Source organism: Brevundimonas sp. AVps31 (assembly GCF_058681355.1).
This window is the reverse complement of the sequence record NZ_CM178736.1, coordinates 1,331,668-1,386,726: the sequence shown is the minus strand read 5'-3', so window position 1 is coordinate 1,386,726 and position 55,059 is coordinate 1,331,668. Positions and strand designations below refer to the sequence as shown.

57 protein-coding genes and 1 tRNA gene (2 of these 58 cut by a window edge) are annotated in these 55,059 nt (G+C 68.1%); 27 read left to right on the top strand and 31 right to left on the bottom strand.

The window, feature by feature from the left end; all coding sequences use genetic code 11:
- Together ACW174_RS06655 and ACW174_RS06650 are read left to right on the top strand one after the other, a co-directional pair.
- On the top strand, positions 1 to 721 hold the 3' portion of the coding sequence (locus tag ACW174_RS06655) for a DegT/DnrJ/EryC1/StrS family aminotransferase (protein ID WP_492016860.1). Its footprint begins 446 nt before the window's first position; the window shows 721 of its 1,167 coding nt (coding positions 447-1,167); its start codon lies off the left edge, out of view; it ends in the stop codon at positions 719 to 721.
- A gap of 4 nt (positions 722 to 725) precedes the next feature.
- Positions 726 to 1,661: a Gfo/Idh/MocA family protein gene (locus ACW174_RS06650; RefSeq protein WP_492016859.1), complete on the top strand. Its 936-nt coding sequence runs from the start codon at positions 726 to 728 to the stop codon at positions 1,659 to 1,661.
- Between the two features lies 1 nt (position 1,662).
- Here ACW174_RS06650 and ACW174_RS06645 read toward each other — a convergent pair whose 3' ends face one another.
- Both ACW174_RS06645 and ACW174_RS06640 read right to left on the bottom strand, forming a co-directional pair.
- Positions 1,663 to 2,121 carry a MaoC family dehydratase gene (locus ACW174_RS06645; RefSeq protein WP_492016858.1) on the bottom strand — a complete coding sequence of 153 codons (459 nt, stop codon included), beginning with the start codon at positions 2,119 to 2,121 and terminating at the stop codon, positions 1,663 to 1,665.
- Between the two features lie 54 nt (positions 2,122 to 2,175).
- Positions 2,176 to 3,162, bottom strand: coding sequence for a threonine ammonia-lyase (locus ACW174_RS06640; protein WP_492016857.1), 987 nt, complete (start codon positions 3,160 to 3,162; stop codon positions 2,176 to 2,178).
- A gap of 46 nt (positions 3,163 to 3,208) precedes the next feature.
- On the opposite strand from ACW174_RS06640, the gene glpK reads away from it, so the two are divergent.
- Positions 3,209 to 4,702, top strand: coding sequence for a glycerol kinase GlpK (gene glpK / locus ACW174_RS06635; protein ID WP_492016856.1), 1,494 nt, complete (start codon positions 3,209 to 3,211; stop codon positions 4,700 to 4,702).
- A complete protein-coding gene (locus ACW174_RS06630) occupies positions 4,699 to 5,781 on the top strand; it encodes a phosphotransferase family protein (RefSeq protein WP_492016855.1) in 1,083 nt (360 codons plus the stop codon). The genes glpK and ACW174_RS06630 overlap by 4 nt, the downstream gene beginning before the upstream one ends.
- A gap of 80 nt (positions 5,782 to 5,861) precedes the next feature.
- On the opposite strand, the gene ACW174_RS06625 is transcribed toward ACW174_RS06630, so the two are convergent.
- The 7 genes from ACW174_RS06625 to ccmC form a co-directional block, all read right to left on the bottom strand.
- Positions 5,862 to 7,574: a CHAT domain-containing protein gene (locus tag ACW174_RS06625; protein WP_492016854.1), complete on the bottom strand. Its 1,713-nt coding sequence runs from the start codon at positions 7,572 to 7,574 to the stop codon at positions 5,862 to 5,864.
- Entirely contained in the window at positions 7,574 to 8,245 is a 672-nt protein-coding gene (locus ACW174_RS06620; RefSeq protein ID WP_492016853.1) for a hypothetical protein, read from the bottom strand. Before ACW174_RS06620 ends, ACW174_RS06625 begins: the two co-directional genes overlap by 1 nt.
- Before the next feature lie 109 nt (positions 8,246 to 8,354).
- Positions 8,355 to 9,104: a DUF1223 domain-containing protein gene (locus ACW174_RS06615; protein WP_492016852.1), complete on the bottom strand. Its 750-nt coding sequence runs from the start codon at positions 9,102 to 9,104 to the stop codon at positions 8,355 to 8,357.
- A gap of 59 nt (positions 9,105 to 9,163) precedes the next feature.
- Positions 9,164 to 9,424, bottom strand: coding sequence for a hypothetical protein (locus ACW174_RS06610; protein ID WP_492016851.1), 261 nt, complete (start codon positions 9,422 to 9,424; stop codon positions 9,164 to 9,166).
- A 68-nt stretch (positions 9,425 to 9,492) separates the two neighbouring features.
- Complete coding sequence (locus ACW174_RS06605) at positions 9,493 to 10,086, bottom strand: DsbE family thiol:disulfide interchange protein (RefSeq protein WP_492016850.1); 594 nt, start codon at positions 10,084 to 10,086, stop codon at positions 9,493 to 9,495.
- Complete coding sequence (gene ccmD / locus ACW174_RS06600) at positions 10,083 to 10,274, bottom strand: heme exporter protein CcmD (protein WP_492016849.1); 192 nt, start codon at positions 10,272 to 10,274, stop codon at positions 10,083 to 10,085. The genes ACW174_RS06605 and ccmD overlap by 4 nt, the downstream gene beginning before the upstream one ends.
- A gap of 2 nt (positions 10,275 to 10,276) precedes the next feature.
- Entirely contained in the window at positions 10,277 to 10,999 is a 723-nt protein-coding gene (gene ccmC / locus ACW174_RS06595; RefSeq protein ID WP_492016848.1) for a heme ABC transporter permease CcmC, read from the bottom strand.
- A 140-nt stretch (positions 11,000 to 11,139) separates the two neighbouring features.
- On the opposite strand from ccmC, the gene ACW174_RS06590 reads away from it, so the two are divergent.
- Together ACW174_RS06590 and ACW174_RS06585 are read left to right on the top strand one after the other, a co-directional pair.
- The gene (locus ACW174_RS06590; protein WP_159846931.1) at positions 11,140 to 11,364 is read left to right on the top strand and encodes an alkylphosphonate utilization protein; all 225 of its coding nucleotides are present in this window, start codon (positions 11,140 to 11,142) and stop codon (positions 11,362 to 11,364) included.
- 78 nt (positions 11,365 to 11,442) lie between these two features.
- Complete coding sequence (locus ACW174_RS06585; RefSeq protein ID WP_492016847.1) at positions 11,443 to 12,936, top strand: S41 family peptidase; 1,494 nt, start codon at positions 11,443 to 11,445, stop codon at positions 12,934 to 12,936.
- A 3-nt stretch (positions 12,937 to 12,939) separates the two neighbouring features.
- Here ACW174_RS06585 and ccmB read toward each other — a convergent pair whose 3' ends face one another.
- Entirely contained in the window at positions 12,940 to 13,605 is a 666-nt protein-coding gene (gene ccmB, locus ACW174_RS06580; RefSeq protein ID WP_492016846.1) for a heme exporter protein CcmB, read from the bottom strand.
- Entirely contained in the window at positions 13,602 to 14,240 is a 639-nt protein-coding gene (gene ccmA / locus ACW174_RS06575; RefSeq protein WP_492016845.1) for a heme ABC exporter ATP-binding protein CcmA, read from the bottom strand. Before ccmA ends, ccmB begins: the two co-directional genes overlap by 4 nt.
- A 162-nt stretch (positions 14,241 to 14,402) precedes the next feature.
- Here ccmA and acnA point away from each other — a divergent pair, with 162 nt between their 5' ends.
- The gene (gene acnA, locus ACW174_RS06570) at positions 14,403 to 17,138 is read left to right on the top strand and encodes an aconitate hydratase AcnA (protein ID WP_492016844.1); all 2,736 of its coding nucleotides are present in this window, start codon (positions 14,403 to 14,405) and stop codon (positions 17,136 to 17,138) included.
- A 75-nt stretch (positions 17,139 to 17,213) separates the two neighbouring features.
- Here acnA and ACW174_RS06565 read toward each other — a convergent pair whose 3' ends face one another.
- Both ACW174_RS06565 and ACW174_RS06560 read right to left on the bottom strand, forming a co-directional pair.
- A complete protein-coding gene (locus ACW174_RS06565; protein WP_492016843.1) occupies positions 17,214 to 17,744 on the bottom strand; it encodes a hypothetical protein in 531 nt (176 codons plus the stop codon).
- Between the two features lie 85 nt (positions 17,745 to 17,829).
- Positions 17,830 to 18,708: an isoaspartyl peptidase/L-asparaginase family protein gene (locus tag ACW174_RS06560; protein WP_492016842.1), complete on the bottom strand. Its 879-nt coding sequence runs from the start codon at positions 18,706 to 18,708 to the stop codon at positions 17,830 to 17,832.
- A gap of 108 nt (positions 18,709 to 18,816) precedes the next feature.
- Between ACW174_RS06560 and ACW174_RS06555 the strand changes: the two genes are divergently transcribed.
- Entirely contained in the window at positions 18,817 to 19,557 is a 741-nt protein-coding gene (locus tag ACW174_RS06555) for a 2OG-Fe(II) oxygenase (protein ID WP_492016841.1), read from the top strand.
- A 23-nt stretch (positions 19,558 to 19,580) separates the two neighbouring features.
- Complete coding sequence (locus ACW174_RS06550; protein WP_492016840.1) at positions 19,581 to 20,582, top strand: NADPH:quinone oxidoreductase family protein; 1,002 nt, start codon at positions 19,581 to 19,583, stop codon at positions 20,580 to 20,582.
- 8 nt (positions 20,583 to 20,590) lie between these two features.
- On the opposite strand, the gene ACW174_RS06545 is transcribed toward ACW174_RS06550, so the two are convergent.
- On the bottom strand, positions 20,591 to 21,007 hold the full coding sequence (locus ACW174_RS06545) for a YkvA family protein (RefSeq protein ID WP_492016839.1): 417 nt from the start codon (positions 21,005 to 21,007) through the stop codon (positions 20,591 to 20,593).
- Positions 21,008 to 21,064: 57 nt separating this feature from the next.
- Here ACW174_RS06545 and ACW174_RS06540 point away from each other — a divergent pair, with 57 nt between their 5' ends.
- From ACW174_RS06540 to ACW174_RS06525, 4 genes are all read left to right on the top strand, one after another.
- Positions 21,065 to 21,847: an SDR family NAD(P)-dependent oxidoreductase gene (locus ACW174_RS06540; RefSeq protein ID WP_492016838.1), complete on the top strand. Its 783-nt coding sequence runs from the start codon at positions 21,065 to 21,067 to the stop codon at positions 21,845 to 21,847.
- Between the two features lie 87 nt (positions 21,848 to 21,934).
- Positions 21,935 to 22,009, top strand: a tRNA-Gly gene (locus ACW174_RS06535).
- A gap of 244 nt (positions 22,010 to 22,253) precedes the next feature.
- Positions 22,254 to 23,939 (top strand): TonB-dependent receptor domain-containing protein, encoded by a 1,686-nt coding sequence (locus ACW174_RS06530; RefSeq protein ID WP_492017246.1) that lies wholly within the window; start codon positions 22,254 to 22,256, stop codon positions 23,937 to 23,939.
- A 130-nt stretch (positions 23,940 to 24,069) separates the two neighbouring features.
- Positions 24,070 to 24,879: a DUF4198 domain-containing protein gene (locus ACW174_RS06525; RefSeq protein WP_271145747.1), complete on the top strand. Its 810-nt coding sequence runs from the start codon at positions 24,070 to 24,072 to the stop codon at positions 24,877 to 24,879.
- A 649-nt stretch (positions 24,880 to 25,528) separates the two neighbouring features.
- On the opposite strand, the gene ACW174_RS06520 is transcribed toward ACW174_RS06525, so the two are convergent.
- From ACW174_RS06520 to ACW174_RS06500, 5 genes are all read right to left on the bottom strand, one after another.
- Positions 25,529 to 25,912, bottom strand: a complete 384-nt coding sequence (locus ACW174_RS06520) for a copper-binding protein (protein ID WP_271145748.1) — start codon at positions 25,910 to 25,912, stop codon at positions 25,529 to 25,531.
- Entirely contained in the window at positions 25,909 to 29,058 is a 3,150-nt protein-coding gene (locus ACW174_RS06515) for an efflux RND transporter permease subunit (protein ID WP_492016837.1), read from the bottom strand. Before ACW174_RS06515 ends, ACW174_RS06520 begins: the two co-directional genes overlap by 4 nt.
- A complete protein-coding gene (locus tag ACW174_RS06510; protein ID WP_088582515.1) occupies positions 29,055 to 30,392 on the bottom strand; it encodes an efflux RND transporter periplasmic adaptor subunit in 1,338 nt (445 codons plus the stop codon). Before ACW174_RS06510 ends, ACW174_RS06515 begins: the two co-directional genes overlap by 4 nt.
- A complete protein-coding gene (locus tag ACW174_RS06505; protein WP_492016836.1) occupies positions 30,389 to 31,591 on the bottom strand; it encodes a TolC family protein in 1,203 nt (400 codons plus the stop codon). Before ACW174_RS06505 ends, ACW174_RS06510 begins: the two co-directional genes overlap by 4 nt.
- 278 nt (positions 31,592 to 31,869) lie before the next feature.
- The gene (locus ACW174_RS06500) at positions 31,870 to 32,232 is read right to left on the bottom strand and encodes a hypothetical protein (RefSeq protein WP_088582514.1); all 363 of its coding nucleotides are present in this window, start codon (positions 32,230 to 32,232) and stop codon (positions 31,870 to 31,872) included.
- Positions 32,233 to 32,404: 172 nt separating this feature from the next.
- On the opposite strand from ACW174_RS06500, the gene copC reads away from it, so the two are divergent.
- The 3 genes from copC (at position 32,405) to ACW174_RS06485 (ending at position 35,107) form a co-directional block, all read left to right on the top strand.
- A complete protein-coding gene (gene copC / locus ACW174_RS06495; RefSeq protein WP_088582513.1) occupies positions 32,405 to 32,767 on the top strand; it encodes a copper homeostasis periplasmic binding protein CopC in 363 nt (120 codons plus the stop codon).
- A 6-nt stretch (positions 32,768 to 32,773) separates the two neighbouring features.
- The gene (copD, locus tag ACW174_RS06490; RefSeq protein ID WP_492016835.1) at positions 32,774 to 33,709 is read left to right on the top strand and encodes a copper homeostasis membrane protein CopD; all 936 of its coding nucleotides are present in this window, start codon (positions 32,774 to 32,776) and stop codon (positions 33,707 to 33,709) included.
- A 126-nt stretch (positions 33,710 to 33,835) separates the two neighbouring features.
- Positions 33,836 to 35,107 carry a type II restriction enzyme NmeDI-related protein gene (locus ACW174_RS06485; RefSeq protein ID WP_492016834.1) on the top strand — a complete coding sequence of 424 codons (1,272 nt, stop codon included), beginning with the start codon at positions 33,836 to 33,838 and terminating at the stop codon, positions 35,105 to 35,107.
- Here the strand turns inward: ACW174_RS06485 and ACW174_RS06480 are convergent.
- From ACW174_RS06480 to ACW174_RS06455, 6 genes are all read right to left on the bottom strand, one after another.
- Positions 35,070 to 35,267 carry a hypothetical protein gene (locus ACW174_RS06480; RefSeq protein ID WP_353738806.1) on the bottom strand — a complete coding sequence of 66 codons (198 nt, stop codon included), beginning with the start codon at positions 35,265 to 35,267 and terminating at the stop codon, positions 35,070 to 35,072. The two genes, ACW174_RS06485 and ACW174_RS06480, sit on opposite strands and share 38 nt — an antisense overlap.
- 122 nt (positions 35,268 to 35,389) lie before the next feature.
- Entirely contained in the window at positions 35,390 to 35,731 is a 342-nt protein-coding gene (locus ACW174_RS06475; RefSeq protein WP_492016833.1) for a hypothetical protein, read from the bottom strand.
- Positions 35,728 to 36,450 carry a PepSY domain-containing protein gene (locus ACW174_RS06470; protein ID WP_492016832.1) on the bottom strand — a complete coding sequence of 241 codons (723 nt, stop codon included), beginning with the start codon at positions 36,448 to 36,450 and terminating at the stop codon, positions 35,728 to 35,730. The genes ACW174_RS06475 and ACW174_RS06470 overlap by 4 nt, the downstream gene beginning before the upstream one ends.
- Entirely contained in the window at positions 36,447 to 36,773 is a 327-nt protein-coding gene (locus ACW174_RS06465; protein WP_316629556.1) for a DUF411 domain-containing protein, read from the bottom strand. Before ACW174_RS06465 ends, ACW174_RS06470 begins: the two co-directional genes overlap by 4 nt.
- Before the next feature lie 210 nt (positions 36,774 to 36,983).
- Positions 36,984 to 37,544 carry a YybH family protein gene (locus ACW174_RS06460; RefSeq protein WP_492016831.1) on the bottom strand — a complete coding sequence of 187 codons (561 nt, stop codon included), beginning with the start codon at positions 37,542 to 37,544 and terminating at the stop codon, positions 36,984 to 36,986.
- A 96-nt stretch (positions 37,545 to 37,640) separates the two neighbouring features.
- Entirely contained in the window at positions 37,641 to 38,294 is a 654-nt protein-coding gene (locus tag ACW174_RS06455; RefSeq protein WP_492016830.1) for a DUF2231 domain-containing protein, read from the bottom strand.
- A gap of 116 nt (positions 38,295 to 38,410) precedes the next feature.
- Here ACW174_RS06455 and ACW174_RS06450 point away from each other — a divergent pair, with 116 nt between their 5' ends.
- The 5 genes from ACW174_RS06450 (at position 38,411) to ACW174_RS06430 (ending at position 40,653) form a co-directional block, all read left to right on the top strand.
- Complete coding sequence (locus ACW174_RS06450) at positions 38,411 to 38,692, top strand: hypothetical protein (RefSeq protein WP_035309315.1); 282 nt, start codon at positions 38,411 to 38,413, stop codon at positions 38,690 to 38,692.
- The gene (locus ACW174_RS06445) at positions 38,689 to 39,129 is read left to right on the top strand and encodes a Spy/CpxP family protein refolding chaperone (protein WP_492016829.1); all 441 of its coding nucleotides are present in this window, start codon (positions 38,689 to 38,691) and stop codon (positions 39,127 to 39,129) included. The genes ACW174_RS06450 and ACW174_RS06445 overlap by 4 nt, the downstream gene beginning before the upstream one ends.
- 8 nt (positions 39,130 to 39,137) lie before the next feature.
- Positions 39,138 to 39,716, top strand: a complete 579-nt coding sequence (locus ACW174_RS06440; RefSeq protein WP_035309312.1) for an RNA polymerase sigma factor — start codon at positions 39,138 to 39,140, stop codon at positions 39,714 to 39,716.
- 176 nt (positions 39,717 to 39,892) lie between these two features.
- A complete protein-coding gene (locus tag ACW174_RS06435; protein WP_183197649.1) occupies positions 39,893 to 40,219 on the top strand; it encodes a hypothetical protein in 327 nt (108 codons plus the stop codon).
- 26 nt (positions 40,220 to 40,245) lie between these two features.
- Positions 40,246 to 40,653, top strand: a complete 408-nt coding sequence (locus tag ACW174_RS06430) for a copper resistance CopC family protein (RefSeq protein WP_052004988.1) — start codon at positions 40,246 to 40,248, stop codon at positions 40,651 to 40,653.
- A 140-nt stretch (positions 40,654 to 40,793) separates the two neighbouring features.
- On the opposite strand, the gene ACW174_RS06425 is transcribed toward ACW174_RS06430, so the two are convergent.
- The 6 genes from ACW174_RS06425 to ACW174_RS06400 all read right to left on the bottom strand — a co-directional run bounded on the left by ACW174_RS06425 (position 40,794) and on the right by ACW174_RS06400 (position 49,192).
- Positions 40,794 to 41,567 (bottom strand): HAD family hydrolase, encoded by a 774-nt coding sequence (locus ACW174_RS06425; protein WP_164952667.1) that lies wholly within the window; start codon positions 41,565 to 41,567, stop codon positions 40,794 to 40,796.
- Between the two features lie 171 nt (positions 41,568 to 41,738).
- Entirely contained in the window at positions 41,739 to 43,103 is a 1,365-nt protein-coding gene (locus ACW174_RS06420; RefSeq protein ID WP_492016828.1) for a copper resistance protein B, read from the bottom strand.
- A 251-nt stretch (positions 43,104 to 43,354) separates the two neighbouring features.
- On the bottom strand, positions 43,355 to 45,217 hold the full coding sequence (locus ACW174_RS06415) for a copper resistance system multicopper oxidase (protein WP_035308097.1): 1,863 nt from the start codon (positions 45,215 to 45,217) through the stop codon (positions 43,355 to 43,357).
- A gap of 137 nt (positions 45,218 to 45,354) precedes the next feature.
- Positions 45,355 to 45,825, bottom strand: coding sequence for a DUF305 domain-containing protein (locus ACW174_RS06410; protein ID WP_035308099.1), 471 nt, complete (start codon positions 45,823 to 45,825; stop codon positions 45,355 to 45,357).
- A gap of 55 nt (positions 45,826 to 45,880) precedes the next feature.
- A complete protein-coding gene (locus ACW174_RS06405) occupies positions 45,881 to 46,561 on the bottom strand; it encodes a DUF305 domain-containing protein (protein ID WP_052004990.1) in 681 nt (226 codons plus the stop codon).
- A gap of 282 nt (positions 46,562 to 46,843) precedes the next feature.
- Complete coding sequence (locus tag ACW174_RS06400) at positions 46,844 to 49,192, bottom strand: heavy metal translocating P-type ATPase (RefSeq protein WP_492017245.1); 2,349 nt, start codon at positions 49,190 to 49,192, stop codon at positions 46,844 to 46,846.
- Between the two features lie 107 nt (positions 49,193 to 49,299).
- Here ACW174_RS06400 and ACW174_RS06395 point away from each other — a divergent pair, with 107 nt between their 5' ends.
- From ACW174_RS06395 to ACW174_RS06370, 6 genes are all read left to right on the top strand, one after another.
- Positions 49,300 to 49,575 (top strand): metal-sensitive transcriptional regulator, encoded by a 276-nt coding sequence (locus tag ACW174_RS06395; protein WP_088582502.1) that lies wholly within the window; start codon positions 49,300 to 49,302, stop codon positions 49,573 to 49,575.
- A 957-nt stretch (positions 49,576 to 50,532) separates the two neighbouring features.
- Entirely contained in the window at positions 50,533 to 51,579 is a 1,047-nt protein-coding gene (locus ACW174_RS06390; RefSeq protein ID WP_244304231.1) for an acyltransferase family protein, read from the top strand.
- Between the two features lie 315 nt (positions 51,580 to 51,894).
- Positions 51,895 to 52,341, top strand: coding sequence for a hypothetical protein (locus ACW174_RS06385; RefSeq protein WP_088582500.1), 447 nt, complete (start codon positions 51,895 to 51,897; stop codon positions 52,339 to 52,341).
- A gap of 53 nt (positions 52,342 to 52,394) precedes the next feature.
- Positions 52,395 to 53,711, top strand: coding sequence for a TolC family protein (locus tag ACW174_RS06380; RefSeq protein ID WP_492016827.1), 1,317 nt, complete (start codon positions 52,395 to 52,397; stop codon positions 53,709 to 53,711).
- Positions 53,708 to 54,970, top strand: a complete 1,263-nt coding sequence (locus ACW174_RS06375) for an efflux RND transporter periplasmic adaptor subunit (protein WP_088582498.1) — start codon at positions 53,708 to 53,710, stop codon at positions 54,968 to 54,970. The genes ACW174_RS06380 and ACW174_RS06375 overlap by 4 nt, the downstream gene beginning before the upstream one ends.
- 14 nt (positions 54,971 to 54,984) lie before the next feature.
- Positions 54,985 to 55,059 carry the beginning of an efflux RND transporter permease subunit gene (locus ACW174_RS06370; protein WP_035308111.1) on the top strand. 3,114 nt of this gene lie beyond the right edge of the window, so 75 of the gene's 3,189 nt are visible here — the first part of the coding sequence; the start codon lies at positions 54,985 to 54,987; its stop codon lies beyond the right edge, outside the window.

Sequence of the window (55,059 nt, the reverse complement as noted above, 5' to 3'; positions counted from 1 at the left end):
CATCCGGGCGATCTGCGACAAGCACGGCCTGAAGCTGATCTCGGATTCGGCCCAGGGGTTCGGCTGCACCATCAACGGCGACCACCCGATCAAATGGGCCGACGTGACCACCACCAGCTTCTTCCCGGCCAAACCGCTGGGCTGCTACGGCGACGGCGGCGCGGTGCTGACCGATGACGACGACCTGGCCCAGGAGATGGATTCCTACCGCGTCCACGGCAAGGTGGTCGCCAAGGACCTGACGGCCGGGGCCGACGCCTTCGAGCACGACCCCAAATACCTGGCCATGCGTATCGGCATGAACTCCCGCCTGGACACCATCCAGGCCGCTGTCCTGATCGAGAAGCTGAAGGTGTTCGGCGAAGAGATCGGGTGGCGCAACCGCATCGCCGCCCGCTACAATGAAGGCCTGCGGCCCCACGTCGCCGCCGTTCCGGACGTGCCGACGGGCAATATCTCCAACTGGGCCCAGTACACGATCGAGCACGATGACCGCGACGGCCTGATCGCCCATCTGAAGGAACAGGGCGTTCCCACCGCTGTCTACTATCCGGTGCCGATGCACCTGCAGCCGGCCTACAAACAGTTCCCGCAAGGCGCTGGCGGCCTGCCGGTCACGGAACGGCTCAAGGACCGGGTGCTCAGCCTGCCCATGCATTCGGATCTGGACGAAGCCACCCAGGACCGCATCATCGCCGCCGTGGCCGGCTTCAAGGGATAAGCGGATGCCGCACCAGATCACCCCGCTCAAGGTCGGCGTCGCCGGCGTCGGCGTCATGGGCCGCAACCACGCCCGCGTCCTGTCCGACATCCGCGACTTCGACGTCACCGCCATCTTCGATCCGGACGCCGCCACCGCCGAGGGCGTGGCGGGCCTGTATGACGCGACCGCCTTCACCACAGCCGAGGATTTCGTCGCCGCCGGTCTGGACGCCGCCGTCGTCGCCACCCCGAACCGCTATCACGCCGACCTGTCGGTGGCCCTGCTCGAAAAGGGCGTCCACGTTCTCGTCGAAAAGCCCATCGCCGCCACCGTCGCCGACGCCCAGCGCATGATCGACGCGGCCAAGGCGAGCGATCGCGTGCTGATGGTCGGCCAGGTCGAGCGCTTCAATCCCGCGGTGGAGGCGGTCAAGCGCGCCATCCAGGGCGAGGACGTGATCTCCATCCAGATCACCCGCGTCGGCCCCTTCCCGCCGCGCATGGGCGAGGTCGGGGTGGTCATCGATCTGGCGGTGCATGACATCGACATCATCCGCCACCTGACCGACTCGGAGATCGTCGAGGTTCAGCCCCAGCTGGCCCGCACCAAGGCCGAGCGCGAGGACACGGCCCTGCTGCAGTTCCGGCTGGCCAACGGCGCCATCGCCCACATCACCACCAACTGGGTCACGCCCTACAAGACCCGCACCCTGCAGGTCGCCACCAAGGGCAAGTTCGTGGTCGCCGACCTGATGACCCGTCAGGTCACCGAATATTTCGGCCAGCAGCCGGACGGCAGCTATTCGACGCGCGGCGTGATGAGCTGGCCGAACGAGCCGCTGAAGAAGGAGCTGGAAGCCTTCGCCCACGCCATCCGCACCGGCGAAACCCCCGCGGTCACCGGCGAGGACGGCCTGCGGAACCTCGAGGTCGCCCTGAGGTGTCTGGGCGAGGGCTAGCTCAGCCCCCGCCCACCATCTGCATCCCCAGCCACTCGGCGATCAGGGCGGGCTTTTCGCCGCCTTCGATCTCGACCGTCAGCTCGTGCTTGATCAGCCAGCGGCCGCCGCCCTTGTCCTCGGCGGACAGCAGTTTGAAGCGGCCGCGGATTTTTGAGCCGGCGGGCACGGGGGCGAGGAAGCGCAGCTTGTCGAAGCCATAGTTGACGCCCATCACCACCCCGTCCAGCGGCGGCACGCAGTCATAGGACATGGCCGAGGCCATGCTGAGGGTCAGGAAGCCGTGCGCGATGGTGCCGCCGAAGGGCGTTTGTTTCGCCAGCTCCGGGTTCACATGGATGGACTGCCAGTCCTCGGTCGTGTCGGCGAAGGCGTCGATCTTCGCCTGATCGACGGTGAACCAGCGAGAGACCCCGATCTCGGTCCCGATGAGCGACTGCAGGTCTGACGGCGTGGGCATGGTTTCCTCCGGTTTTGCAGCCACGCTAACCGGGTCGGTCTTCTCTCGAAACCCTTATTTGCCCTCGAACCGGCCCTCGATGATGGCGCTGAACAGGGCTGGGTCGACGTTGCCGCCGGACAGGACCAGGGCCGTCGTCCGGTCCTTGGCCTCGACCTTGCCCGCCAGCAGCGCCGCCAGCGACACCGCTCCACCCGGCTCGACCACCAGCTTCAGGGCGTGGAAGGCGTAGCGCACGGCCTCGGCCACCTCGGTGTCGGAGACCGTCTCCACCCGCGCCAGGCGGCGGTTGATCGGGAAGGTCAGCTCGCCGGGCCGATCGGTCATCAGGGCGTCGCAGATGCTGCCGTGCGCCGGAGCATGGGTCAGCCGTTCCCCCGCCGCCATCGACAGCTGGGTGTCATTATAGTCGCGCGGCTCGACGCCGATGACCGGGACATCGGGCGCCAGCGCCGCCATCGACAGATTGATCCCCGCAATCAGCCCGCCGCCCGAGGCGCCGCACAGCAGCTGGTCGATCGTCGCCCCGATCGCCTCGGCCTGCTCCAGGATTTCCAGGCCGGTCGTGCCCTGGCCCTCGATCACGAACGGATCGTCGAACGGCCGCACCAGGACGCTGCCCCGCGTCCGCGCGATCTCCTCGCCGATGGCCTCGCGGCTCTCGGTGTAGCGGTCGTACAGACGCACCTCGCCACCGAAGGCGATCACGCCGTCGACCTTCACCTTGGGACTGTCGGCGGGCATGACGATGATGGCGCTGGTCCCCATCATCCGCGCCGCGCAGGCGACCGCCTGGGCATGGTTGCCGGACGAATAGGCCACGACCCCGCGCGCCAGTTCCTCCGCCGTCAGCCGACTGATGCGGTTCCAGGCGCCCCGGAATTTGAAGGCCCCGGCGCGCTGCAGGTTCTCCGCCTTCAACAGCACCCGACCGCCCAGATGATCGTTCAGCGCGGGGCTTTCGATCAGGGGCGTGCGGACGGCGTGGCCGAACAGTTGGCGGGCGGCGTCGCGGACGCCCTCGAAGGAGGCTGTGTGCATGATCCCTCCCTTACATTCCCGCCCGCCCCCGGTCTAACCTGCCCGCATGAAGAGCCTCATCCTCGCCATCGACCAGGGCACCACCTCGACCCGCGCCATCGCCTTCGAGCGGACCGACACAGGCGCCCTCCGGCCGGTCGCGGTCAGCCAGATCGAACTGGAACAGCATTTCCCCCGTCCCGGCTGGGTCGAACATGACGCCGCCGAAATCTGGACCGCCACCCTCCAGACCTGCCGCGAGGTGGTGCGCAAGGCCGGCGGGGTCGGGCGGTTCGCCGCCATCGGCATCACCAACCAGCGCGAGACCTCCGTCCTCTGGGACGCGACCACCGGCGACCCCCTGCATCGCGCCCTCGTCTGGCAGGACCGGCGCACGGCGGATGTCACCTCGCTATTGGCTGCCGAAGGGCATGAGGCGGAGGTTCAGAACAAGACGGGGCTGATCCTTGATCCTTACTTTTCGGCCACGAAATTCTGCTGGCTCCTCGACAGGTTCGCCGAAGAGGGCGGTCGGACGAAGCCGGAGGATATCCGGCTCGGCACAATCGACAGCTGGTTGATCTGGAAACTGACGGGCGGAGCGAGCCATGTCACCGACGCCACCAACGCCAGTCGCACATCCTTGATGGATCTGCGGACCCGTCAATGGAGCCCAGCGTTTGCCGATCTGTTCCGAGTGCCGATAAGCGCGCTGCCGGATATCCGGGGCTGCGCAGATCACCTGGGCGACAGCGAACCCTCCCTGTTCGGCGCGACCCTGCCCATCCACGGCGCGGCGGGCGATCAGCAGGCCGCGCTTGTGGGACATGGCGCGCTCAAGGCCGGGGACGCCAAGATCACCTACGGCACCGGCGCCTTCCTGGTCGCCAACGTCGGGGCCGAGCCGGTCCTGTCGACCAGCCGTCTGCTCGCCACCCTCGGCTATGAGGCGCAGGGGACCGCGGCCTATGCGCTGGAGGGCTCCATCTTCTCGGCCGGCTCGGCGATCCAGTGGCTGCGCGACGGGCTGAAGGTGATCTCGGAATCGCGTCACTCCGAAGCCATGGCGCAAGGACTCAAGGACAACGGCGGCGTCTATCTGGTTCCCGGCTTCACGGGTCTGGGCGCTCCGTGGTGGGAGCCGGACGCGCGCGGGACCATTATCGGCCTGACCCGCGACAGCGGCCCCGCCCACATGGTCCGCGCCGCGCTGGAGGCCCTCGCCTACCAGACCCATGATTTGCTGGAGGCCCTGGAAAGGGACGGCGCGCCGAAGCTGTCGGTGCTCAAGGTCGACGGCGGCGTCACCGCCAACGCCTTCGCCATGCAGTTCGTCGCCGACATCTGCGATGTCACGGTGGAGAGACCGGCCTTCCAGGAGATGACGGCGCTCGGCGCGGCCAAGCTGGCGGCGCTGGGGTGCGGCCTGATCGACACGCTTGACGCAGCGCCCGCCGAGGCGCCGGCCGTCTGGCGCCCGCGCATGGCCGCCGACCAGCGCGAGCGATTGCTGAAAGGCTGGCGCGGGGCCGTGAAGGCCGCCATCATCGCCGCGCAATGACCCAGATCGATCCCCAGACCGACCCCCAGGCGACCTTCTCCGGCACCCGCCCCGTCGATGCCCGCTACGCGCTGGACGAGGCCGCGCTCGACGGCTGGCTGACCGCCAATGTCGAGGGCTATGCCGGCCCCCTGACCGTGCGCCAGTTCAACGGCGGCCAGTCGAATCCGACCTATGAGCTGTCCACGCCCGGCCGGACCTATGTCCTGCGCCGCAAGCCGCCGGGGACCCTGCTGCCCAGCGCCCATGCCGTGGACCGCGAGTTCACGGTCATCTCCGGCCTGCACGCCCAAGGCTATCCGGTCGCGCGGCCCTGGGCCCTGTGCACCGACGACGCCGTCATCGGCTCGATGTTCTATGTGATGGACAAGGTCGAGGGCCGGGTCCTGTGGGACCTGAAGCTGCCGGGTCTGCAACCCGCCGAGCGCCGCGCCATCTATGAGGCGCAGGTGGATGCGCTGGCCGCCCTGCACCGCTTCGATCCGGTCGCCATCGGTCTGGGCGACTACGGCAAGCCGGGCAATTATTTCGAGCGTCAGGTCGGGCGCTGGACCAAACAGTACCGCGCCTCCGAGATCGAGCCGATTTCGGCCATGGACCGGCTGATCGAATTCCTGCCCGCGACCCTGCCGCTGGAAGGTCCGACGCGGATCGTCCACGGCGACTTCCGCCTCGACAATCTGATCCTCGCCCCCGAGGCCGCCGAGGTGCGCGCGGTGCTGGACTGGGAGCTGTCGACGCTCGGCGATCCGATGGCCGACTTCTCCTACCTGCTGATCGCCTGGGCCATTCCGCAGAGCGTGCGCAACGGCCTCGCCGGCGCTGATCTGGACGCCCTGGGCATTCCGTCGGTCGAGGAGGTGGTGGCCCGCTATTCCGAGAAGACCGGCACGCCGCCGCCGTCCAATCTCGACTGGCTGTTCGCCTACAACCTGTTCCGGCTGGCCGCCATCTGTCAGGGCATCGCCGGCCGCGTCCGCGACGGCACCGCCGCCTCGCCGCAGGCGAAGTCCATGGCCGCCCAGGTCCCCTTCCTCGCCGAAGCGGCCTGGAGCTTTGCGAAGAAGGCGGGGGCCTGAAGAGGTTCCAGGTTCCAAGGGCCAGGTTCTCGGGAGAGGCCCTGATCGGGGCGGCCGGCCTTCCCTCTGGAACCTGAGCCCTACCCCGGCTCGCCCACCAGGGTGAAGGCCGCCCAATAGGCCGGGTGGGACCAGCGACGTTCGGCGCGAACCGCCCTCTGACCCGCCTGCAGGGCCCGGGCGCGGACGCCGGGATCGCCGACGGCATGGCGGTCCAGATCGGCGAAGGTGGCGGTGATCAGGGTGGTGGTGGCGACGTCCGACACTTCCCAGTGCGACACCATCACCGACCGCGCGCCCGCGTAGAAGAAGGCGCGCGCCAGACCCGACAGCCCCTCCCCGCCGGGCCGTCCGTCCGACGCGGCCGTGTTGCAGGCGGACAGGACCACGAACTCGGCGTTCAGTTTCAGCTGCGCCGCCTCCGACGCGCTCAGATAGCCGTCATCGGCTTCCGTCGCCTGATCCGGCGGCGTCATCACCAGCCCCGGCTCGGCGGCCGCGGACCCGGCCATCAGGCCGTGGGTCGAGAAGACCACGAACCGGGCGCGCGACAGGGCGTCCAGATCCCGCGACCGCACCGCCTGCTCGGTCGCCTCCGCCCCGATCCGCACCACGGAATCCGGATAACGGGCCTTCAATGTCTCCAGCTCCAGCCGCGACCCCCGCAGGTAGGGCAGGGCTTTCAGCGCCTCGACATCGGCCAGACGCCCGGCCATCACCGTCTCTGCCGCCGGCGCGCCGCGGGTCGGGTCAGCGGGCGCGCCCGCCAGCAGGGGCGCGCCGAAGGCCGCCAGCCGCAGGGGCCGGGCGGTGGACGCACGGCGAACGGCCGCCCCCGGCATGGCCGGACACCCCGCACTCCGCGCCGCCGGATCAACGACCAGATAGCAACGCAACGACCGCAGGCTGGACACCGACGGCAGGCTGGCCAAGGCATAGCGGTCAGAGAGCCAGGGCGTTGCGGCCAACGCATCCGGATCCGCGTCCTCCCCCTGGGGCCGCGCGGTCGTCAGCACCGACAGCGGCAGGGCCGTCAGGGCCCCCGTGGTCACGGTGATCAGGGTGGTCTTGTTCTTGAACGTCTCTTCCACCGGCAGGATCAGCTGTGAGTACAGCCGCCAGCTGGCCGAGCGGTCAAACGGCGCCGGCTGACGACCCGCGAACAGGGTCGGATCGACATCGTCCCCGCGCGGCGCGGCGGTGGCGCTGAGCGATTGGCGAAGCCGATCCACCGCGGCGTTCAGGCGCGGCTCATCCAGCCGCTCGGCGCGCGTCCAGGCCACACGCTCGCGCGTCACCGCCCAGACATAGGTCGCCTCCGGATTGACCAGGATCAGCAACAACCCTTCATCCGGGCGCAGCAGCTGCTGCGTTTCGGTGAGGCTCAAGGCGCGCGGACTGGTCAGTTCGGAATAGGCCGGAAAGCGCGCCTCGATATCGGCGTCGAGGACCGCCAGCCGCGCGCTGGTCGCCTCCCATTCCGCCTGGTCATGAACGCGGGCCTCAAGATCGGCCGCATCGGTGGAGGCGTAGTGTCGCTCCAGCTCCCGCTCCAGCCGATCGCGGCGCACGATCAGATCCTCCCGCTCCTCCGCCAGCCGGCCCAGGGCGTCATCGCCCTGGGCGAACCGGGCGGACACCCGCGTCAGCGCATCGGCGGCGTCGGACGCGATGGCCCACTGGGCGGCCTCGAACGCCTCGGCGCGCAGGGTGTCGGGCGTGTCGGGACCGGCGGACGCGGACCCCGCCGTCAGCAGGACGACCGCAGCCAGCGCGCCCCACGCCCGGCGCATCAGTTGCTGAGCACCTGGATGCTGGTCCAGATATCGCCGCGGTTGACGATGGCGACCCGCATCTTGCCCCCCGTCCGCGAGGACACGGTGCAGACCGGATAGTGGTCGCCGAAGCCGTCGCGGCAGACCTCGGCCCCGCGCTGGTCGCGGATGGCCAGATCGATATTGGTGTCGCCGTCGCCGATGGCCGCGACGCGCAGCACCTCGCCCGCTCGCGCCTCGACGTCGAAAGTCCAGTTCTCGCGCGCCTGCAGCTGTTTGACCGTGAACACCGGGCCCGCGCCGAACGGCGAGGAGCGGACCCCCCGCGTCATCGGCTCGCGCAGGCGGTCGATGGCGTCGATGATCGGCTGGTTTCCTCCCGACAGCGCGGCGGCCTCGTCCAGCAGGCGGTCGGGCGTCAGGATGGGCGCAGGCCCCTCCCCCTGCCGCATCGGCACTTCCGACAGCAGGCGCGCCGCCATGATCAGGGCCCCGGCGTCACCGCGCTCGCGGCCCCAGGCGGCCAGTTCGGCGGCGGTCACGGTCTGGGCCACGCCACGCGCTTCCGGCGTGATGACCGGTTCAGCCTGCGGTGCGAACGCCGCCGCGCCAGCGGCCGAGGCCAGGACGGCGGCGACCGCCAGTCCCTTGAACCCCAGGCCTTTCAACACAGGCTTCATGTCGATCATGCGCGGTTCCCCGATGCCGTCGCCCCGACGTCTCGAGGCCGATCATGCACTGTGCGGCGCGGATAGAGAACAGGGATACTGATTGAAGCTGACAGCGGCCGAGAACCGGTCAACGACCGTCGCGGACCGCGCCGTTCAGGATGCTGCGGTCGGCCCTGGACTGCACCAGAACCGCTACCGCCTGATCCGGCGAGGCGGTGTCCGGCAGGGGATAGAGCACGGCGCGTCCGGTCCACGGCCCCAGCACGCGGACCGCGCTGACGACGTTCATGTGCCGCACCTTCTGGCCGCGATTGTCCCCGCGCGCGATTTCCACCGTCTGCGGTCCGGCCGTGTAGAAGACGGCCACGACGTCGGCGCCGCCCCGGGGCGCGCGGCCCGAGCCGACCCCGACCCGGTCGCCGGTTTCGCGGAACTCGATCTCGGGCGGGAAGATGCGGCGGGCGGCCTCCTCGTCGATGGCGATCTGCAGGGCCTCCGCCGTGGCCGGCGCCTGGCGGCGGCCGTCGATCACCACCTGCGGCGTCGAGACGTTGCGGATCTGAAGCGCCCGGCGATAGTCGCGCTGCCGCTGGGCGAACTCGGGCCGGGCGAAGGTGTCGGACCAGCCCAGATAGTCCCAGTAATCGACCGCATAGGTCAGGGCGATCACCCCCGGCTCGGCCGCCACGGCCTCGACGCGGGCGTTGGCTTCCGGACAGCCGGCGCAGCCCTGGGCGGTGAACAGCTCGACCACCACCGGTTCTGCGGGCATCTCGCGATGGCGCACGCGCGTGACCGACGGCTGGGCCGAAGAGGCCGCCGTCAGCAGCGCGGTCAGGCCGACCGCGACAGGAAGTGTCCACCCCCGAATAGGCATGGCGGCACCTTAATCACGCGGCGCCGCGCGGCGCCGGTCATTTTCGCGTGAGAACGGCGTCAGACCCGGATGTCGAGCAGGCTGCCTGGCCGATTGTAGCGCTCCGACGGATCGCCCTCGGCGGCGCGTGGAGCGACTGAGCGCACAGGAACGTCCCGGATCGGCGTCGCTGTCGTCGCAGTGACCTGCGTGAACGTCGAAGGCGAGGCCGCCGCCTGCAACGCGGCCTGGAAGAAGGCCGAGCGTGATGATCCGGCCGGCGACGGCGGCGCCTGCGACGGGAACAGGGGCGACGGAACGGGCGGGCGAATCGCGCTCATGCCGACAGGGTTAACGAAAACCGTCGGAAATGGGTTAACGCCCGGCCCGTAAGGGTTTCAGCGGCGGTTTAGCGGGTCGTGGCGGTCGGCAGGGGGCGCGGCGGGGCCTGAATCGCGGTCACCAGACGCTCGATCTCGCCGTCCTCCAGAAGCGGGCCGGAAAATTTGGCGACCACATTGCCCATCGCGTCCACGGCGAAGGTCTCGGGGGCGCCGGTAATGCCCAGATCCAGACCCGCGCGTCCATCCTGATCCACCAGCACCATGGAATAGGGGTTGCCCAGCTCATCCAGGAAGGCGCGGGTGGCGGCCGGCTCATCCTTCCAGGCCACGCCGACCACGGCGACGCCGCGCGCCTTCAGCGCCATCAGTTTCGGATGCTCGACGCGGCATGGCGCGCACCAGCTGGCGAAGACATTGATCAGCATCGGCTTGCCGACCCCGGCGGTCTTCAGATCGACATTGCCCGGTCCGGCCTGCGTCCCGGTCAGCATCGGCAGCACGGTTTCGGGCACCGGCTGGCCGACGAGGGCGTCGGGCCGATACTCGGCGCTCCGCCCCCCGGCCATCGACCGGCCCGTGAAGTCGGCCAGCCGCACGGCGCCGAAGATCACCAGCGCAACCAGCGCAACCAGCGGGATGACAGCCAGCCAGCGCGTCATTTCTTTTGCCCTGCCGTGCCTTGCGCTGCCTGAGGGGGCTCGGCATCGCTCTCCAGCCGCTTCAGCTCGGCCGACCACCTGCGGGCGGCGATCAGGGCGCGGACGCACAGGGCGGCCAGCACCACGGCGCTGATCCCCCAGGCGGGCCAGACGTAGGCGGCGTATTTGCCCATGTCGAAATCCAGCATCGTCAGGCCTCCAGCGCGCGGCGGGCGCGGATCGCCACCACCCGGCGGCGCACGATCTCGGTGCGGATCGAGGTCAGCCAGATCGCCAGGAACAGGACGAGATAGGCCGCCATCATGGTCAGCAGCGGCGTCAGGAACACCGCCGGCATCGACGGTCCGTCGGCGCGCACCAGCGAGGCGGGCTGATGCAGGGTGTTCCACCAGTCCACCGAGAATTTCACGATCGGCAGGTTGATCAGGCCGACCAGACCCAGCACCGCGGCGGCGCGCGCCGCCTTGGCCTCGTCGTCGATCGAGGCGCGCAGGGCCATGTAGCCGAGGTAGAACAGGAACAGCACCAGCACCGACATCAGCCGCGCATCGCCCCAGGCCCACCAGGCGCCCCACATCGGCTTGCCCCACAGGCTGCCGGTCACCAGCGCCAGCATCGTGTAGGCCGCGCCCGGCAGGGCGGCGGCGCGCGCGGCGGCGTCGGCCAGAGGATGACGGAAGATCAGGGTGAAGAAGCTCGATACCCCCAGGGCGCCGTAGATCATCAGGCCCACCGACGCGGCGGGAACGTGCACGAACATGATCCGTACGGTGTCGCCCTGCTGATAGTCCTCGGGCGCGATAAAGCTGAACCAGACCCCGGCCAGCAACAGGGCCACGGCGGCGGCCCACAGCACCGGCACAAGCGGGCGCGTGAAGCGGGCGAAACGGTCTGGATTGGCGAGGCCGAACATTGTCAGCGCTCTTTAATCGCCTCTGGCGGTTTGCGCTACTTGAGCCTCATGTGGCCTATCGCGCGTCGCGCGACTTGAGGCTTGAGGCTTGACGGTCCGCCGTGCCAGACCGTCGCGCATCAACTCCCCGGGGGACGACCATGACCGACGACGTGACCAAGGACTCGAACGGCAACATCCTCGCCGACGGCGACAGCGTGACCCTGATCAAGGACCTGAAGGTCAAGGGCTCGGGCGGCGTCACCCTGAAGCGCGGCACCCTGGTCAAGAACATCCGCCTGACCGGCGACACCGATGAGATCGAGGCCAATGTCGACAAGGTCCGCGGCCTGGTCTTGCGCGTCGAGTTCGTGAAGAAGGCCTGAGCAACGACATTACCAAGGCTTAAGTGGCGGGGTGCCGCCCCCTCCGGTAGCGCTTGCGCGACACCGGAGGGGATACCGATGACCGCTCGCCTGCTCGCCGCCGCCCTGGCGCTCGGCCTGATGACCACGCCGGCGACGGCGCAGGAGACGCCCGCCGCCGCCGACACCGCCCCGCGCGACTGGTCGCAGACCCTGCGTCAGGACGCGACCGGCCTGCACGCCATCATCGTCGACAGCCATCCCGGCATCCATGACACCCGCAACCCCGAATTCCGGGCCAAGGTGGATGCGGGCCTCGCCCTGGCTCTGCAGCGCGCGGAAACGACGACGGACACCGGCGGCTGGTGGTGGGCCATGCGCGCCTTCGTCGCCGGCTTCGACGACGGCCATATGCAGATCGGCATGAAGGACCAGTCGGGCTTTCCCACCCGCTGGCCGGGCTTCCTCACCGTCTATCGCGGCGCCGATCAGGTGGTGGCCAACCGCGATGACGCGGACGCCAACGCCCCGCCGCTGGGAGCGAAGCTGATCGATTGCGACGGCGTCCCGGCCGGCCAGCTGGCCGCCGACCGCATCGGCGCCTTCCGCGGCCGCTGGTTCCTGGAGTCCCAGCACGTCCAGTTCGGCGACTGGCTGTTCATGAACGCCTCCAACCCGTGGATCAGCGAGATGCGCGCCTGTCGCTTCCAGAGCGAGGGACAGACGAAGACCTGGACCCTGAACTGGCGAGGGATCGAGGCCGACGACCTGCGCACCCGCCGCACCGCCCTGTCGAACGGCGGCGGCGCCGACTTCGGCTTCAGCACCCTGGCGGACGGGTCGATGTGGCTGTCGATGCCGTCGTTCAACGGCGACCCGGGCAGCGAGCCCCATACGAAGCTGACCGCCATCCTGGCCGAGATGGCCGAAAAGCAGGACGCCCTGCGCGCCGCGCCCCGGGTGGTGCTGGACCTTCGCGGCAACGGCGGCGGCTCCTCGCACTGGAGCGAGCGGATGGCCGTGTCCCTGTGGGGCCTCGACTGGGTCCGCGCCCACAACCTGCCGCCCATCGAAGCTATCGAATGGCGCGCGTCAGACGCCAATCTGGCGGCGATCCAGTCCTATTTCGACGAGTGGACCGCGAACAACGAGGAGGAAGAGCGGATCAACTGGGCCCGGAACATCATCGCCGGGATGACCGCCGCCCGCGCTGAAGGGAAGCCCTATTTCCGCGACGCCGCCGGACCGCGCGACCCCCTGCCCGAGGGCTATGGCCAGACGCAATTGATGCACGGTCCGGTCTATGTGCTGACCGACGCCCGCTGCGGCTCGGCCTGTCTGGACGCGGTCGATCTGTGGAAGTCCGCCGGCGCGATCCAGCTCGGCCGTGAAACCTCCGCCGACACGGTCTACATGGATGTGCGCGGTGACGAACTGCCCAGCGGTCTGGCGGAGCTGGCCATCCCGATGAAGGTCTGGCGCGGACGCCAGCGCGGCAATAACGAGCCCCAGCGCCCGTCCCACGTCTTCGACGGCGACATGACCGACACCGCCGCCGTTCAGGCCTGGATCCGGACCCTGCCTGGATCCTGACGCCTAGCCCTGGGCGTTCCGGATCGCCGCCGCCCCCGCGAACGGGGTGATCACCGCCGCGAACAGCACATAGGCGCACAGGAAGGCGAGAGCGGGCGCCGGCGACAGGCCGTTCGCCGCCCGCTCCAGCGCCCCGGCGCCGAACACCACCGGCGGGATGAACAGCGGCAGGACGACCACCGCGATCAGCAGGCCGCCCCGCTTCGAGCCCAGCGCCAGGGCGGCGCCCAAGGCGCCGGTCAGGGCGAAGCCCAGCCCGCCGATCAGGGCCGCCAGCGCGGCCAGCGGCGCCTGTTCCGGCGGCAGGCCCAGGGTGATCGCCGCCACCGGCGCGGTCAGGGCCAGCGGCCAGCCGACCGCGATCCACTGCGCCTTGGCCTTGGCGATCACCGCCAGCTCCAGCGGCGCGGGCCCCAGCGCCAGCAGGTCCAGCGTTCCATCCTCGAAATCCCGTTCGAACAGCCGCTCCAGCGACAGGATCGACGACACGGCCAGCGCCACCCAGGCGACGCCGCCCGCCACGGGCCTCAGCCCCGCCGGATCGCCGCCCGAGGCCAGCGGCACCAGCACCGTCAGGCACAGGAAGAAGCCGCACGCCAGCAACGGCCCCCCGCCCCCGGACCAGGCCAGGGCCAGCTCGCGCCGCCACAGGACCATCAGCGCCCTCATCGGGCCACCCCGATATCGAGCGTGCGCGCGGGCAGCGGCAGGGGATCGTGCACGGCGGCGAGGATGGTCCCGCCCCGGTCCAGATGCGCCTGCATCAACACCCCCATGGCCGCGCGCCAGCGGGCGTCCAGCGGGCTCAGCGGTTCATCCAGCAGCCAGATCGGGCGTTGCACGGCGATCAGCCGCGCGAAGGCCAGCCGGCGTCGCTGTCCGGCGGACAGTTTGCGCACCTCGAGGTCCAGCAGGGGCTCCAGCGCCAGCACGTCCACCGCGGCCGCGATCCCGTCCGCCCCTCCGCCCAGCCATTGCGCCTGAAAGGTCAGTTCCTCCCGCGCCCGTCGCGCGCCCTTCAGCCCGTCCAGATGCCCGAGCCAGTGCAGATGCTTCGTCCGCGCCTCGCTCGCCTCGACGTCGGCGAAGCTGATCGTCCCGGCGTCCGGGCGCAGGAAGCCGGCCACCGCGCGCAGCAGGCTGGTCTTGCCCGCGCCATTGGCGCCGGTCAGGGCCAGACCCTCTCCGGACCCGGCCGAAAACGACAGATCGCGGAACAGCACCCGCTCGCCGCGCGACAGGGTCAGCCCCTCCACGGCGATCATCGGCCACCCCCGCAGTTGCGAACGTCTCTCAATACCCATGCGGACAGCATGGATTCATGGACGCGCAAGGGAACCACCGCTATACGCGCGGTCGCCGCAGCAGGCGTTCGCCGCGCGCGTCGGGGACCTGTGCGCCCCGCCGTCGACCGCGCGATCGTGCAACCGGATTGTCGGGCGGCGTTGATCAGAGGAAGCCTCTCCATGCCGTCGAACGACAGCCTCAAGACCCGTCAGGACCTTTCCGTCGGGCGCAAGAAATACGCCTATTACAGCCTTCCCGCCGCCGAGGAAGCCGGTCTGACCGGGATTTCCCGTCTGCCGCGCTCGATGAAGGTGCTCCTTGAGAACCTGCTGCGCAACGAGGACGGCGTTTCGGTCACCGAGGCCGACCTGCGCGCCGTCGCCGCCTGGATCGACAACAAGGGCGCCGTCGAGCACGAGATCGCCTTCCGCCCGGCCCGCGTCCTGATGCAGGACTTCACCGGTGTTCCCGCCGTCGTCGATCTGGCCGCCATGCGCGACGCCATGACGGCCTTGGGCGCCGACGCCTCGAAGATCAACCCGCTGGTTCCCGTCGATCTGGTCATCGACCACTCGGTCATGGTCGACAATTTCGGCACGTCGAAAGCCTTCAACCAGAACGTCGAGCGCGAGTACGAGCGCAACATCGAGCGCTACAACTTCCTGCGCTGGGGCTCGTCGGCCTTCAACAATTTCCGCGTCGTCCCCCCCGGCACCGGCATCTGCCACCAGGTGAACCTGGAAAACCTCGCCCAGACCGTCTGGACGCTGGAAGAGGGCAAGAAGACCGTCGCCTATCCCGACACCGTCGTCGGCACCGACAGCCACACCACCATGATCAACGGCCTGGCCGTTCTGGGCTGGGGCGTCGGCGGCATCGAGGCTGAAGCCGCCATGCTGGGTCAGCCCATCCCGATGCTGATTCCCGAAGTGATCGGCTTCAAGCTGACCGGCGCCATGCCGGAAGGCACGACCGCGACCGATCTGGTGCTGACCGTCACCCAGATGCTGCGCAAGAAGGGCGTGGTCGGCAAGTTCGTCGAGTTCTTCGGCGACGCCCTGCCGAACATGACGATCGAGGATCAGGCCACCATCGCCAACATGGCCCCGGAATACGGCGCCACCTGCGGCTTCTTCCCGGTCTCGGCCGCCACCATCGGCTACCTGACCGCCACGGGCCGCGACAAGGCGCGCGTCGCCCTGGTCGAAGCCTACGCCAAGGCCCAGGGCCTGTGGATCGACGAAAACTCGGAAGACCCGATCTTCACCGACGTGCTGGAACTGGACATCTCGACCGTCGTGCCGTCGCTGGCCGGTCCGAAGCGTCCGCAGGATCGCGTTGAACTGACCACCGCCGCCCCGGCCTTCGAAACCGCCCTGACCGAAGTCTTCAGCCGCCCGACCGACGCCCCGCGCGCGGCCGTCGAGGGCCAGAAATTCACCGTCGGCGACGGCGACGTGGTCATCGCGGCCATCACCTCCTGCACCAACACCTCCAACCCGTCGGTCCTGATCGCCGCCGGTCTGGTGGCGCGCAAGGCCAACGCCCTGGGCCTGAAGGCCAAGCCTTGGGTCAAGACCTCGCTGGCTCCGGGTTCGCAGGTCGTCACCGACTACCTGACCGACGCCGGCCTGCAGAAGGACCTCGACGCGCTCGGCTTCAACCTGGTCGGCTACGGCTGCACCACCTGCATCGGCAACTCGGGTCCGCTGGATCCGGCGATCTCGAAGGCGATCAACGACAACGCCCTGGTCGCCACCTCGGTCCTGTCGGGCAACCGCAACTTTGAAGGCCGCGTGAACCCGGACGTCCAGGCCAACTACCTGGCCTCGCCGCCGCTGGTCGTGGCCTACGCCATCGCCGGCTCGATGCGGATCGACATCACGAAAGATCCGATCGGTCAGGACAAGAAGGGCAATGACGTTTTCCTGAAGGACGTCTGGCCGACCTCGCAGGAGATCGCCGACATCCAGAAGAAGTCGGTCACCTCCGCCATGTTCGCCAAACGCTACAAGGACGTCTTCAAGGGCGACAAGCACTGGCAGGCGATCCAGGTCACCGGCGGCCAGACCTATGAGTGGGACGACAGCTCGACCTACGTCGCCAACCCGCCCTATTTCGAAGGCCTGTCGATGGACCTGACCCCGGTCCAGGACATCGTCGAAGCCCGCGTCCTGGCCATCTTCGGCGACTCGATCACCACCGACCACATCTCCCCGGCCGGTTCGATCAAGAAGACCTCGCCTGCCGGCGCCTATCTGACCAACCGCGGCGTCGACGCCCTGGACTTCAACAGCTACGGCGCCCGCCGCGGCCACCACGAAGTCATGATGCGCGGCACCTTCGCCAACATCCGGATCCGCAACAAGATCACGCCGGACATCGAAGGCGGCGTGACCAAGCATTTCCCGTCGCAGGACACGATGTCCATCTATGACGCGGCCATGCGCTACCAGTCGGAAGGCCGTCCGCTGGTCGTCTTCGCCGGCAAGGAATACGGCACCGGCTCGTCGCGTGACTGGGCCGCCAAGGGCACCCGCCTGCTGGGCGTCCGCGCCGTCATCGCCGAAAGCTACGAGCGCATCCACCGCTCCAACCTGGTCGGCATGGGCGTCGTTCCCCTGCAGTTCAAACAGGACGGCTGGCAGAAGCTGAACCTGACCGGCGAGGAAATCGTCACCATCCGCGGCCTGACCGACGTCAACATCGGCAAGCTGCGTCCGCGTCAGGACCTGTGGGTCGAGCTGTTCCGTCCCTCGGACGGCAAGATGGCTCGCTTCCCGGTCCGCTGCCGCATCGATAACCAGACCGAGATCGACTACCTGCTGGCCGGCGGCGTCATGCCCTACGTCCTGCGCAACCTGGCCGGCGGCGGCGGCGCCGCCCCGGCCCCGGAAGCGATCGCGGCCGAGTAATCCGCGGCGACAGGCTGAAAACAGAAAGGCCGGCGGAGCGATCCGCCGGCCTTTTTGCTGTGATCCTGACCGCCCTCACCCCGCCGTCGCATTGTGCGGGCCCCGGTCCCGCGGATTGCGCCCGAAGGCCTCTTCGCAGACGGCGCGGCCGAAGGCTTCGGACAGCATCATCTGACGGTCGCCCAGCACGGCGCCGACGCGGCCGCCGACATTGGTCGTGATGGCCACCGGGAAGCGGCCGACGACGCGGTTGTCATGGGTCGGATCGACGAACTCCACCGTCCCCGACATCGACTGGCGGCCGTCGCCATTCAGCACGGCCTGGACCCGGTCGGCGCGCTGCATCCCGTCGATGTGGACGCGAACATTGATCGGGGCGGTCCCCCACATGCAGCGGCCCAGCTCCTCGCGCACCTCCTCGGAGAAGGTGTCGGCGAAGTCGTCCCCGGCGTCGAGCATGGCGGTGGACAGGGTGATGCTGCCCACCTGCGCGGTTTCCTGCAGGCCCGGCGGCAGGGCCACGGGCGGCCCGCCCGCGATCACTGGGGCGCAGGCGGCGGCGCCCGTCAGGGTCATGACGGCCGCGGCGATCAGAAGGGTTTTCATGGCAGTCTCCATGATCGCCCAATTAGACGAACCGCGTTCCGTCACGAGTGAATTCGCGGTAATCCGGCGCCCGGCGCCGATCCGTTCAGCGCCCGAAGACCTCGACCCCGATCTCTCCGTCGGTGGTCAGCCAGGCCCGCTTCATGCCCTGGCTGTTGAAGGGCGAGGCGATATGGCCGTCGCGGTCCAGGGCGATCAGGCCGCCGTCGCCGCCCATGGCGCCGATCTCGTCGATGACCGCCTGAGCGGCCTCGCTCAACGATTGACCCGCCGCCACCCGCCAGGCCGTCTGGGCCGTGGCGGCGACGCGGATGAAGTATTCGCCCTGCCCGGTGCCCGAGGCGGCGACATGGCCGTCGGCCCAGGTCCCGGCGGCGGGGATCGGGGTGTCGCCGACCCGTCCGGGCATCTTGCCGAACACCCCGGCGGTCGAGGTCGCGGCGGCCAGCCGGCCTTCGCTGTCCAGCACGCAGCAGCCGACGGTCCCGTGGCCCAGCGTTCCCGGCGGGTGGTTGTCCTCGCCCTTGCCCGCCTGGGTGAACCAGGCCGCTTCGTCGCCGATCGGCTCCAGCCCCTGATCGTGAGCGAACAGGGCCGCGCCCTCTCCCGCCAGCATGACGTGCGGCGTGCGGTCCATCACGGCGCGGGCCGCCACGATCGGGTTGCGGAAGCCCTGCAGGGCCGCCACCGCGCCCGCCTTGCGGGTCGCGCCGTCCATGATGCTGGCGTCCAGCTCATAGGCCCCGGCCAGGTTGGGCGAGGCGCCCCGGCCGGCGACGTACAGGCCCGAGTCCTCCAGCAGCACCACCGCCTCGACCGCCACGTCCAGCGCGCTGGCGCCGGCGGCCAGACGGGCCTTCATCGCCTCGACCACTTCGCGCATGTGCACGGTCTCGGCGTCATAGTTGCGCTCGCGCCGCGCGCCGGCGCCGCCGTGAAGGATAAGGGCGGGGGCCTGGGGCATGAGGGTCTTCCCTGTGGTCGCCGGGATCGTTAGCGTCCCGGTCGGTCGTCGGCTGTTCGTCCGTCCATGCGCGACAACCCTTCGCCCGCGCAAGCCCTGGATACGCCGTTGCCGCCCTCCGCCCCCGGTCTCGCCCTCGACAGTCGCCTGAACCCGGTGGCCATGGCCCCCGCCTTCGCGCGGTTCGGCCGCGCCCATATCCCCGGCATCCTGCAGCCGGACGCCGCACTCGCCCTGCATGAGGGCCTGCTGCGCGAGGACGGCTGGGCCTGCTCGACCATGGGATCGGACGGAGCGCTGGACCTGCCGCTGGACGGTCTGGCCGCCCTGACGCCGGATCAGGAGGCCGCCTTTCTCCGGCTGGCCCACAAACAGGCGGCCCACGGCTTCCACTATATGTTCGACACCCTGCGGATCAGCGACCTGGTCGAGGCGGGCGAGGCGGTGTCGCCGGTGCTCCGGGCCGCCTATGACCTCGTCAACAGCCCGGCGTTTCTCGGCTTCATCGCCGCGCTGACCGGGACGCGGCGCGGCGTCTATGCCGACCTGCAGGCCACCCGCTTCCGTCCCGGCCACTATCTGACCCGGCACGACGACCACCGGGAGGGCGCCGGTCGGCTGTGCGCCTATGTGCTGAACCTGACGCCGCACTGGCGGGCCGACTGGGGCGGACTGCTGACCTTCATCGACCCCGACGGTCATCTAGCCGAGGCCTATACGCCGGCCTTCAACGCCCTCAATGTGCTGAAAGTGCCCCAGCCGCACGCCGTCTCCTGCGTCGCCCCCTTCGCGGACGGCGCGCGCCTGTCTCTCACCGGCTGGGTCCGTGACTCACGGCCGGCCCAGTAACACCGTCTGCAAGAGGAAACCCCATGCGCGCAGTTCTGTCCAAGGCCCCCGGCGGCCCCGAAACCCTGGTCGTCGAGGACATCCTGGACCCGCGTCCGATGAAGGGCGAGGTGGTGATCGAGGTGAAGGCCATCGGGGTCAACTTCCCCGACACCCTGATCATCGAGGACAAATACCAGTTCAAACCCCAGCGCCCCTTCTCGCCGGGCGGCGAGGTGGCAGGCGTCATCGAGGCCGTCGGCGAGGGGGTGAAGGGCCTGTTCAAGGGCGACCGCGTCATCGCCGTGCCCGGCTGGGGCGGCATGGTCGAACGGCTGGCCGTGCCCGCCGCCTCCGTCATCAAGATTCCCGATGAGATGGACTTCCCCAGCGCCGCCTCGCTGGTGATGACCTACGGCACCTCCTACTACGCGCTGAAGGACCGAGCGCAGCTGAAGGCGGGCGAAAGCCTGCTGGTGCTGGGCGCCGCCGGGGGCGTCGGCGTCGCCGCCGTCGAACTGGGCAAGGCCATGGGCGCCCACGTCATCGCCGCCGCCTCGACCAACGACAAGGTTCAGTTCGCGCTGGAGGCCGGCGCCGACAACGGCCTGATCTATCCCTCCGGGAAGATGGACAAGGCCGCTCAGAAGGAGCTGTCGGGGGAGCTGAAGCTGGCGTCGGGCCGCGACGGCCCGGACGTGGTCTATGACGGCGTCGGCGGCGACTATTGCGAGCCGGCCCTGCGCGCCATGGACTGGAACGGCCGCTATCTGGTGGTCGGCTTCCCGGCGGGCATCCCGTCCCTGCCGTTGAACCTGACCCTGCTGAAGTCGGTGTCGGTGATCGGCGTCTTCTGGGGCGCCGCCGTGGCGCGCGATCCGTCGCTGCACGTCGCCAACATGGCCGACCTGTTCAAATTCTGGAGCGACGGCAAGATCAGGCCGCGCGTCAGCCGCACCTATCCGCTGGAACGCGCCCATGAGGCCATCCAGGCGCTGGGCGACCGGACGGTCATGGGCAAGGTGGTGGTGACGATCGAGGACTGAGCCCCGGCTCAGTCCTGATCGCTCTTCAACCGGTCCAGCGCCTCATCGGCCTGCTCCCTGTGCCGGCGCTTGATGTTGGCGCCCAGGGTGGCCAGCAGGGCGGCGAAGACGGCTGCGTCGTCGGTGAAGCCCACCACGGCGAAGATGTCCGGGATCGCGTCCACCGGCAGGACGAAATAGGCCAGCGCCCCCAGCATCAGCCCCTTGGCCGCGGCGGGGGTCTCCGGATCGCGCGCGGCGAACCAGACGGACAGCGCCTGCCCGGCGAAGGGGATGCGCGCCGCCGTGCGCCGGATCTTGGGCCAGAAGCCCTTGCGGACCCGGACCTCATTGACCTTCTGCACCGCGGGAACGAGGGCGTAGGCGGGGTCCAGCGCATTTTCGGGGTTGGCTGCCCCGGCGGCAGGTTTGGCATTGGTGGTCATGGCGGCTAAATCCTCCGCGACAAACTCGGTTCACACCAACACATAGGGGCTCAGGACATGAAACTCGACAGCAGCATCGCCGCGGTCGTCACGGGCGGCGCCTCCGGCCTCGGCGAGGGCACCGCGCGCGCCATCGCCGCCACCGGCGCCAAGGTCGCCCTGTTCGACATGAACGAGGAAAAGGGCGAGGCCGTCGCACGGGAGATCGGCGGCGTCTTCTGCAAGGTCGACGTCACCTCGGACGAAGAGGTCGCCGCCGCCTTCGCCAAGGCCCGCGCCGCCCACGGCCAGGAACGACTGACCGTCAACTGCGCCGGCATCGCCACCGGCCAGAAGACCGTCAGCCGCAAGAAGGACACCGGAGAGATCCGCGCCCATGACATGGCGGCGTTCGAACGCACCGTCCGCATCAACCTGTTCGGCACCTTCCGCGTCCTGTCCCAGTCGGCGGCCGGGATGGTGACCCTGGAGCCCATGGCCGACGGCGAGCGCGGTCTGGTGGTCAACACCGCCTCCGTGGCCGCCCAGGACGGCCAGATCGGTCAGGCGGCCTATTCGGCGTCCAAGGGCGGCGTCTACGCCATGACCCTGCCCGTCGCCCGCGATCTCGCGCAGGAAGGCGTGCGCGTGAACACCATCCTGCCCGGCATCATGTGGACCCCGATGATGGCCGGCATGGACCAGAAGGTTCAGGACAGCCTGGCCGCCGCCATCCCCTTCCCCAGCCGCCTCGGCACCCCCGCCGACTACGCCTCGCTGGTGCTGGAGCTGGCCCGCAACGTCTACATCAACGGCGAGTGCATCCGCCTCGACGGCGCGATCCGGCTGGCGCCGCGGTAATTTCTCAAAAGGGGGCTTGCACGGGTCCGCGAGGGTCCGCTATACGCCCCCTCCTCGACACGGAACGGCCTCGCCGCTCCACGGAGTGCGGGCGTAGCTCAGGGGTAGAGCACAACCTTGCCAAGGTTGGGGTCGAGAGTTCGAATCTCTTCGCCCGCTCCAGTCGAGATTGCTAAAGCAATCAATAAGTTATGGCAGGGCGATCCCAGCGGGATCGCCCACCCTATTTTCCCCGTCGCTACCACGCCGCTACCAACTACGGATTTTTCTTTGAGTCGGTTTTCTGCGCTCTGGATGCAGAAACCGCTGAAACCGGGTGAAACGCGGCGCGAAACCTGATGACCTCAGTTTCTCGCGCACCCTGTTACATATAGGGCGCGGCTGATCTAAGTCCGACGATCGGACGATCGGAGGAGCTTGGTCACGCAAGCACTCGACCCAGAGCTCAGCGAGCCTGACGAACTCCAAGGGTTGTGCGAGGCACCGCTTCACCGGCTACCTCTCGCGCTCCGCGCTGCAGCGTCTTCTGGACGCTCCGGACGGCGGTGCGTCGATCTGCGCTGGCGGCTTCAACCCGTTCGGAACAAACCCGCTGAGCAGCGCATGCATCGGCTACGTCGGTCGTGTCGCCAAGAATACGACGACGAACGATCAGAGGGTCGCGGAGCTCAACCTGCAGGGCGGCGTCTTCACCCTGCCCGCCGGCGAAGTCCGAGCCGCCGTCGGGGCCTCCTACCGCGAGCAGAACTACGACTTTGTTCCCGACAACCTTCTGCTGAGCACCTTCACTCTGAATGGAGTCGTCGGGCCCGAACTAGCCGGAAACTCCGGCCTGCCGCTCGCGGGCTCGGATCAGGTTTCAGAACTCTACGGCGAGATCCTGATCCCGCTGCTGAGCGATTTGCCCTTCGTGCGAAACCTCGAGACCAACCTCGGCTACCGCGCCTCGGAGTACGAGACCATCGGGCGCGTGAGTTCCTACAAGGCGGATCTCAGCTGGGAGGTGGTGACCGGGCTGCGGTTCCGCGGCGGCGTTCAGCGGGCGGTCCGCGCGCCCTCGATCGGCGAACTGTTCGCAGCGCAGAATTTGAGCTTCCCGTCGATCGGAGTGCCGGTCTCCTCGACCGGTGTGCGCCAGTTCTCGGGCGACCCCTGCGACATCCGCGGGGCGTACCGTGCGCCGGGCGCGCCCGACGCCAACGCTGTGCGGGCCCTGTGCCTGGCGCAGAACGTCCCGGGCCAGGTCATCGATACGTTCACATTCTCCAACTCGCAAGTCTCCGGGCTCACCGGCGGCAACCCTCTGCTTGAGGAGGAAACCGCTGAATCCTTCACCGTGGGCGTCACCTGGCAGTCGCAGTTCGCGAGCCCGTGGCTCAGCCGACTCTCTGCTTCGATCGACTACTATGACATCGCCATCGAACAGGTCGTCGGCACGGTCTCGACGACCGAACAACTGCGTCGTTGCTACAATCAGAACGGCACCTCGAACCCGACCTATGACCCGAACAACGTCTTCTGCCGATTGTTCAGCCGCGACCCGAACTCGGGGCAGATCACGAGCACCCTCGAAACCAACGCCAATCTCGGGACGCTGCAGACCCAGGGGATCGACTTCCAGGTCGATTGGAATCTCGATCTCGGCGACATCGGCGCGCCGGATTGGGGCGCTCTGGCGTTCAACATTACCGGCACGAAGCTTCAGGAATGGCAGCGTCAGGACATCCCTGGCGGCGCCTTCACGGATCGGAAGGGCACGGTCTCGAACAGTTTCGGCCTGACGCTGCCGGAGTGGAAATTCTTGTCGACCCTGAACTGGATCCAGGACCCCTGGAACGTCGGCGTCCGGTGGCGCTACCAGGGTTCGGTCGAGAACTTCAACAACCGCAGCCAGGTCATCGACGCCATCCACTACGTCGACCTGAATGCCTCTTTCCGGGTGAACGAGAGGGTCTCGCTCCGGGCCGGCGTGAACAATCTCACGGACGAGCAGCCGCCGGTCTATTCCCCGGCAATCGCCGCCAACACCGACCCGTCGACCTACGACCTGATCGGTCGTCGGTACTACGTCGGCCTGACCGCTCGTTTCTGAGCATGTCAGGAGGGCCACACGCTGAAGCGCCGCCGCGAGCCTCGTGCAGGCTCGAGGGGAGCGAACGGAATCCACAACCCTGCTCGGCGTACGCCGGCGGAACACCTGATCGAGTGAAGGATAGAACAACATGAGAAGACGTATTGCACTGCTGATGGCGACTGGATTTGGGCTTTTCGCGGGCGCGGCGGCCGCCCATGATTTCTTTCTGATCCCGGCGAGTTTCGTCGGTCCGAGCGGGCGACCGCTCATCGTCCATGCGACGTCCTCGTCGGACTTTCCCGCGCTCAACGTGGGTTCGCCGCGCACCCGCCTCGCCGAGGTTCGGGCGATGGTCGATGGCCGCCCGGCCACCGTCACGGTTGAAGCCCAGACGGCCCAATCCCTGCGTCTCGCCGTCTCGAGCGAAAGCACCGGGATGGCTGTCGTCGCGGTGGAGACGATCTGGGGCGAGTCGAACTGGCGGCCCGATCAGGTCGACACCTACCTCGAGGAGCATCCGTTCAAGGCCGAGGAGGTGTCTGCGGTTCGTGGAATTCTGCCCCGGGGTGCGACACTCCATGTGCAGTCTCGCCGGCTGGCCAAGACGCTCGTTTGCTTCCAGACCTGCAGCCCCGCTTCGACGGGTCCCGCAGGACTCGAGGTCGAGTTGCTCCCCGAGTTCGACGCCGGGGAGAGTTCTCCCGTGAGATTCCAACTCGTCAGGAACGGCCGCCCGCTGACAGCGCACCCGGTCACCGTGAGTTTCGGAGAGGGGGAGCGGCGCGAGGTTCTGACCGATCAGGAGGGCCGCTTGCGCCTTCCCGAGGGGGTGACCGGGCCGGTGATGCTTGTCGCGGCGACCCTGGATCGGCCGACAGAGACGGGCGGACGCTTTATCACCAACAATGCGTCGCTGACGTTCGAGGCAGCAACGCGTCGTGACGGCAGCCCCCGGTGATCTTGCGCAGCTAGACAGACGAGCGTGAGGCGACCACGACGCTCCGGCGCCAAAGCCCGCACGAGCCCTTCGCGCGACGCCCAAAGTGTTCTCAATGCGTCCCTGGAGCGAGGCTTCATCGTCTCGCTCCAGTCGGATCTAGGGACCGTTGGGCCGCGACCCGGAAGACGCGCTCGGAATCGTTGTCAGCGTCGATACGCCGGCCCCTGGCTGAGTCAGTCGTCGGGATGGCGATGACGGTGGATTTCGTCAACGAGCGAGCCAGGCCCCCGCGCCCCCGGCGCCCGCGGCCCCGGATCGTCAAGTTGTAGGTAAGCGCTCAGGACGTCGTGACTGTCTTCGAGTCGGGCATCGGCTGCCAAGCCAAGTCCGCTTTTTTGTCAAAGCGTCACCGTACCTGGAAGACAGGGGAAGGCCCAGGCCGAGTCGGGTTTCTACGTCTCCGGGCGGCTCAATACGCAACAGGCCGCCAAGGTACAAATTTCATCCCCTCAACCGCGCAAGACATTACAGAGCGCGGCTAAGCAGGACTGGTGTCGTCTTTCGATCCGAGCACCGCGACACAGCCCGCATCCTGGGTCGGCAAAGCACCAACGTCCCACGCACTGCGTTGGTCCGTCCCCTCATCGCCGGACAATGCCTCCGAGGATCAATGGGGGTAGATCGCCGTCACTTCTCCTGCTCCATCACGAACCGTCAGATCGAACTGAATGCGGTCACCGACAGTAGCCTCCTGCAATGCAGCCGGCGATGCCTTGAACTTCATGGTCATTGCGGGCCATCCGATCGAACGGATTGGTTCGTGGTTAATGGTGATCGTCGCCGCCGCCGGGTCCACGGCCGTGATAACGCCCGCACCATCTGCCGTTCGCGAGCCGGCGCCCGGGGACGACGATGCGCCACCCGCCTCAATGCTTGCCCTCGGTGATCCGGGCTCGGCCATCGGCATCGCCGGGGTTTCGGGCTCCGCCTGCTGGCCGCAGGCGGCCATAACAGCAGCAAGGCCGGTCAGCAGGATTATGCGGCGCTTCATTGTGTGTCTCCTCGAAGGACTGGGGTCGAACGGAACCTGCGGCCTCTTAGAAGAAGAAAGCCTGCGGGGATAACGAGCATGGAGAGCAAAGGCGCCGTGATCATGCCGCCGATAACCGGGGCGGCGATCCGGGTCATGACTTCTGACCCCGCGCCGTGGCCGATCAGGATCGGGAACAGACCGCCCAGGATCACCGCGACCGTCATCGCCTTGGGCCGAACCCGCAGCAGCGCGCCGTCGCGAACGGCCTCTTCGACCTGTTCCCGGTCCGGGTCAGGCCCCCGGTCTCTGAGAGCGTGCTTGAGATAGATCAGCATCACCACGCCGAACTCGGCCGAAAGGCCGGCCAGGGCGATGAAACCCACGCCGGTCGCGACCGACTGGTCGAAGCCCATCAGATAGAGCAGCCAGAATCCGCCGGTGAGGGCGAACGGCAGGGTGCCCATGATCAGCAGTGCTTCGTCGAAGCGACCGAAGGTCAGATAGAGCAGGATGAAGATGATCACGAGCGTGGCCGGAACCACGATCTTCAGCCGCTCGGCCGCCCGTTCGAGATATTCGAACTGGCCCGAGTAGGCGATGCTGACGCCCGGCGCGAGTTCCACCTCGCTGGCGACGGCCTGACGCAGATCGGCGACGACGGACGCCAGATCGCGGCCGCGCACGTCGACATAGACCCAGGTGGTTAGTCTGCCGTTCTCGGATTTCAGCATCGGAGGGCCGTCCGCGATCTGGATATCGGCGACCGTGCCCAGGGTGATCTGCTGACCCGACGGCGTCAGAACCGGCAGGGCGCGCAGTTGCTCCAGGCTGTCGCGCAGTTCTCTGGGATAGCGGACGCTGATCGGATAGCGGGCGAGCCCCTCCACCGTCTGACCGATCGTCTCCCCGCCCACAGCCCCCGAGACGATCGACTGGATATCGGCGATGTTCAGGCCGTAGCGGCCCGCCGCCTCTCGGTCGATGTCGATGTCGACATAGCGCCCGCCGGTCAGGCGTTCGGCCAGGGCCGAGGTCACGCCCGGCACGGTCTTGGCGACCTCGGCCACCTGGGCCGCGATACGGTCCATCGCGGCCAGGTCAGCGCCGGAGACCTTGACGCCGACGGGGCTCTTGATGCCCGTCGCCAGCATGTCGATGCGATTGCGGATGGGAGGCACCCAGACGTTGGACAATCCGGGAACCTGAACCGCGCGATCAAGCTCCTCGACCAGTTTCTCCGGGGTCATGCCGGGCCGCCATTCATCGCGAGGCTTGAACTGAATGGTGGTCTCGAACATCTCAAGCGGAGCCGGGTCCGTGGCCGTCTCCGCCCGGCCCGCCTTGCCGAATACGGTCGCCACTTCGGGCACGGTTCGGATCATCCTGTCGGTCTGCTGCAGCAGTTCCGCGGCCTTGGCCGGGGACAGGCCCGGCAGGGCCGAGGGCATATAAAGCAGGTCGCCCTCGTCCATCGCCGGCATAAACTCGCCGCCGAGCTGGCTAAGGGGCCAGGCCGTGGTGGCGAATACCAGCAAGGCGGCCACCAAGGTCTTCCTGGGATGCCGTAGCACCCAGTCCAGCGGCCCCCTATAGATGTGGGTCAGCCAGCGGTTGATCGGATTGCTCTGTTCGGCCGGGATTCTTCCCCGGATCAGATAGCCCATCAGAACCGGCACGAGCGTGATCGACAGGATCGCCGCGGCCGCCATCGCATAGCTCTTGGTGAAGGCCAGCGGCGCGAACAGCCGGCCCTCCTGGGCCTGTAGGCTGAACACTGGAATGAACGAGAGGGTGATGATCAACAGGCTGAGGAACAGCGCGGGTCCGACTTCCACGGCCGCCTCGGTGATGACCTTCCACCGGTCCTCGCCGACGAGCTTGTGGTCCGGGTGGTCGTGTTCCCATCGCTCGATATGCTTGTGGGCGTTCTCGATCATGACCACCGCCGCATCGACCATGGCCCCGATGGCGATGGCGATGCCGCCCAGCGACATGATGTTGGCGTTCACGCCCTGAAGATTCATGATCAGGAAGGCCGCCAGCACGCCCAGCGGCAGGGTCAGGATGGCGACTAGCGCCGACCGGGCGTGCCAGAGGAACAGGCCGCAGACGAGGGCGACGACAATGAACTCCTCGATCAGCTTGCCGCTCAGATTGTCGATCGCCCGGTCGATGAGCAGCGACCGATCGTAGGTCGTCACCACCTCTACGCCCGGCGGCAATCCGGCCTTGAGTATCTGGAGTTTTTCAGCGACCGCCGCGATCGTCGCGCGGGCGTTTGCACCGGACCGCAGGATGACGACGCCGCCGGCGACCTCGCCTTCGCCGTTCAGCTCCGCTATGCCGCGCCGCATCTCCGGGCCGATCTGGATGGTCGCGACGTCTCCGAGGCTGATCGGAACCCCTCCAGCCCCCGTGCGAAGCGGCACGGCCCGGAAGTCGTCGAGCTCGGTCAGATAGCCGTTGGCGCGCACCATGTATTCGGCCTCGGCGAGCTGGAGCACCGAGCCGCCCGTCTCGCCGTTGGCGCGCTGGAGCGCTTCCACCACCGCCTGATGGGTGATGCCGTATGACGCGAGCCTGACGGGGTCGAGCACGACCTGGTATTGCCGCACCATGCCGCCCAGGCTGGCGACCTCGGCGACCCCCCGCACGGTTTTCAGCTCGTACCGGAGGAACCAATCCTGCAGGCTTCGCAACTGCGCCAGGTCGGTGCGGCCAGTGCGGTCCACCAGGGCGTATTCATAGACCCAGCCCACGCTGGTGGCGTCCGGACCCAGCGCAGGTTGGGCGGTCGCGGGAAGCCGCGCCTGGACTTGGCTAAGGTATTCCAAGACCCGCGAGCGCGCCCAGTAGAGGTCCGTTCCATCCTCGAACAGCACATAGACGAAGCTGTCGCCGAAGAAGGAATAACCCCGACCCGTTCGCGCGCCGGGCACCGACAGCATGGTGGTCGCCAAAGGATAGGTGACCTGGTTCTCGACGATCTGGGGGGCCTGCCCTGGATAGCTGGTGCGGATGATGACCTGCACGTCCGACAGGTCCGGCAGGGCGTCGACCGGCGTGGTGCGAACAGCGAAGAGGCCGGCGGCGAGCAGGGCGAGGGCGGCCACAAGGATGAGGAAGCGTCCCTTGACCGAGGCGCGTATGATCGCGGCGATCATCGCCCAGACCTCCCGCGCTGAGCGGGCGCGGCCATGGATTCGCCCGTTTGGGCGGCGGCGGCAGGCCGGCCGACCGTCGGCGACGCCGGGGCGCGCGCGGGCCCGGAAGTCTCGCCGATCGGCCGCGCCGCGACGCCTGACAGGCTGGCTTCGGAATCGATCAGGAACTGCCCCGACGCGACGATCCGTTCCCCTTCCCTGAGACCGGCGAGGATCTCGGTCTGCCCCCCGGCTTCCCGTCCGATCCGGACCTGGGCCGGTTGATAGCGGCCCTCCGGCAGGGCGAGCATGACGATGTCACGTTCTCCGGTCCGGATCACCGCCTCGGTCGGCACGATCAGATCCGACGTCGAACCGCCGCCGAAGGTGACCCGACCGAACATGCCGGGGCGCAGACGCCCCCCTCTATTGGCCATTTCGATCCGTCCGGTGACCGTGCGGCTGTCGCCGACGAGTTCCGGCAACAGGGTGGTCAGGCGGCCCGTGAACGGCTCGCCCGGGAAGGCGGCCAGGGCCACCTCGACAGACTTCCCAACCCTCAGCTGGCTCGCCAGGGCCTCCGGGATGGCGGCGTTGATCCAGACGGTGCTCAGGCCGTTGATCTCGGCCAGGGTCATGCCCTGGGCGACGCTCATGCCGGCGCGCACGCCCAGCGTCTTGATCACGCCGCCGGTGGGCGTCGAGATGGTGATGGTGTTCCGCGCCCGCCCGCTGCGCTCGACCGACGTGATCAGGCTCTCGGACATGCCCATCAGCACTAGTCGCTGCCGCGCCGCCTGGACTAGGGGCGTATTGCCGGTGCGCCGCACGGCCAGATATTCCGTCTGGGCTCCTCCCCAGGACGGAATGAGCAAATCGACCAGGGGCGCGCCCGCGGCGATCACGTCGCCCGGCGCGCGGTTGTAGACCCGCTGCACGAAGCCGTCCGCGCGCGACTGGACCACGGCGATGTCCCGTTCGTTGTATTCGACCACCGCTGTGGCGCTGAGATCGCCCTCGAGAACGCCACGGCGGGCTGTGGCATACCGGACCCCCAGATTCTGGCTCAGCGCCGGATCGATCCGGACGCCCGGGGTGGCGTTGGTTCCCCCCTCATCCGCATATTTGGGGATGGTATCCATGTTCATCGACGACTTCCCCGGTCCCGGGTATCGTTCGTTCGGAACCATGGGATCGTACCAGTAGAGGATCTCGCGCTCCCCTCCTCCCTCGGCGGTCCCGTCGGCGGCCCCGTCCAGGCGCGGGGCGATGACGACGCCGGCCCCGACGCCGACCCCGACCAGAAGAAGCGCGCCCATGGCGATGCCCAGGCGTCTGTTGCGAAGGGCGTTCATCGGTCGGTGTTCCCATAGGTGAGACTGATCTGGACCACCTGGCGCATCACGGCGGCCTCGCGATCGAGCGTGTCGAGCCGGGCGTTCGCCACGGCGGTGAAGGCTTCGAGAACTTCAACGATGCCCGCCCTGCCCGCCGCATAGCTCGCGGTTTCGAGATCGGAACGCTGAAGGACGTTGGGCAGAACGACGTCGCGCGACCGGAGCCATTGATCCTTGGCCGTCGCGTGTTCGGCCAAGGCGCTCCTCAGCGAAGCAGTCAACAGACGCTCGGCGTCCTGACGCTCGGCGGTGACCCGCAGCGCGTCAGCGGCGCGCGCCGCGATGACGGGATCCTGCCTCTGCCCCGGAAAGATCGGCAGCCGCACGCTCGCGCCGACGGAGAACAAGTCGCCGAACCGCTCGTCGCGGCGGCCATAGCTGGCCTCGAACGACCAGTCCGGCCGACGTCCTGCGCGCGCCAGATCGACCTCGGCGTCGGCGCGCCGCGCCGCGGCGCCATAGACGCGCACGGCCGGCAGCCGGGCGATGCCGTCCCGCAAGGCGGCCAGGTCGAGATCGTCTTGCGGCGGCGCGCCCGCCGTTTCGGGATCGTTATCGCCCGTCCAGCGCGCCAGCTCAGACCGGGCCTTCTCCAAGTCGGCGACGAGCCGGCTGCGGCGATCGTCCAAATTAGCCTTGAGCTGGACCGGACCGAGGGCGTTCGCCGACCGATAGGCGCCCGATGCGACTCCGGCGGGCGCGGTGTTCCACAGCGGCTCAAGGGTTTTCAGAACGTCATCCAGGGCCGCGAGGCGGCGTTCGGCGTAGAAGAGGTCGATCCAGGCCAGTCCCGTTGCGATCTGGACCTCCCGCCGCGCGACGGACTCCTCGGCGCCGGCGATGCCGATCTGCGCCTCGGCGATGTCTCGCTCAGCGCGACGGCGCGCGCGGCTCGGCACGTCCTGCTCGACGCCGATCCTGAGCATGGTGAAGTCGTCCTGGTCGAATTGCCCCGCGAACGGGCCGGTCACCGGAAACCCGTCGAGACCGAACGTGAGGCGCGGATCCGGCAGCCGGCCGGCGGCCGGAGCCGCGACCCGCGCGGCGTCCACCCCCAGGGCGCTGGCTCTGAGGCCGGGCGCTCCGGCCGCCGCGCGGGCCAGGGCCTCGTCGAAGGTCTGGGGGTCGGCCTTGGAAGGCGCGGTCCAGACGCTCACGAGCAAAATGGAAGCCGGGAGGATCGCCCAGCTTGCGATCAGAGCACGGCGCGCGGACGGCGCCGAAACCTCGGCGCGTCGCGTTAGGACGCGCGGCCGGCGGACACGGGGCGGCGGACACGCAGACGCGCGTATCGCCGACCTCAAACGAATGGTCATGGAATTCCTCGAAACCACTTGACCCGCCTTGAGGGCGGGACATCGGCGAAGGGCTCGGATCGATCGATCGGCGGTCGCCCGCGCAACGGCGCTCACGGCCTTCGATCAGCGGAAGCGGTCTACGCCAGCCGTTTCGGCGGATTCTTCAGTGGAAGCGGGCCTGCGCCCTCTCGCACGACATCGACGGCTGCGAACCGGAGTCCCCGCGGAGCCGAAGGCCGTTGAACGGTCGGCGCCGGCGGCATGGGCGCCGCGACGGCGGCGCAGCCCATCTTGGCGATGCAGTCGGGCGTCATCTCGTCGCAAGGGCTAGTAGCGCCGCCGGAAGGCCCGTCCGCCATCACCATCATCTCGGCGCAATCCATGTCCGCCATGCCGCCCGTCGCTTCGAATACCTGGAACGGCGTGGCGTGCGCGGACGACTGGCCGACGAAGCCGGCCACCGCCAGGGCGAACAGAAGGGTGCGGACGAGGTTCCACATGCGCGGTCATCCCACGCCCGTCGGCCGGCCGTGTCAAGCGACCGACGGGCTGGCGTCGGGCGCGCGCAACGCAATGCTCCGGATCAGCGCGCGCCCGCCCGCAGTTCGAACGAGGGATTCAACCCCGGCGCCCGTATAACTCATTGAACCCCTCTGGTTTCGGAGCCTCCCTATGACCACTCGCAAAATCCTTTCCGTCGTCGGCGCGGTCGGCGCCCTGCTGTTGGGGGCGACGCAGGCTGCCGCCCACGCGCGCGTCGTCGCCTCCAACCCGGCGGCGAGCGCGAGCATCGCCTCGCCGCGTTCGCTGACGGTCACCTTCAGCGAACGCGTCGTTCCCGCTTTCTCGGGCCTCGAGGTCGTGAACGCCGCCGGTGCCAAATTCCCGGTCGCGACCACCGTCTCCGATGACGGCATGACCGTTTCGGGACGGACGGCGCGACCGCTCGCGGCCGGCGCCTACAGCCTCAACTGGCATGCCGCCTCCGCCGACGGCCACCGTATGACCGGCGCCATCGCCTTCACGGTACGCTGACCCATCGTGCTCGACGTTCTGGTCATCCTGCTCCGGCTCGCGCAGTACGGCGGCGCGGTCGTCCTGCTCGGGACGCCGCTGTTCCTCCTCTACGGGTTGCGCGGGTCGGACGCGGTGGCCCTCGGCTGGACGAGATCCTTGCTGGTCAGCGCGGCGGCCGTGGTCGCCATAGGCTCCGCCGCCGCCTTCGCGGCCCAGACCGCTGTGATGGCGGGCTCGCTGACTGAAGGTCTCAAGCCGGCGACGCTCGGCTTCATGCTCACGGGCACGAGCCTCGGACCCGCCTTTCTCGTCCGGACGCTGGCCGCGTTGCTCGCGCTTCTTGCGCTCATTCAAGACAAGCCGTCCCGCGGCCTGTGGAAATTAGTCGCTGTCGCCGGTCTTATCGTCGGCGCCAGCTTCGCCTGGACGGGACACGGCGCGGCCACCGAAGGCGCGGGGCGCTATGTTCATCTGACGGCCGCGATCCTGCACAGCTGGGCGGCGGCGGTGTGGCTCGGCGCGCTCGCGGCCTTGCTGATCCTGACGTTGCGGCGGCGGTCAGAAACGGTCGATGGCGATAGGATCCTTCATCGAGCGCTTCACGGATTTGCCGGCGTCGGAACCGCATCGGTCGCCGTCCTGGTTCTTAGCGGATTGGTGAACAGCTGGTTCATGGTCGGGCCAGATCGTATCGCCGGCCTGCTGAGCACCCCCTACGGTCTGCTGTTGACGGGCAAGCTCGTGCTCTTCGCGCTCATGCTGGTTCTGGCGGCCGCGAACCGCTTTCATCTGACGCCCGACCTCGGCAGCGCCCTGGACGACCCCGAGTATCTTGGCCCCGCCATTTCACGGCTGAAACGCAGCTTGGTGATGGAGACACTCCTCGCCCTGGGGCTGCTGGCCCTGGTGTCCATCATGGGAACCCTGGCTCCGGTCTCGGCCATGGAAATGGCGATGTAGCCGCTGGCGCGCGCCGAACGCGCTGGAGCCAGGTGCGTCGCACGCGCTCTTGGGACCGGCTGCGAATGGCCGTTGGCCCAGCGACCTGGACCCGCCTAGACTGCTCAAGAATTGAGGGGGCGCGCCGTGTCAGATCGAGTTCGTGATCTTATTGAACAGTGGCGGCGCGACCCGGCTGCGACCTACCAGACCTGGTTCCTGTGGGACGAGCGTCTTAAGAATTTCCGCTCCATCCGACGCGGCATCGGCCAGGTCGTCGAGGAGATCGAAGCCGGCCGCTTCGGCGTGGCCTATCGCGGGTCATCGCTGGAAACGATCGTTCATTCGGTCGCCGAACAACGGCAGATCTTCAAGGGCGCGGATCATGCCTTCCTGTGGAAACCCAAACTTCGCATCCCGGACATCTACGAAAACGCGGCCAATCAACGCGCTTTTGGCCGGCTCCTGCATCATTGCAGCTGTTGTTCGACAGCAACGGAAATTCTCACGGGCATCCGCACGATCGACCAGCTCCGGATCAAGGGCCTCGGGCCCGCAGTGGCCAACCTGATCTATTTTCTTCACCCCACCCACGTTTCGCCGTTCAATACCGCGATCGTCAACGGCTACAACGCGATCACCGGATCAAAGGTCAAGCTCGGGAGCTGGGAGCACTACCTTGCGATGCGGCAAGGAATTTTGGCCCTCAACGCTCGCTACAGCGATCTTCTGTCCAACGATCTCGGGGCGATCGCGGGCTTCCTGTTCGACGTGGGCTCCGGCCGTTATCCCGCGCCGCCCCTGGACGACGAGAGTCTGTCCGCCAGCGGCTGGGACGCGCGGCTGGCCGAAGCGCGCGCCGAAGCGGTCAAGTTCGAGAAGACCGCGCTCCAGCAGGGCGAGACGGACCGGACCCACACAGAGATCCAGGCCTGGGTCCGTGATCTGGGTCGCGCGCTGGGCTACAGGGTCTGGATCGCGTCCAATGACCGCGGGCGCCAGCACGAGGGCGCACGCCTGAGCGAGGGCTGCCTAGAACAACTACCGCCGTCGCTGGCGAACGGTCCAGGCGCCGAGTCCATCCGGCTGATCGACGTACTCTGGCTGGAGGGAGACGCGGACCGCGTGGCGGCCGCCTTCGAGGTCGAGCATTCCACCACGATCTACTCCGGTGTCGTGCGAATGCTGGACCTCGCCCTGTCAGGCGAACTAAACATCTCCGCCGGCCTTTTCCTGGTCGCTCCCGACAGCCGCGAAAACGATGTGCGGGCGCAGTTGCAACGTCCGGCCTTCAGCCGGATCGCCGATCTCAATGTGCGCTATCTGCCCTACGGAGAACTGGAACGGCACCGGGCATCAATCGCCCGCTTCGGAACCGGTCTCAGGGCTCTGACCGAGATTTCGCACCGCGTGACCTGATCGTCGGTGACTGGCCCGCCTCGCATCCAGGTCGTTCTGGCTCACAGGCCTGATAGGCAAGAGCGCGATCCTCCAGCCGCACCCGCCAGGTGATCAGCATGGCATTAAGCGCGGTGAACACCACTGCTATCCAGACCTGGCCGAAAACCAGCGGCAACATGGCGATCTCAAGAGATGCGATCCAGTAGTTGGGATGACGAATGACCCGGAAGGGCCGGATCGGACTAGCGGCGCGCCGGGCAGGTGATGATCCGAGTGGTCCAAAACCGGCCAAGGTCGCGATCACCCCGCTTGCTCCAGCGCGCTCGTCGTGCTCTCGGCCATCAGGGCGACTGCGTGTTCCAGGAACAGGTCGTTCCGCTCCGCGAAGCTGTGCGGCTGCAGATACCAGTCCATTGGGACGCACGAATGCCGTGTGTCGATCAAGGCGTTTCGATAGATAGGCGCCAGCCGCTCGAAACCGCCGAAGGTCGTGGCGAACATCTCGGCCCCGTTGGCCGCTACGTCCTCCTGCCGCAGGATGTACGGCGGCCAGGCGGTGGTCAGGGCGGCGAGACGCGGTGGTGAAGTCCGGTCGTTGTCTCTTGGCAGAGCTTCCTGTGATCGAGCCGTCGCCTGCCTCATGGCTCCCGCTTGCGAACCGCACGCGCCATTTTCAGGTCGCGGGAGATCCGTATCCATAGCAGGATGAAGCCCGAAATCACGATGCTCAGGGTCAAGGCGGTAGTGATGATGATCAGGGGGTGATTGAAGTCCTCGCCGTCATTCCAATCCATGACGTGGAGACGCCAGAAGAAGTCGAAAATCCGCCAGACGCCCGAACGGCGCGTCACCACTTCGCCGGTCGCCGGCGACAGGTAGAAGGACGTCTTTTCGCGGTCGGCGAAGTCCACCCGCCACAGCGGTCCGGTGCGTCCAGTCTCCTCGGGCGCCGTCGCCAGAAGCACCGCGCCGGAAACCCGCGCCTCCCCCTTGTACGCGCTCTTGGCGAAGGCCGAAGCCTCGGCGGCCGACATCGATCCGAACGGCCGACCGGTCGCGGCGGACACGACGACGGGCTCGCCCGTCGCCGGTTTCAGGGTCCAGGCCGGCCCCCGCGGCGTCGTGTGGAGTTCCGCCTGAACCGGCGCCACGCCCGTGCGGCGGGCGATCTCCCCCAGCGCCGGAAGGCCGCCGAGCTCCAGCGGATCGGGCTTGAGTTCGACCGCGCGATGTTCGCCCCGCACCGTCTCGATCGGAATGGCCGTCATGACCAGACCGCCGCCCACCCAGAACAGAACCTGGAGCCCGACGACGAGCGCGATCCATTTGTGCAGCTGGGTGGAGAGCCTGAGAACCTTCATGGCGCCGCCTGGCCGTGACGCGCGAAGACGCGCGTGCCGCCGCCCTTGAGGATCAGCAGGGTCTCATAGGGCTCACGTTGGCCGTCTGGCGTCTCCATGCCGGGAGACCCCAGCGGCATCGCCGGCACTGCGAGGCCCACGGCCTCGGGACGTTCGGCCAGAAGCTTGCGGACATCCTCGGCCGGCACATGGCCCTCGAGGACATAGCCGCCGATCATGGCCGTGTGGCAGGAGGCGAGCGCCTCGGGCACGCCCTGGGTGCTGCGTATAGAGCGCAGGCTCGGAAGTTCATTGACCCGCGCCTGGAAGCCCGCGGCTCGCATATGGTCCACCCAAGCCGTGCAACAGGCGCAAGTGGGTGTCTTGTAGACCGCGAGCTCGGTCGATGAACGGGCGCCCGGAGCGCAGGCTGCGACGGCGACGGAGCCGGCCCCCGCGGCCAGAAATGCACGGCGTGAAAGCGTGGGCATCGATCTCATGGGTCCCTCTGGCGAGCGATATCTGGAGGCCGCCGATGACGGTCGCCGCCGCGATCAGGCGGCGGGGCGGAAGGGCCGGGCCGAGGAGTGATAGACGTCGAACCTCCACTCGTCACCCCGCTTGCGCAGGACGCTCGTGGCGGCGCCGCGGCGCTCGATGGGGGCCCGGGCGCTGTCCTTGAAGGTGATGTGGTAGGTGTAGGTCTCGCTCACGAAGGCGGTGTCGCCGTCGACCTCGACCTTCATCTCGTGGTCGCGGAAGTCGAAGCCGGCCAGATCCGCGAACTCGGGTCCGAGATGGTGCTCCAGATAATAGGCGAAGGATCCCTCCACGCCGCCGTTCTCGAAGATTTCCGAGTCGGGCCAGAACAGGGCCGGCGTCTGCGACACGTCCATCCGCTCGATGGCGTCCTTGTAGGCGGTGACGACCGTTCGCACCTGGGCCTCGTCAGCGGATTGCGCATGGCCGGGGGCGTGCGCCGAGCCTGGCGTATTGACCGAGCCGGGGGCGTGGGAGTGGGCCGGCGCCTGAGATTGAACTTGGGCTTGGGCTTGGGCGGAGGTCGCGAGGACGGCGGCGACCGCCGATCCGGCGAGTGCTGAACGGAACATCATGGTGCAGTCTCCTGGTTTGCCGCGGCCGCAGTAGGACCCGGTCCGGCGAAGTAGATGAAGAACGAGGCGTTCGGGCGACGACGGCCCCCGGGGCCGTCAGAACATCAGATGCCTCATGCCATGGGTCAGCATCCCGCCCAGCAGGCCGTTGACCACCACGGCGGCGGCGGTCACGGTCAAAAGACCGATGTAGATCAGTTCGCGCCCGCGCCCCGGCCGGCGGACCCAGTGTTCCTTGGCCCACCAGCTCAAGAGGCCGAGCACGGCGATCGAGGTGCCGAGCCACCGATGGTAGAGGTGAGTGACGTCGTCCTTCCCGGGCAGCCCCATGGCGAACCACCCCAGCGCCACCGCAGCGACCGCGGAGATCGCCGCCAGGGCGATGATCACGCGCGTGCCCTGCGTCAGAACCGGCCGGCGCAGCGTCAGAGCGGCGATCTCGAGGAGCGCGGCGACGAGGAACAGCGCGATCGGGAAATGGACGGCGGCGGGATGCATGGCGCCGAGCCAGCGATACAGGCGCTGGGGCATAGGCTTGGGACCCTCGTCCGCCGTCATGACCCCGTGGTCCATGTCCATAGCCATCCCCGGCATGGCCATCACGCCGCCTTCTGGCACGGCGCCCGCCGGCGCGGCGGCCTGGGCGCTGGCCGCGGCCTGCTTGTCATGATCCTCGTGCGCGAACGCGGGCGCGCTGACAGACAGAGCCACCACCAGGGCGAGCCCCGACAGAAATTTGCGTATCGACATTGTTCTCTCCCATCCCGTCCCTTCTGCTAACTACGCACCGGAGAGGCCGTCCCCTCGTTTGAGGGATTTGGCTCGTTTCGGCGTAGTAGGGATTAGGGGCGCAAGGAGAGTGTTCGATGGCTCGTAATTTGGATGATCTTTTGGCCGGATCGGCGGCGACGCCCTTGGGCCGGTCGCTCGACGGGCTCGAACCGCTGGTCTGGAGCCGGGTCGACGCGCTTCGCGGCGAAAGGTTCGCGTCGCAACTGCGTTTGGGCGCCGTCGCCATGGCCCTGGTCACCGGCCTGACGGCAGGCGGCGTCGGCGCGGTCGCCGCCCCCAGACCGGCCGGAGAGATGGCCATCTTCACGGTCGACGCGGGCCTGTCGCCTCTGGTGAGACTGGAAACCGGCCGATGATGCGCGGCTGGCAGGCCATCGCCCTGACGGCCGTCCTGGCGGCGGTCGCCAGCGGCACGGGCACTTGGATCAGCGCCAGCTGGGTGCTGAGCCGGCGCGAACCGCCATCTCTGCACGACATCGTGCACCACGACCTGAAGCTCTCGCCCGACCAGCTGACCCGCATCGACGCAGTCGAAGCCCGGTTCGCCGCGCGCCGGCCCGCGCTCGAAGCGGACGTCCGCGCGGCCAATCAGGAACTGGCGCGCGCGATCGCAAGGAGCGACGGCGACGGTCCCCAGGTCCAGGCGGCGGTGGACCATTTCCACGTCGCCATGGGCGCCTTGCAGAAGGAGACGATCGCCCACGTCTTCGAGATGCGGTCCGTTCTGACGCCGGCCCAGGCCGAGGTATTCGACGACCGTATCGTCGAGGCCCTCGCGCCCGACGAAGGCTAGCGTTCCGCGTGGACAGCCCCAACGACCTGTCAGCCCGCGCCGCCGGCGGGGACCGGGCGGCCTTCAGCGAGTTGATGCGGCAGACCAAGACTTCTCTGTTCCGTTTCGTCCGGCGCTATGTCGGCGATGAACAGGACGCCTGGGACCTGTTGCAGGACACCTATGCGGCGGCCTGGATCAACATTCGCCGCTACGACCCGGTCCGACCCTTCGAGGCCTGGATCCGGACCATCGCACTCAATAAATGCCGGGACTGGAGCCGTCGCCGCTTCGTTCGGCGGCTCATCCGGGGCGGCGTCGACCTGTCGTCGCCGGAAGCCATGTCCGTGCCGGACGGGGCCGAGGCGGTCGATGACCGGATGGATGCCAGCGCAAGGCTGGCGCGGTTGAACGAGGCCATGAGCCGTCTGCCGCCGCACCTCAAGGCTCCGCTTATGCTGACGGCAATCGAAGGGCGCAGTCAGGCGGAAACGGCCGGGATGCTGGGTGTCTCCATCAAGACCGTGGAGACCCGCGTGGCGCGGGCTCGTCGCAAGCTGTCCGAGGCGCTGGACGACACGCCCGCTGTCCGGGCCGCTCTTGAGTGATCAGCTCGAGGGTCCTCGGAACCTTCGTCGCGCCTTAGCCCCGCTCGGGCCGCAGCGGCGCTCCGTCGATCGACCTCCAGGCGGCGAGGGATGCGGCGCCCGTCCGCGTATTCTAGTATGAGGGCGTCGCGGGAAATCGACCCGATCATCGCCCTTTTCTTTCAGGAGCTTGTCACATGAGAGTCCCGATCCTAGCCGCCGCAGCGGCGATCACCTTGGGCGCCTGCCAGCCGGCCGCCGACCCTCAACCGGTCGAGGCCCAGACGGCGCCGGGCGCCTCGGCGACGACCCCGATGGAGGCCGCGCCGGTCGCCACGCCCGAGCCGACCCCGCAGCCGCAGGCCGCCGCACCAGCCCCGGCGCCGTCCCCCCGGGCCTCGACGCCCCGACCGACCCGCCCCGCGCCGGCGCCAGCACCCGCCCCGACGCCGCCGCCGGCCGATCCGATGGCCGGCCATGACATGTCGAAGATGGACGGCATGACCATGCCGCCCAACCAGTAGTCCACGTAAGCATCAGGAAGTCTCTCATGAACCGTTCAATCCTCACCAGCCTGGCCGCTCTGGCGGCGCTGGCTCCCGTCTCCCTCGCCCAGGCCCAGAGCCATTCGCACGCGGGCATGTCGGCGCAGGATCACGCCGCCATGCAGGCCCCCGCCAACGGCGTCGTCACCGCGCCCGCGGACAACGCCATGCTAGCGGTCGCGCCGACGACCTTCTCGGCGACGTTCCCGCACGCCATGACCCTGACCTCTCTCAGGCTGACGGGCCCTGACGCCCGGTCCATCGACGTGGCTGTGGTCGACGACGCGGCGCCGGTCACCACGGTCAGCGCGCCCCTCCCCATCCTGGCCCCCGGATCCTATTCCGCCGCCTGGGCCGCGAAGGGCGCCGACGGCCACCAGATGAACGGCCTCGTCCGTTTCATGGTTCACTGAGGGATCGGCCTCCCGCCTCCTGAGGGGCCGAAGCCGGATGTGGAAGGAACGCCGCGCGACCTGCCGCGCGGCGTTTTTCCGTCGTCGATCAGCGGTCGGCTCCCCGGCTGACCCCTCGCGATGGTCTTTCAGCCCTGGGCTCAGTCGGCGCGCCGTGATCGCCGGCCGGCGCGATCCATCCGGCCGGGGGGCGAACTACGCTCCTGAAGGTGGGGCGCCAAGCTCGCCAATGTCCGGGTCACAACGTGGGCGTCGCCGAAACCGCGTCCTACAGCTTGGCCAGCCTCCGGGTCGTACAGAATGGTGAAACAGCCCAGCGCCTTGGCCGGGCGAATGTCCCATTCCAGACTGTCTCCGACGACACAGACCTCGGGCGGATCGACGTTCAAGGCGGCAAACACTCGCCTGAACGCGCCCGGATCGGGCTTGCCAACGCCGACCTCGCCTTCAATCTGGATATGATGGAAACGCGAAGCCAGACCGAAACGCTCGATCTTGGCGCGCTGCAGTGGACCGGCGCCGTTGGTGAGCAGCGCGAGCCGGTATCCAGCGTCCCGCAGTTGGACCAACACGGCGTCCGCCTTGGGTTCGAGCCGCATCTGCCGGTCGCGATGGAGGCTGAAGGCGTCGGCGATGCGCTCTGCGATCTCGGGAGATACCGTTGGACTACTGTCGCGCCGCAAGGCCTCGAAGGCTTTGGCTGCGATGACGCGCCGGGCCTGCTTCGGGTCTGCGCGGCCCACGGCGTGGCTGTCCGGATCGCTCCAGAAGGCCCGCCCCGCCTCCGTCAGGGCGCGCGCTGCAACGTCCGGAGCGAGGTCGCCAAGCTCGGTCTGGTATACCTGACAGACGCTGCGCCACGCCAGATCAGGGCGGCGATAGGCTGAGAGCAGGGTGTCATCCAGATCGATCACGACGGCCCGGATCCGCCGCCCCGCTGTCATTGGACAACACCGGGCCGGTCACCGGCCGGCGCAAGGCACAGGCTGTAGCGAGGCCCTGGCCCCGGCGGGGGCGTCCTGACAACCGACCCGTTGCGTGCCTGTGGGGGCGCCGGCGTCAAGACAAGACCCGCCGCCGCTTCGCTAGAACCACGCCCGAATGCCGACGACCAGCCGGGTGTCTTCCGAGCTTCGCCCGTCAGCTTCCAGGAAGTCCGCCGTATTGCCGAAGCTCTTGGTCCATTCGACGCCGACATAGGGTGCGAATTCCTTGCGGAACTCGTAGCGCAAGCGGGCCCCGATCTGGAGCGTCGACAGGCCGGACCCGATCCGGAGTTCTGGGATGTCCTCCGCCGACAGCACCACCTCGGCCCGGGGCTGGACGATCCAGCGATTGGTGATGCGCTGATCGTATTCGGCCTCGGCCCTCGCCGTGAGTTCGCCCTTGTTGGACAGGAAGGCCGCCGCGTCGACCTCGAACCAGTAGGGCGCCAGACCCTGGATGCCGACGACCAGGTCGGTCCGGTCGCCTTCGGGCCGGTAGGTCTGCCTCAGGCCGGTCTGGAAGTCGAAGAAGGGTCGGAACGCCCGGCTATAGAGGGCCTGGATCTCGGCCTCCTCGACCTCGCCGTCGAAGGCTCCCTCCCCTTCGGACTTCCACCAGAAGCGATTGATGTCGCCGCCGGTCCAGCCCTGGGCGTCCCAGGCGTAGCCTTCCTCGTCGTCGCCAAAGGTCGCTTCGAGCTGGTCGATGATGACCGCCGTCGTGCGGACGTTTCCATGCTCGACCCGCAGTTGGGCGCGGGCCGCCGCCATTTCGGCGGGGTCGAACAGCAGGTCGGCGGCATTGGCCGGCCCGCTTGCCGCGCCCGCCGGAGCGGGGGCTTCCGGTGGACGTCCGGGATTGTTCGCGCTGGTCGGGACGTCGGGCGGCATGGCCATTCCGGACATGTCGTGTCCGGCCGGCATCTGACCCATCGTCGACATGTCGTGCCCCGCCGGCATGGCCGGCGCGGGCGGGGTCTGACCCATGGTCGACATGTCATGGCCGGCATGCGGGGACGCGGCGGCCGGAGCCGGCTGGGTCTGGCCCATCGTCGACATGTTGTGTCCCGCCGGCATGGCTGGCGCGGGCTGGGTCTGACCCATGGTCGACATATCATGACCGGCATGCGGGGACGTGGCGGCCGGAGCCGGCTGAGTCTGGCCCATCGTCGACATGTCGTGCCCCGCGGGCATGGCTGGCGCGGGCGGGGTCTGACCCATGGCCGACATGTCATGGCCGGCATGCGGGGACGCGGCGGCCGGAGCCGGCTGGGTCTGGCCCATCGTCGACATGTCGTGCCCCGCCGGCATGGCTGGCGCGGGCGGGGTCTGTGCCATGGCCGACATGTCATGACCGGCATGCGGGGACACGGCGGCCGGAGCCGGCTGGGTCTGGCCCATCGTCGACATGTCGTGCCCCGCCGGCATGGCTGGCGCGGGCTGGGTCTGACCCATGGTCGACATGTCGTGCCCCGTCGGCATCGCCCTAGCCGGCAGACGGACGGGCACCGCGCCCGTCGGGCACGTCGGCGCTCCGGCCGTACCTATCCGGGATGCATCGGCGGTGGAGGAGCCGCGCGCGACGCAGCCCTCCGGAAGCGCCTGGCGAACAGGCGCGGGCGTGGCATGCCCGGCGTGGCTCTGCGCCAGCGCCGACGTCGCCGCCGTCGCGGAAGCCGCTGCGAGGATCAGGGGGAGAATCGCGACCGACGTCTTCACGATGCGGCTCCTTCCATCGGACGGACCGTGACCACGTTGAACATCCCGGCATGCATGTGCAGCAACAGGTGACAGTGGAAGGCCCAGTCGCCGGGGTTGTCGGCGGTCAGGTCGAAACTGACCTTGCCGCCCGGCGGAACGTTGACAGTGTGTTTGAGCGGCTGGTGCCCGGCAGGGCCCCCGGTGACCAGTTCGAAGAAATGGCCGTGCAGATGGATCGGGTGCGCCATCATGGAATCGTTGACCAGGGTCACGCGCACCCGCTCGTCCCGCTCGAACCGGATCGGCTCGACCAGCTCGCTGAATTTTCGGCCGTCAAAGCCCCACATGAACCGCTCCATATTGCCGGTCAGATGGATTTCCATCGTCCGGGACGGGGGACGCTGATCCTTGTTGGGCTGGAGCGAGACGAGGTCGGTGTAGACGAGGACGCGATGCGGAACATCCTGAAGCCCGATCGGACGCTCGCCCATGCGGTTGGCCGGCGCCATCGCGATGGCATCGACGCCCACACCGACCGCCATGTCGGGCGGCGCATTCTCGGGATCGCGCATGTTCATTCCGGCCATGGAGCCGTGATCCATTCCAGGCATCGCCCCGGCAGGCTGGGCAGGCACGGCGCCGTGATCCATGCCCGCCATGGCTCCGCCGGAGGCTCCGGTCATGGCCCCGTGGTCCATCCCGGCCATGGCTCCGCCCGGCTGGGCTCCCATGGACCCGTGATCCATTCCGCCCATGCCGCCCATGTCCCCCATGCCCATGTCCTTCATGGTCAGGTTGGGAACCTCCCGCAGCGGCGGAACCTCAGCGGTCATTCCAAGACGCGGCGCCAGGGTCGCCCGCCCCATGCCCGATCGGTCGATGGCTTCGGAGACGATGGTGTAGGCGCGGTCCTCGGTCGGCTGGACGATGACGTCATAGGTCTCGGCCACAGAAATCTGGAACTCGTCGGTCTCGATCGGGCGCACATTCTCGCCGTCGGCCTGAACCACGGTCATCGGCAGTCCGGGAATTCGCACGTTGAAGATCGACATGGCCGAGGCGTTGATGATGCGCAACCGCACCCGCTCGCCGGGCCGGAACAGACCGGTCCAGTTCTCCCGCGGCCCGTGGCCGTTGATCAGATAGGTGTAGGTCGAGCCGTTGACGTCGAGGATGTCGCGCGGATCCATGCGCATCTCGCCCCACATCCGGCGCTCTTCCAGGCTCATCCGGTCGCTGCCGTCCAGCAGGCCGGCCAGGGTGGTGCGCTGGCGGTTGAAGTAACCGGGGCTCTTCTTGAGCTTGTCGAAGATTTCGTGCGGGTGCATGAAGCTCCAGTCCGACAGGACCAGCACATGTTCGCGGTCGTAGGCGACCGGGTCGGCGCCCGCCGGGTCGATGACGATGGGCCCGTAATGGCCGAGCGCCTCCTGCAGTCCTGAGTGGCTGTGGTACCAGAAGGTGCCGGACTGCCGGACCGGGAATTCGTAAACGAAGGTCTCGCGCGGGCGGATGCCGGGGAAGCTGACGCCCGGCACACCGTCCATCTGGAACGGCAGCAGGATGCCGTGCCAGTGGATGGATGTGTCCTCATCAAGCTGGTTCGTCACCGCGAGGCGGACGTTCTGGCCTTCGCGCAAACGGAGCACCGGCGCGGGAAGCACGCCGTTGATCGTTGTGGCCGTGGCGGTGCGCCCGTTCACGGTGAACGGCGACTGACCGATCGTCAGGTCGATGTTCGGGCCGGTGAGGGTCGGCAGGTCCGCCCGCAACCCCGGCGAACCTGTCTGGGCCCAGGCGGGCATCAAGCCCTGCAGGGCCGCGAGACCGCCTCCGGCGACAGCGCCGCGCAGCAGTAGTCGACGATCCAGCTTCATGGGATACTCCTGAAAGTCATGACCGCGCCTCCGTACGGCGACGATCTATAGGGATTTACGCAGGCGACGCGGTCGGCCCTCGCGACACGCTGCCGCAGAGCCGACCGCGCCGGCGGCCCTCGCGGCCGCCCGCCGAATTACCGCCGCGCCAGAAGAGCCTTCATCTGGGCGATCTCCTGTTCCTGGGAGCGGACGATTTCCTCGCACAGACCGAGCACTTCCGGATCCGTCAGCGAGGCTTGCTGGCACATCAGGATGGCGCCGGAGTGGTGCGGGATCATCGAACGCAGGAACTCCGTGTCTCCCACCGCCGCCTGGGTCCGCATACCCCAGAAGCTGACCGCAAACACCAGGGCGGCAGCCCCGCCGATCAGCAGATTCGTCCGTTTCGACGGATACATCGACCGCATGAACACCAGCATGAGGATCGCCATAGGCGAGACCATCATGAGGGTCATGTAGACGTTGTTGAGGTTGAAGTAGAAATGATTGAGGGACGCGATCATCGTGTACATCACGAGGTACATGATGATGAAATCCAGGACGAGCTCGATCGCGAACGACCGATAGCTCCCCTTCATGGCGTGCATGGTCTTCATGTTTTCCATCGATTGTTCTTCCTCTACTCGCAAATCTGCAACGGGACTTCTCGCCGACGCCGGATCATCCTGCGCTGGCGGGATGAGCCTCCAGCCAGGCGCGCAGCTCCGCGATGTCCGCGGTCTGCATCTCGATCGTCTTCTGCGCCATGCGCCGGATGTCGGCGTCCTGGCTTTCGCGCAGCACCACCTGGGCCATGTCGAGGGCGCCCTGGTGATGCGCGATCATCTTGCGAGCCCAGGTCTGGTCCGTGTCGACCCCGGTCGCGGCCATCATGGCCTCCATCATTTTCGCTTCGGCCGGCGCGAACGGCGGCTCACCGCCTCCGCCCGGCGCTGCCGCACCGGCTGCGGCCCCCACGTTTGTTTCGAGCCAACGCTGGAGCTCGGCGATGTCCCCGGTCTGCATCTCGACGGTCTTCTGCGCCATCCGGCGAATGTCGGCATCCCGCGTGTCGCGCAGCACGATCTGGGACATATCGAGGGCGCCTTGGTGATGGGGGATCATCTTGCGGGCCCATGCCTCTCCGGCGCTGGCTCCCGTCGCCGACCTCATGGCCTCGTGCATCCTCGCCTCGGCGGCGGAGAAGGGCGTCTGCGCCATCGCCATGGGCTCCGGAGTCTGCGCCGACTCGTCGGCCTTGGAGGCCGCCGGCGGCTCGGCGGCCGGGCTGCACGCCGCCACGAGGAGAGCGGAACAGCCGGCGAGCAGAACGGACGAGCGTGTGAAGGTCAGGTTGAACATCGGGTGTCTCCGGCGTGGGGCGGCGCCGGCGAATCGGCCGGCGGCTAGTTGAAGAGGGCGCCGGCGAGGCGGCGGCGGGACGCGGACTTGAACCGGGATCTCGGCGCCGTTGCGCAACCGGACATGAACGCCAGTTAAATCCGGGTCCTCCGACACGGTTCCGCCTTGATCAAATATACCCGAACGCTGTTGGATCAGGCGAGGGATCGGCTGCCGGAGTGCGTAATGGCGCAAACGCCGGTCGTCGCCTTCTCCTGGCCCCGGTCCCCCATGCCGCCCCCGTTAAAGTCTGACCGCACGAAGCCGCAGCGCATTGCCGATGACGCTCACGGAGGACAGGGCCATCGCCAACGCCGCCAGAGCCGGCGACAGCAGGAGGCCAAAGATCGGGTACAGCAGCCCCGCCGCGACCGGGATGCCCAGGGCGTTGTACCCGAAGGCGAAGACGAGATTCTGGCGAATGTTGCTCATCACCGCCTTCGACAGCTTGCGGGCCCGGACGATGCCCTGGAGGTCGCCCCCCAGCAGGGTGACGCCGGCGCTCTCGATCGCCACGTCGGAACCTGCGCCCATGGCCACACCAACATCGGCGGCGGCCAGGGCCGGGGCATCGTTGACCCCGTCGCCAGCCATGGCGACGATCCGGCCCTCGGCGCGCAGCCGCTCGACGACCGCCGCCTTGTCCTGCGGCAGGACCTCGGCCTGGACGTCGTCTATGCCGAGCCGGCGCGCCACCGCCTCGGCCGTGGTCCGGTTATCCCCGGTCATCATCACCAGGCGCAGGCCCGCGGCCTTCAGATCGCGAATGGCCCCGGCGGTCGTCGCCTTGACCGGGTCGGCGATGCCGAGGACGCCGGCCGCGGCCCCGTCCACGGCCACGAAGATCGCGGTGGCGCCGTCCTGGCGTAGCGCCTCGGCCTCGGCCTCGAGGGCGGCGACATCGACGCCGATCTCGCCGAGGTAGCGGCCGTTGCCGAGCGCCACGCGGCGGCCGTCGACCACCCCGGTGACGCCACGCCCGACCGGGCTGTCGAACTCCGAGGCCTCCGACAGCGCGAGCTTGCGATCCGTCGCGGCGCGGACGACGGCGTCGGCCAGCGGATGTTCGCTGGCCCGCTCCAGACTGGCGGAGAGTCTCAGAAGCTCGGTCTCGTCGAACCCGGGCGCGGGCCGGATCGCCGTGACCGACGGGCGCCCCTCGGTCAGGGTGCCGGTCTTGTCGAGCACCAGGGTGTCGACCTTTTCGAAACGCTCCAGCGCCTCGGCGTTCTTGATCAAGACCCCGGCGTGGGCGCCGCGCCCCACCCCGACCATGATGGAGATCGGCGTTGCCAGGCCCAGCGCGCAGGGACAGGCGATGATCAGCACCGAGACCGCGGCGACCAGCGCGTAGGACAGGCGCGGTTCGGGACCGACCAGGCCCCAGACGAGGGCGGCGAGAACCGCGATGCCGATCACTGCCGGCACGAACCAGCCGGACACCTTGTCGGCCAGCCGCTGGATCGGCGCGCGGCTGCGCTGGGCCTGGGCCACCATCTGGACGATCTGCGCCAGCAGGGTGTCGGCGCCGACCTTGTCAGCCCGCATCACGAACGAGCCGGTCTTGTTGAGCGAACCGGCGACGACCTTGTCCCCGACGCCCTTGGTCACCGGCATGGATTCACCCGTGACCAGGGACTCGTCGATGGTTACGCGACCGTCCAGAATCTCGCCATCGACCGCCACCTTCTCGCCGGGGCGGACGCGCAGCCGGTCTCCGACGGCGACCATGTCGAGCGTGACGTCCTCGTCGCCGCCGTCGTCACGGAGCCGCCGCGCGGTCTTGGGCGCCAAATCAAGCAGCGCCCGGATGGCGCCGGACGTCTGTTCGCGGGCGCGCAGCTCAAGAATCTGGCCCACCAGAACCAGGACGGTGATGATGGCCGCTGCCTCGAAATAGACCGGCGCGCTGCCGTCCATCCGGCGGACCGCCGCCGGGAACAGAGCCGGCGCCAGCACCGCGACCACGCTGTAGATCCAGGCCGCGCCGACGCCGATGGCGATCAGGGTGAACATGTTGAGGCTGCGGTTGCGGAGGGAAGCCCAGCCCCGCTGGAAGAACGGCCAGCCGGCCCACAGCACCACGGGCGTCGCCAGCGCGAACTGGATCCAGTTGGAGGTTTGGCCCGAAATCCGCATCGCCAGTCCGGTCAGATGGCCGCCCATCTCGAGCGCGAAGACGGGCAGGGTCAGGACCGCGGCAACCCAGAGGCGGCGGGTGAAGTCGATCAGTTCGTGATTGACCGGCGCCTCGGCGGTGACGGTCTCCGGCTCCAGCGCCATGCCGCAGATCGGGCAGGAGCCCGGGCCCTCCTGGCGCACCTCCGGATGCATCGGGCAGGTGTAGATGGTGCCCGGGATGACAGGCGCCGGTTGCCGGGCCTCGCCGAGATAGCGGTCCGGATCGGCGATGAATTTGGTCCGGCAGCCCGCCGAACAGAAGAAATAGTCCTTATCGTCGTGGGCCGCCCGATGCGCTGTGGTCGCCGGATCGACGGTCATGCCGCAGACCGGATCGACCGCCTTCGCGCCGCTGTCCGCCGATTTGGCCGAACAGCAGCTGTGGTCGGGCGGATGCGAAGGGGAGGGCATGGACATGGCGGGCTCCTTGAAACAGCTGGACGCCATATATACCCTAAGGGGGTATCGCGCAAGGCGCTGTCCTGGGGTATGGTCGAACGGTCAGAGCGAGGAATTGGATGCAGACGGAAACAAAACCCAAGGTGTTGAACCGCCTGAACCGGATCGAGGGCCAGGTGCGCGGCATCGCCCGGATGGTCGAGGAGGACCGCTACTGCGTGGAGGTCCTCACCCAGCTCCAGGCCGTACGGGCGGCCCTGCTGCGCGTCGAGAGCGAGGTGCTCAGAGACCACCTTGACCACTGCGTCATGGGGGCGATGACCGGCGACGATCTCTCCGATCGCAAGGCCAAGGCCACAGAACTGATCGACCTTCTCGGACGCGCCTCGCGGTAGCGCAGGACATTTCCCTAGACATCCCGTCGGATTGGTTCGGCGAGCGTCTTAAAATATCCTCTCGGGTAGTCGGGCCGACCGCCGATCTGGCCTGCCCGGGGCGTGTGGACCCCGGACCGGAAACTTGCCCAAGAGATGATCCCACAGGCTGGTGAACAGGCCGAAAAACCCACGGAAAATCACGGGAGCGTAGCAAAGACGTGGAGCCTGCATCTGCGCCTAGGCCAGGACCTTGAGGCGCCGACCGCCCAGGCTCCCGGGCGACGGCTCCGGGCGCCGGGTCCTCAGACGGCTTGAGGAGCGCCCCTTCAAGGCGTGCATCCAGCTTACATACCTTGACGCCGAGCTGTTCTTTGAAGCCCGCCACGATGCGGTCCGGCTGGGCCTCAGGGCTCGACAGGGCCGTCGGAGAGGGCGGAATGACGAGGCGAGGGCCGGCCGATCAGCGCCAGAAGGCCCGATGACGATCGCCTGACGGCTCAGGGCGGACGGTCGTCCAGAACCACGCGGACCGAGCCCGCGCGAGCCACGGTCAGCTGGATTGCGACATGGGTGGGCGACGTGGTCTTCGTGCGCGCCCGCATAGACGGCCCATCCATCGCCCATGGAGAAAACCGCGCTCGATGAGATCCAGGCCATCGTTCACCACGGCCCGCGCTGAACTGTGGGCTGAGCCGGTGGCACGCGTCATCCCGCCTTCCGATGAAACCTGCAAGCCGACCGCCATGAGCCCGCGAGCGGCGCAGGATCAGATCATGGCCTTTTCTCCAGCGCGGCAGGCCTGACCCCCGGATGCGAGAGGATGAGGGATGGCGGCGACCGATGCGTATACCAATTAAGCGGTCCGTCCTGTGCCGCCCGCCGTGGGGGCCATCGTTCATGACGTCCGTTTCTCCGACTCACGAAGGCTACCCGGCTGATCTGAGGGCCCTGACCAGCCTGCGGGCCTTCCTGGCCATGGGCGTGGTGCTGTTCCACTACCAGCTTCAGTGGGATCCGGCCCTGGGCTACAGCCCGATCATCGAGCGAAGCCGGCTGGGGGTCGACGCCTTCTTCATGCTGTCGGGCTTCATTCTGGCCCACGTCTACGGCCCCGCTTTCGCCGCAGGAACGTTCAGCTACAGGCGCTTCCTCGTGGCCCGCTTGGCTCGGCTCTATCCCCTCCATCTGGCGATTTTAGGCGGTGTTCTGATCATGGTGCTCGGAGCTTCAATCTCTGGCGTTCCGTTCGATCTCTCGACCTACACGACAGAGGGCTTCTTCAAGACCCTGTTCCTGGTACAGGCGTGGTTTCCAAGCGAAATCGGATACAATTGGAGCGGCCCGTCCTGGTCGCTCTCGGCGGAATGGTTCGCCTATCTGCTGTTCCCGGCCTACGCCCTTCTCTCCATCCGGATGAGACATCGTCCTTGGTTCCTGCTCGGCTTGGGCATCGTCAGCTATGTTGTCATCGACGCGGCCTACGTCTCAACCTTCGGCAAGGTTCTGCCTCGGGCCGAGGACGACATGGGCATCTTGCGCATAGCGCCGGCCTTTCTGATCGGCATGGCGCTCTACGGCTTGGGCCATCGCTGGCGCTGGAGCCGGCCCGTCGCCATCGCCGCCGCCCTGGCTGCTACCCTCGTGTTGCTCGGCGCTATGCAGCTGTCGTTGGACGACCGGATCATCGTCGCCCTCTCAGCCCCCGTTATCCTGACCTGGTCCCTGCTCGCACGCGCGGACTGCGAGGGGCCTCTCGCCGCCCCTGCGCTGGTTTTCGCCGGTGAAGCCTCCTTCGCCCTCTATCTCGTGCACATGCCCGTCCTCGTCGCCTTCAAGGGCGTGGTCGCCGAACTGCGCGGCATCGACAGCGCCTTCCGCATCACGCCAGTCGAACTGGCAGGGTTGTTCGTCGTCACGGCGCTGATCGCGGCGGCCCTGCATCTGCTCGTTGAGAAACCTGGGCGAACCTGGATCCGACGCCGGTTCGAAAGCCGGCGAGCCCGGCCCGCAGCGCCGGCCTGACCCCGGGCCACGAGACGTGGGTACTGCCTCGGCGTCGGTCAATCCCGACCGGTCGGCGCCGCACTGGCGCCGCAGCGACCCGCAGCCCACCAAGAAAACATTTTGAGAATGATAGTGAGTCACTCCCATGCCGCCCCTTACCACGACTGGCGGATCGATCAATGTTCGCATCGTCGCAGCCGTCAACGGAGCTCCCGACCTCCGCCATCACGTATCCACCTGAAGGACGAATCCTAGCCATATCGTGATGCGGCAACCTCGACCGTTGCCATTGGGATCGGGTCGCACTATGGCGGATGAAGGAGCCGTTCAATCTTGTCTCGCCTGTTTCGCACCATTTGCGTCAGCCTGTGCGCCGCCCTCGTGGCGACGTTGAGCCTGCATGGGGTTCAGGAAGGGCGGCACCAGATTGCCCATGCGTCGGATTGGCCGGCAGTCGCGATCGGCCACGGTGATCACGCAGAGATCGCGGACGTCGATCATGGCTCGCTGCACGTCCATATCGCCCCCGACGCGCCAGCCGAGGATCCACTGGATCAAGCCGAAGACGGCGAAGACGAGGGCGAGGCCGGGCGTCCAGCAAGCCATCACCACCATACGAGCGGCGACAGCCACACCGCCATCCCGATCCTCAACCGCGATCTGAGCCCCCTCGTCGCCATGAACGCCGTGCTGATCCAGCCGGCGGGCGATGGCGCACGTCCGGCCCACGACGGCGACGGGCCTGAATACCCTCCCAGACGGACGCGCACGATCATCTGATCCGACGCGGCCAATCGGTCGCGCGTGCACCCCCGTTTCCCGGAGAGAATCCCTTGAAGACCCCATCGTCCGGCATTGCCGGGCCGTGGGCGCGACTGACGGCCGTGTCGGCCCTCGCGCTCATTCTGGCGGCCTCGCTGCCGCCGACCCTTGCTGTCGCACAGGATGCGGCGGCCACGTCCACCGCGCCTGTACTGTCGCTGGACGAGGCGCTGCGTCGAGCCGCCCTGGTCGATCCCTCACTGGCACCGACCCAGGCCCGGCGACAGGCGTCGCGGGCAGCCGTGCGTCAGGCGGACGTTCGTCCCAACCCCACGCTTGGGGTGATGGTCGAGAACTTTCCGACCATCGGCGGAGGCGACCTGTTCCGTCGGACCGAGACCACGCTCACAGTCGAGCGACGGTTCGAGCGGGGCGGTGACAGGTCCGCCCGTGTCTCTCTCGCCGAAGCCGAAGGGCTGCTGGTCGACGCCACCGCGCGCATTCGCCAGTTGGACCGGCTCGAACAGGTGCAGCGCGCCTGGGCGGAAGCTCTGGCGGCTCAGGCCGAGTTGGAGATCGCCCGCGAGCGCCTTGACCTCGCCGAACGGTTCCAGACCGAGGTCGGTCGCCGCGTGGACATGGCGCGCGATCCTCTGTTCGCCGGGGCGCGCGCCGAGGCCGAACTGGCCCAGGCCCAGATCGATTGCGATCAGGCCGAGATCGCCGTCCGGGTCGCCAATATCTCGCTCGCCCGCTTCTGGGACGGATCGGCGGACTTCACCCTCGGCCTTGAGACCTTCGCCGACACCCGGTCGGCGCTCGACGTCACGGATGGGGTCGCCCAGGCGGACCTGGACATCTTCGTCGCCCAGCGCGACATCGCCGTCGCCCGGGTGGCGGTGGAGACGGCCCGCGCCCGGTCGGACGCCACGGTCAGCGCCGGCGTCCGTCACTTCGGGGACGGCAACGACCTCGGCTTTGTCGTCGGCGCGTCGATTCCCCTTGGTCGCTACGATCAGAACCTCGGGGCCATCGACCGCGCCCGAGCGGAGGGGCTGGCCGCCGAGGGTGATCTCGCCGCCGCCCGCATCGACCGTGAACGTGAGATCGCGCGCCTGCAGGTTCAGGTCATGGCCCGAGCCAGCGAAGCTCGCAGGATCGGGCAGGAAACCCTTCCCCAGGCCGAGCGCGCCGTCGTTCTGGTGCGCGACGGCTTCAACAGGGGCGGCTTCACCTACAACGACGTCATCTCCGCCCAGACCGCCCTGCTGCAGACCCGCGCCCGCCGCGTCGCGGTGCTCAAGCAATTCCATATCGATCGCGCCCGCCTCGACAGACTGACCGGCGCGCACGGCGCCCTGATCCTCGCCCTGGAGACTCAACCATGATCCGCCTGACACCTTCGCGGCGCTGGCTCGTTGCGTCCGCGATCGTCCTCGCCTTCGCCGCCGCCGCTTGCGGAGACAAGCGCGCCGAAAAGGCAGGCGAAAACGGCGAGGCTGCCGCCGCCGACTATGAGCGTGGCCCTCACCGAGGCCGGATGCTCCGCGACGGAGACTTCGCCCTTGAGATCACCATCTTCGAGGAAGGACCAGAGCCCCTGTTCCGGCTCTATCCCTATCTGAAGGACAAGCCGCTCGATCCACGTCAGGTCCAGGCGACCATGGCCCTGACCCGTCTCGGGCCGAAGGTCGATCGGTTCACCTTCATCCCGACCGAGGACTATCTCGCCAGCCCCGGTGTCGTCTCCGAGCCGCACTCCTTCGACGTGGCGGTCGCGGCGACCCAGAACGGCAAGCGATCGACCTGGGCCTACCAGTCCTATGAGGGTCGCACCGTCATCTCAGCCGACGCCGCCCGCGCCGGTGGCGTCACCACGCAGCGCGCCGGTTCCGCAGTCCTGGGCGAGTCTCTGCCGTTGAGCGGTCGGGTCGAGATCACGCCTGAGGGCCAGAGCGATGTCTTCGCCCGCTATCCGGGTCGGGTGATGGCGTTGAACGTCGAACTGGGCCAGCGCGTATCGCGAGGCCAGGTTGTGGCGCGGGTCGAGTCCAGCGAGAGCCTCCAGACCTATTCCGTCACCGCGCCGATCTCCGGCGTCATCATGGCCAAGAACGTCAACGCCGGGGCCATCACCGGCGCGGGCGGCGAGCCGATGCTGGTGATCGGCGACCCAACCCGCCTCCATGCCGAGTTCGCCCTCTATCCGCGCGATGCAGAACGTGTCCGCCGGGGCCAGCGGGTCGAGGTCACCAGTCTGGCAGGTGACCACCGTTTCAATGGCGTCATCGAAACCATCCTGCCCGGCTCTGATCCGATGAGCCAGACCCTGATCGCCCATGTCGAACTGGCCTATCAGGGCGGCGTCTGGCGGCCGGGCCTGGGAGTACAGGGCACCGTTCAGGTCGGTGAGGGTGCAGTGCCTCTCGCCGTCCAGACCAAGGCCATCCAGCCGTTCCGCGATTTCCAGGTCGTCTACGCCAAGGTCGGCAACACCTATGAGGTGCGGATGCTCGAACTGGGCCGAAGGACCGACGAGTGGACCGAGGTGCTTGGCGGGCTCGAACCCCGAACCGAATACGTCGTGGACGGCGCCTTCCTCATTCGCGCGGACATCGAAAAGTCCGGCGCGAGCCATGATCACTAGGGGGCGCGAGAACCATGCTTGCACGCATCATCGCCCTGTCGATCCGCTTCCGATGGGCGGTCATGGGGCTCGTCCTCCTGGCCTGCGCC

Coding starts and splice junctions, on each gene's coding strand:
- ACW174_RS06650 (WP_492016859.1), top strand. CDS start 726: ATGCCGCACCAGATCACCCCGCTCAAGGTCGGCGTCGCCGGCGTCGGC.
- ACW174_RS06645 (WP_492016858.1), bottom strand. CDS start 2,121: ATGCCCACGCCGTCAGACCTGCAGTCGCTCATCGGGACCGAGATCGGG.
- ACW174_RS06640 (WP_492016857.1), bottom strand. CDS start 3,162: ATGCACACAGCCTCCTTCGAGGGCGTCCGCGACGCCGCCCGCCAACTG.
- glpK (WP_492016856.1), top strand. CDS start 3,209: ATGAAGAGCCTCATCCTCGCCATCGACCAGGGCACCACCTCGACCCGC.
- ACW174_RS06630 (WP_492016855.1), top strand. CDS start 4,699: ATGACCCAGATCGATCCCCAGACCGACCCCCAGGCGACCTTCTCCGGC.
- ACW174_RS06625 (WP_492016854.1), bottom strand. CDS start 7,574: ATGCGCCGGGCGTGGGGCGCGCTGGCTGCGGTCGTCCTGCTGACGGCG.
- ACW174_RS06620 (WP_492016853.1), bottom strand. CDS start 8,245: ATGATCGACATGAAGCCTGTGTTGAAAGGCCTGGGGTTCAAGGGACTG.
- ACW174_RS06615 (WP_492016852.1), bottom strand. CDS start 9,104: ATGCCTATTCGGGGGTGGACACTTCCTGTCGCGGTCGGCCTGACCGCG.
- ACW174_RS06610 (WP_492016851.1), bottom strand. CDS start 9,424: ATGAGCGCGATTCGCCCGCCCGTTCCGTCGCCCCTGTTCCCGTCGCAG.
- ACW174_RS06605 (WP_492016850.1), bottom strand. CDS start 10,086: ATGACGCGCTGGCTGGCTGTCATCCCGCTGGTTGCGCTGGTTGCGCTG.
- ccmD (WP_492016849.1), bottom strand. CDS start 10,274: ATGCTGGATTTCGACATGGGCAAATACGCCGCCTACGTCTGGCCCGCC.
- ccmC (WP_492016848.1), bottom strand. CDS start 10,999: ATGTTCGGCCTCGCCAATCCAGACCGTTTCGCCCGCTTCACGCGCCCG.
- ACW174_RS06590 (WP_159846931.1), top strand. CDS start 11,140: ATGACCGACGACGTGACCAAGGACTCGAACGGCAACATCCTCGCCGAC.
- ACW174_RS06585 (WP_492016847.1), top strand. CDS start 11,443: ATGACCGCTCGCCTGCTCGCCGCCGCCCTGGCGCTCGGCCTGATGACC.
- ccmB (WP_492016846.1), bottom strand. CDS start 13,605: ATGAGGGCGCTGATGGTCCTGTGGCGGCGCGAGCTGGCCCTGGCCTGG.
- ccmA (WP_492016845.1), bottom strand. CDS start 14,240: ATGGGTATTGAGAGACGTTCGCAACTGCGGGGGTGGCCGATGATCGCC.
- acnA (WP_492016844.1), top strand. CDS start 14,403: ATGCCGTCGAACGACAGCCTCAAGACCCGTCAGGACCTTTCCGTCGGG.
- ACW174_RS06565 (WP_492016843.1), bottom strand. CDS start 17,744: ATGAAAACCCTTCTGATCGCCGCGGCCGTCATGACCCTGACGGGCGCC.
- ACW174_RS06560 (WP_492016842.1), bottom strand. CDS start 18,708: ATGCCCCAGGCCCCCGCCCTTATCCTTCACGGCGGCGCCGGCGCGCGG.
- ACW174_RS06550 (WP_492016840.1), top strand. CDS start 19,581: ATGCGCGCAGTTCTGTCCAAGGCCCCCGGCGGCCCCGAAACCCTGGTC.
- ACW174_RS06545 (WP_492016839.1), bottom strand. CDS start 21,007: ATGACCACCAATGCCAAACCTGCCGCCGGGGCAGCCAACCCCGAAAAT.
- ACW174_RS06540 (WP_492016838.1), top strand. CDS start 21,065: ATGAAACTCGACAGCAGCATCGCCGCGGTCGTCACGGGCGGCGCCTCC.
- ACW174_RS06525 (WP_271145747.1), top strand. CDS start 24,070: ATGAGAAGACGTATTGCACTGCTGATGGCGACTGGATTTGGGCTTTTC.
- ACW174_RS06520 (WP_271145748.1), bottom strand. CDS start 25,912: ATGAAGCGCCGCATAATCCTGCTGACCGGCCTTGCTGCTGTTATGGCC.
- ACW174_RS06515 (WP_492016837.1), bottom strand. CDS start 29,058: ATGATCGCCGCGATCATACGCGCCTCGGTCAAGGGACGCTTCCTCATC.
- ACW174_RS06510 (WP_088582515.1), bottom strand. CDS start 30,392: ATGAACGCCCTTCGCAACAGACGCCTGGGCATCGCCATGGGCGCGCTT.
- ACW174_RS06500 (WP_088582514.1), bottom strand. CDS start 32,232: ATGTGGAACCTCGTCCGCACCCTTCTGTTCGCCCTGGCGGTGGCCGGC.
- copC (WP_088582513.1), top strand. CDS start 32,405: ATGACCACTCGCAAAATCCTTTCCGTCGTCGGCGCGGTCGGCGCCCTG.
- ACW174_RS06480 (WP_353738806.1), bottom strand. CDS start 35,267: ATGTTGCCGCTGGTTTTCGGCCAGGTCTGGATAGCAGTGGTGTTCACC.
- ACW174_RS06475 (WP_492016833.1), bottom strand. CDS start 35,731: ATGAGGCAGGCGACGGCTCGATCACAGGAAGCTCTGCCAAGAGACAAC.
- ACW174_RS06470 (WP_492016832.1), bottom strand. CDS start 36,450: ATGAAGGTTCTCAGGCTCTCCACCCAGCTGCACAAATGGATCGCGCTC.
- ACW174_RS06465 (WP_316629556.1), bottom strand. CDS start 36,773: ATGCGAGCCGCGGGCTTCCAGGCGCGGGTCAATGAACTTCCGAGCCTG.
- ACW174_RS06460 (WP_492016831.1), bottom strand. CDS start 37,544: ATGATGTTCCGTTCAGCACTCGCCGGATCGGCGGTCGCCGCCGTCCTC.
- ACW174_RS06455 (WP_492016830.1), bottom strand. CDS start 38,294: ATGTCGATACGCAAATTTCTGTCGGGGCTCGCCCTGGTGGTGGCTCTG.
- ACW174_RS06450 (WP_035309315.1), top strand. CDS start 38,411: ATGGCTCGTAATTTGGATGATCTTTTGGCCGGATCGGCGGCGACGCCC.
- ACW174_RS06445 (WP_492016829.1), top strand. CDS start 38,689: ATGATGCGCGGCTGGCAGGCCATCGCCCTGACGGCCGTCCTGGCGGCG.
- ACW174_RS06435 (WP_183197649.1), top strand. CDS start 39,893: ATGAGAGTCCCGATCCTAGCCGCCGCAGCGGCGATCACCTTGGGCGCC.
- ACW174_RS06430 (WP_052004988.1), top strand. CDS start 40,246: ATGAACCGTTCAATCCTCACCAGCCTGGCCGCTCTGGCGGCGCTGGCT.
- ACW174_RS06420 (WP_492016828.1), bottom strand. CDS start 43,103: ATGTCGACCATGGGTCAGACCCAGCCCGCGCCAGCCATGCCGGCGGGG.
- ACW174_RS06415 (WP_035308097.1), bottom strand. CDS start 45,217: ATGAAGCTGGATCGTCGACTACTGCTGCGCGGCGCTGTCGCCGGAGGC.
- ACW174_RS06410 (WP_035308099.1), bottom strand. CDS start 45,825: ATGGAAAACATGAAGACCATGCACGCCATGAAGGGGAGCTATCGGTCG.
- ACW174_RS06405 (WP_052004990.1), bottom strand. CDS start 46,561: ATGTTCAACCTGACCTTCACACGCTCGTCCGTTCTGCTCGCCGGCTGT.
- ACW174_RS06400 (WP_492017245.1), bottom strand. CDS start 49,192: ATGCCCTCCCCTTCGCATCCGCCCGACCACAGCTGCTGTTCGGCCAAA.
- ACW174_RS06395 (WP_088582502.1), top strand. CDS start 49,300: ATGCAGACGGAAACAAAACCCAAGGTGTTGAACCGCCTGAACCGGATC.
- ACW174_RS06390 (WP_244304231.1), top strand. CDS start 50,533: ATGGGCGTGGTGCTGTTCCACTACCAGCTTCAGTGGGATCCGGCCCTG.
- ACW174_RS06375 (WP_088582498.1), top strand. CDS start 53,708: ATGATCCGCCTGACACCTTCGCGGCGCTGGCTCGTTGCGTCCGCGATC.